This window comes from Micromonospora maris AB-18-032 (assembly GCF_000204155.1).
GTDB classification, from domain to species: Bacteria; Actinomycetota; Actinomycetes; order Mycobacteriales; family Micromonosporaceae; genus Micromonospora; species Micromonospora gifhornensis.
The window spans coordinates 1717377-1775047 of sequence record NC_015434.1 but is presented as its reverse complement, the minus strand read 5'-3'; the positions used below and the strand labels follow the sequence as shown (position 1 = coordinate 1775047).

Below are 57671 nucleotides of genomic sequence, written 5' to 3'. Positions count from 1 at the left end.
GGCCGGCTGATCCTGTTGCACGACCCGGTCGGACACGAGGCCTGGCAGGGCACCCTGCGGCTGGTCACCTACGTCACCGCCGAGTTGGAGAGCGACCTGGCCGCCGACCCGCTGCTGCCGGGGGTCGCCTGGACCTGGCTCACCGATGCCCTCGACGCCCAGGAGGCGGGTTACCGGGCCATCGGCGGGACGGTCACCCAGACGATGTCGAACCGGTTCGGGGATCTCGCCGGCCCGCCCGCGACCGCCGACATCGAGATCCGCGCCTCGTGGACGCCGACCGACGGCGACCTCACCTCGCACCTGTACGCCTGGTGCACCCTGCTCGCCTCCACCGCCGGCCTGCCGCCCCCCGGCGTCACCGCCCTGACCGACCGCCGAGCCGCCGCCACCGGCTGAGTCGGCTGGGTCGACACGCGGCGGGGGCGGGTGCGCGCGGTGTGTTCCGCTTCCGCACTAGGGTTGTCAGGTGACCGACGAACCACCCCTGCGCCGTCGGACCGCCGCAAGCCGTACGGGAAACGACATCGAGACCCCGCCGTCGGCGCGGCCGGAGCCGTCGGACGCGGGGACCGAATCCACCGGCGGCGAGTCCGTGCCGCTGACCGCCCCCCGCGAGGGCACCCCTGAGCCGGTGACCGTCCCGGAACAACTTGCCGAGGTGGTGGCCCGCTTCGCGGCCGGCAGCGGCCCGGTGGCCCTGGACGCCGAGCGCGCCTCGGGCTACCGCTACAGCCAGCGGGCGTACCTCGTGCAGTTGCGGCGCAGCGGCGCCGGTACCGCGCTGATCGACCCGTTGCCGCTGCCCGATCTCAGCGCGCTCGACGCCGTGATCGCGGACACCGAGTGGGTGTTGCACGCGGCCAACCAGGATCTGCCCTGCCTCGCCGAGTTGGGACTGCGTCCGCGACGGCTGTTCGACACCGAGTTGGCCGCCCGGCTCGCCGGATTCGAGCGGGTGGGCCTGGCCGCGCTCACCGAGCAGCTGCTCGGCTACAGCCTGGAGAAGCACCACTCGGCGGCGGACTGGTCCAGCCGGCCGTTGCCGGAGTCCTGGCTGACGTACGCGGCGTTGGACGTGGAACTGCTGACCGACCTGCGCGACGCCCTGGACGCGGAGCTGACCCGGCAGGGCAAGTCGCAGTGGGCGGAGGAGGAGTTCGCCGCCCTGGTGCAGGCCGGCACCCGCCCGCCCCGGGTACGCGCCGAGCCCTGGCGCCGTACCTCCGGCATCCACCGGGTCCGTGGCGCACGGGCGCAGGCCCGGGTGCGGTCCCTGTGGTATGCCCGCGACCAGATCGCCGCCCGCCGGGACTCGGCACCGGGCCGGGTGCTGCCCGACTCGGCCATCGTGGCGGCGGCGGAACTGGACCCGAAGGACGAGAAGACGCTGCTCACCCTGCCCGGTTTCGGCGGCCGGTCGGTACGCCGACTGGCCCGGACCTGGCTGGCGGCGCTGGACGACGCGCGGCAGTTGCCGGACGAGGATCTGCCGGTGACGCCGACGGTGGAGGGCCCACCCCCGCCGCACCGCTGGGCCGAACGGGATCCGGCCGCGGCCGCCCGACTGGCCCGTTCCCGCGAGGTGGTGCTGCGGCTGGCCGGCGAGCACAATCTGCCGCCGGAGAACCTGATCTCCCCAGACACGGTCCGCCGGCTCGCCTGGCAGCCCCCCGAGGAGATCACCGAAGCCACCGTCGCCGACGCCCTACGCACCCTCCACGCCCGCGAATGGCAGATCACCCTCCTCCTCCCCGCCCTGGCCCAAGCCCTCCTCCCCACCTGACAGCCCCTTTCGGGTGGCATGAAGGAAGGGTGGGGTGTGGGCTGGGCCACAGGGTGGGGTGGGGCAGGGATTGTTACTGGCGGGTAGCATTCGGGGAAATGCCAGTGCCGGCTAGGAGGCTCCAGTGCCCCGTGAAGTTCGGGATGTCGTCTTCGTCGACGGCGTCCGTACCCCGTTCGGCAAGGCGGGTGGCATGTACGCCAACACCCGCGCCGACGACCTGGTGATCCGATGCATTCGCGAACTGCTACGCCGTAACCCGCAGCTGCCCCCGGAGCGGGTCGAGGAGGTGGCCATCGCCGCCACCACCCAGATCGGTGACCAGGGTCTGACCATCGGCCGTACCGCCGCTCTGCTGGCGGGTCTGCCCAAGAGCGTCCCCGGCTTCGCCATCGACCGGATGTGCGCCGGAGCGATGACCGCCGTGACAAGCGTCGCCAGCGCCATCGCCGTGGGCGCGTACGACGTGGCGATCGCCGGCGGCGTCGAGCACATGGGCCGCCACCCGATGGGCGAGGGGGTCGACCCCAACCCGCGCATCGTCGCCGAGAAGCTGGTCGACCCGTCCGCGCTGGTCATGGGCGCCACCGCGGAGAACCTGCACGACCGGCTGCCGCACATCACCAAGGAGCGCACCGACGCCTTCGCGCTCGCCTCCCAGCAGAAGACCGCCAAGGCGTACGCCAACGGCAAGCTCCAGGACGACCTGGTGCCGGTGGCCATCCGGGACGAGGAGGGCGGCTGGGGCCTGGCCACGGCCGACGAGGCCCCCCGCGACACCTCGCTGGAGAAGCTGGGCAGCCTCAAGACCCCGTTCCGCCCGCACGGCAAGGTGACCGCGGGCAACGCCGCCGGTCTGAACGACGGCGCCACCGCCAGCCTGCTGGTCGCCGAGGACGTCGCCCGCGAGCTGGGCCTGCCGGCCGCCATGCGCCTGGTGTCGTACGGCTTCGTCGGCGTCGAGCCCGAGGTGATGGGCGTCGGCCCGATCCCGTCGACGGAGAAGGCCCTGCGCATCGCCGGGCTGACCATCGACGACATCGGCCTGTTCGAGCTGAACGAGGCGTTCGCCGTACAGGTGCTCGCCTTCCTCGACCACTTCGGCATCGCCGACGACGACCCGCGGGTCAACCAGTGGGGCGGCGCGATCGCCATCGGTCACCCGCTGGCTTCCTCGGGCGTACGGCTGATGACCCAGCTCGCCCGGCAGTTCGCCGAGCACCCCGAGGTCCGCTACGGCCTCACCGCCATGTGCATCGGCATCGGCATGGGCGGCACCGTGATCTGGGAGAACCCGCACTGGGAGGGTGAAGACAAGTGAGCGCGCTCACCGCACCGAACGAGGTGGTCACCCGGGCCCTGCTGCGCCAGGTGAACGTGCCGGGGCTGGACCGCCCGGCCGCCCTGATCACCCTCGACAACGGATTCGACCACACCAAGCCGAACACCTTCGGCCCCGGTGGCCTGGCCAGCCTGGACGAGGCGATCAGCGCCGCCCTGGCCGCCGAGCCGGCGTTCATCGCGGTCACCGGCAAGCCGTACATCTTCTGTGTCGGCGCGGACATCACCAGCCTGCCGCTGCTGGCCGACCGGGAGCAGGCGCTGGCCATCGGCCAGTTGGGCCACCGGGTCTTCGCCCGGCTCAAGGACAGCCAGATCCCGACCTTCGCCTTCGTCAACGGCGCGGCGATGGGTGGCGGCCTGGAGCTGGCCCTGCACTGCCACTACCGGACCCTGTCCGCCGGTGCCGCCGCCCTGGCGCTGCCGGAGGTCTCCCTGGGTCTGATCCCGGGCTGGGGCGGCACCCAGCTGCTGCCGAACCTGATCGGCATCCCGGCGGCCACCCAGGTGATCATTCAGAACCCGCTCATGCAGAACAAGATGCTCAAGCCCAAGCAGGCCGCTGAGCTGGGCATCGCCGACGTGCTGCTGGAGCCGGCCGACTTCCTGGAGCGGTCCCTGGAGTGGGCCGCCGGCGTGGTCCGGGGCGAGGTCACGGTGACCCGGCCCGAGGTCGACAAGGACATGTGGGCCGGGGTGCTCTACTTCGCCCGGCAGACCCTCGACCAGCGGCTGCACGGCGCGGTCCCGTCCGCGTACAAGGCGCTGGATCTGCTGGAGACGGCGAAGGACGCCGACTTCGCCGCCGGCACCGCCGCCGAGGACGAGGCCCTGGCCGACCTGATCTTCTCCGAGGAGTTGCGCAGCGGCCTGTACGCCTTCGACCTGGTGCAGCGGCGGGCCAAGCGGCCGGCCGGGGCACCGGACAAGGGCCTGGCCCGCCCGGTGACCAAGGTGGGCATCGTCGGCGCCGGCCTGATGGCCAGCCAGCTGGCCTTGCTGTTCGCCCGTCGCCTCCAGGTGCCGGTCGTGATGACCGACCTGGACCAGGCGCGGGTCGACAAGGGTGTGGGCTACGTGCACACCCAGATCGAGAAGCAGGTCAGCAGGGGCCGAATGGACAAGGGTACGGCCGCCAAGCTGTACGGCCTGGTCAGCGGCTCGGTGGACAAGTCGGCTTTTGCTGACTGTGACTTCGTCATCGAGGCGGTCTTCGAGGACCTGAACGTCAAGAAGCAGGTCTGGGCCGAGCTGGAGAAGATCGTCAAGCCGGAGGCGGTGCTGGCGACGAACACCTCCTCGCTGTCGATCACGGCGATGGCGGCGGAACTGGAGCACCCGGAGCGGGTGGTCGGCTTCCACTTCTTCAACCCGGTGGCCGTACTGCCGCTGCTGGAGATCGTCCGGGGCGAGCGCACCGACGACGCCACGCTGGCCACCGCCTTCGCGGTCGGCAAGCAGCTGAAGAAGTCGTCGGTGCTGGTCGCCGACGCCCCGGCCTTCGTGGTGAACCGGCTGCTCACCCGCTTCCTCGGGGCGATCTTCGCCGCAGTGGACGCGGGCACCCCGCTGGAGGTGGCGAACCGCGCGGTGGACCCGCTGGGCCTGCCGATGCGTCCGCTGGCCCTGCTCCAGTTGGTCGGCCCGGCCGTGGCGTACCACGTGGGCGGCACCCTGCACGCCGCCTTCCCGGAGCGCTTCGGCATCAGCGAGAACCTCAAGCGGATCGCCGACTCCGGCCAGCCGATCGTCGTCGACGACGAGATCAACGCCGAGGTGGCGAAGCTGCTGGTGGTCGGCGACCAGCCGCTCACCGAGGAGCAGGTGCGGCAGAACGCGCTGGACGCGCTGGCACAGGAGATCCGGCTGATGCTCGACGAGGGTGTCGTGGCGCAGGCGCAGGACATCGACCTGTGCATGATCCTCGGCGCCGGTTGGCCGTTCCACCTGGGCGGCGTCACGCCGTACCTGGACCGGACCGGCACCAGCGAGCGGGTGACCGGCCAGCGGTTCCTGCCGCGCGGGGTGGCCAGCCTGGCCGGCTGACCCCACCCGAGCACACCGGATCGCGGTGGTCGCCCCTCCGGGGGCGGCCACCGCGATCTCATTTGGTGGCCGCCCGCGGCCTGGTGTCCGGGGGTCAGCTGCCGCCCCCGCGCCGAATGGTGTTCGTGCGGGTGCCGGGTGGGGCGGCAACCCGTGGTCCGCTCGGTGACGGTCAGGAGGTTCGTCGTCTTCGGACCACCAGCAGGACTCCCTGATGGATCAGCACGCCGACGGCGGTGTTGAGTACGGCCAGCCCGGCCGCGGCGAGCAGGCCCGGTCCGACTTCCTCCACACCGCTCGCCACCAGCAGAACCGGCCATCCCAGCGCGGCGAGGGTGAGTGCCGAGCGCCACCAGCGCCCGAACAGCAGGCCGAACACGATCAGCGCCGGGATCATCGGACCTCCATGGTCAACTGCCCCACCCGCGAGAGGCCTGACGGCCTCGCCGTCGGGCATGGCTGACGGCCTCGACGTTACGCCGTAATGGCGGTGACCCGCCCGGCCGGATACCGCCATTACGCCGTAACGGAGTCGATCAGCCAGGGCCGACAGCAGTCCGTCAGCTGGGCAGGTAGCCGGGTTTGAGGCCGGTTCGGGCCTGCTGGATGCGGTTGTGGGCGAGGTCTTCGGCTGCCGCGCCGGGCAGGATGCCCTGCCTGCGGGCCAGGTCGAGCACCTCGGTCACGGTGTCGAAGATCTTCGCAACCTGGGCGGGCACCTCCTCCAGGGGAATCCGCCGGTACTCGGCCGATCCGGTGGTGACCCCACCGGCGCTGGCGACGAAGTCGGGCACCCAGAGGATGTCGCGCTCGACGAGTTGCTGCTCGACCTCGGGGGTGGCGAGTTGGTTGTTGGCGGCGCCGCAGACCACTGCCGCGTGGATCGTCGGGACCGAGTCGCTGGTGAGGGTGGCGCCGAGCGCACACGGGGCATAGATGTCGACAGGCGCGTCGATGACCCGCTCGGCGAGGAGCACCGCGGGCAGTTCCCGTCGGACGCGTTCGCGGGCGGGCGCCGAGATGTCGGCGGCGGTGACCGTGGCCCCTGCCTCGACGAGGAGCCGGACGAGTTCGTAGCCGACCTTGCCGAGCCCTTCGACCCCGACGGTACGGCCGGCCAGCTCGGCGGTCCCCCACCGGACGGCAGCGGCGGCACGCAGGGCGTGGAAGGCACCGTACGCGGTCATCGGGCCACTGTCGCCGTACCCGCCGGCGGTGGTGGTGCGCCCGAGGACGTGGTCGGTGCCCCGGCCGATCACATCGAGGTCGGCGGCGCTGATCCCGACGTCGCCGGCGGTGACGTAACGGCCACCGAGGCTCTGCACGAAACGTCCGTAGGTCTCCAGCAACGCCTCGGACTTGATCGTGTCGGGGTCGCCGATGATGACCGCCTTGGCACCGCCGCAGGGCAGGCCGGCGACGGCGTTCTTGTAGGTCATCCCCCGCGACAGCCGCAGCACGTCGGTCAACGCCTCGGCTTCGCTGGCGTACGGATGGAACCGGGTGCCCCCGACGGCCGGGCCGAGGGTGCTGTCGTGGATGGCGATAATGGCCCGCAGGCCGGTCTCCGGGTCCTGGCAGAAGGTCACCTGCTCGTGCGGGAAGTCGGGGAAACGGCCGAACACCGGGGCGGACGGCTGGGGTGCGGACATGGGCTTGCCTTTCAGCGGTTCAGGGGGTGGTGAGGTCGGTGTCGACCTGGATGAGCCGGGGTTCCCCGGCAGCTAGGGCGTCGGTGACCGCCTCGACGAGTGCCGTACGGCTGGCGACCGTCACGCCGGTGACGCCGTACCCGGCGGCCAGCGCGGTGAAGTCGATGTCGGGGATGTCCAGGCCCGGTGCTTCCCCGGCCGCCAGCACCTGGGCGAACCAGCGCAGCGCGCCGTAGGTGCCGTTGCGCAGGATGACGAAGATGACCGGGATGCGGTAGCGGGCGGCGGTCCACAGTGCGGTGATGCCGTAGTTGGCCGACCCGTCACCGACCAGGGCGACGACCTGCCGGTCGGGGTCGGCCAACTGCACCCCGACGGCCGCGGGCAGCCCGAAGCCGAGGCCGCCGGAGGCGGGGAAGTAGTAGCTGCCGGGTTCGCGCAGGTCCGCCTGTGCCCAGAAGGCACCGGTGGTCGAGGTGGATTCGGTGACCCAGACGGTGTCGGCCGGAGCGGTGTCCCGCAGCACGGCGAACACCTCCTCCGGATGCAACCGGCTCGCCGAGCCGGATCGCGGTGCCGGGATGGGCGGCAACGGTACGAGGGCGGCCCGCCGCCCGAGGGTGACGGCGGCGGTCAGCCGGGCGAGGGTGTCGGCGAGATCGCAGACGATCGCGTCACCCATCGGCGCGCGGGCGGCTTCGCCCGGATCCACGGTCAGGTGCACCAGTCGGGTGCCCTCGGACAGATACCGGCCCGGGTCGTACTGGTGGTAGCGGAACACCGGCGCGCCGACGACCAGGACGAGGTCGTGTCCGGCCAGCAGGTCGCTGATCGCCTTGACCCCGGCCGGCAGCACGCCACGGAAGGCGGGGTGGCGGGTGGGGAACGGGCAGCGCGACGCCGAGGGGGCGATCCAGGCCGGGGCGGCCAGGGCTTCGGCGAGCGCCACGGCATGATCGTTCGCGGCGACCGCGTCGACGTCGGGGCCGAGGATCAGCACCGGCCGTTCGGCCCGGTCCAGCATCGCGGCAAGCTCGGTGAGCTGCGGGGTGGTCAGCGCCGCGGCGGTCACGGTGGTACGGGACAGCAGGTGCCGTGCCTCGACGGAGGACTCCGCCCGCCAGTCGTCGTACGGCACCGACACGTACACCGGTCCCTGGGGTGCCAGGGTGGCGGTGTGGATCGCCTGGCTGATGGTCCGGGGCACGTCCTCGGCGGAGGCCGGCTCGCTGCTCCACTTCACCAGCGGCCGGGGCAGCGCGGCGGCGTCCACGTTGGCGAGCATCACCTCCTGGCCGACGGTCGAGCGGACCTGCTGCCCGGCGGTGACCACCAGCGGGCTGTGCGAGTAGACCGAGTTGGTCAGCTGGCCCATCGCGTTGCCGGTGCCGGCTGCCGCGTGCAGGTTGACAAGCGCCGGGCCTCGGCGGGCCTGGGCGTACCCGTCGGCCATGGCCAGCACCACGCCCTCGTGCAGGCCGAGGAGGTACCGGAAGTCGTCCGGCAGGCCGGCCAGGAACGGCAGCTCGTTGGAGCCGGGGTTGCCGAAGATGGTGGTCAGGCCGTGCGCCCGCAGCAGCTCGAAGGTCACGTCCCGCACGCTCGCCACCGCACAACTCCTCTCCCTCGACCGCGACCAGTAGACCTGGATCTTCCGTCATGCAGAAGGGTCTGGGAGAAGGGTTCCTCTGTGCGGAATACTGCCCTGGTCGGTGGCGAGCAGTGGGAGGCAGGCCATGGAGTCGGTGGGCAACGCGCTACGCGCCCTGCGGTATCTCGGCGCCCAGGAGTCGGTAAGCGTGGCGGACCTCGGCCGGCACCTGCAGGTCGCCCCGTCCACCGCGCACCGGCTGCTGTCCACGCTCAAGGAGTTCGACTTCGCCCGCCAGGACGACTCCCGTCGCTACCGGCTCGGCCCGGCGGCACACGAGGTCGCCACCCGACAGGCCCCCTGGGACGTCGTCGCCGCCGTCCGCCCACACATGGAAGACCTGGCCGCGACCACCCGCGAGACGGTCAACCTGATCGGCCTGCAGGGCGCCAGCATCGTCTTCCTCGACGGCGTGGAGAGCACCCAGACCGTCCGGGTCGGGGTCCGCACCGGCGACCGGCTACCCGCGTACACCACCGCCGGCGGCAAGGCGCTGCTCGCCCAGATGCGCCCGAAGGACATCCGGGCGCTGCATCCGCGCATCTTGGCCGCGCTGACCTCCGCCACGATCACCACGACCGACCAACTGATCAAAGAACTCGACGCCGTACGCGCCCGCGGCTACGCCTCCAACCTTGAGGAGTGCGTCGATGGTGTGTACGCCGTCGGCGTGGCCGTCGTCCACCCCACCCGGGGCGCCGTGGCCGCACTCACCATCTCCGCCCCCGCACACCGGGTCGACGAACGGCGCGCCGACCTCCTCGCCCAGCAACTCCTCCAGGCCAACACCCGCCTCACCCAGGGCTGGCGGTGAGCCAGGCCCGTTATGCCGAGTGCTCGGCCGCGCTGCGCTCCACGCAGAACTCGTTGCCCTCCGGGTCGGCGAGGACCGCCCAACCGGTGCCGTCGGGTCGGCGCTGGTCGTCGATCAGTACGGCGCCCAGGCCGAGCAGCCGGTCGACCTCCTCGTCGCGGGTCCGGTCGGTCGGCTGCAGATCCAGGTGTACCCGGTTCTTCGCCGTCTTGCCCTCCGGTACCCGCTGGAACAGCAGCCCGCCCTCGGCGATCTCCGCCCCGGACAGCAGGGCACATTCCGGCTCGCCCGGCTTGTTGTCCGGGTCGTGCCGCATGCCTGTCGCCTCGGACCAGAAGGTCGCCATGGCGAACGGGTCGGCACAGTCAAAGTCGATCCATCGCACCCTCGAAGTCATGGGCCCAATCTCTCACCGTGATCAAGCGAATTACGCCGCCGGATCACCGGGCCGCAGCGGGTCACCCGGCCCGCGCCGGGTCACCGGGCGGGGTTCTCCCCCGTCGACGCGGCGTCGGCGGCGGGCAGGTTGACCGTCACCTCCAGGCCACCGCCGGACTGCGCCACCGCGGTCACCGTGCCGCCGTGCGCGTCGCAGACCGCCCGGACGATGGACAGGCCGAGCCCCGACCCGCGCGCCCCGGTCCGCTCCCGGCCGCCCCGCCGGAACGGCTCGAACAGTCCCGGTACGTCCGCCTGGTCCACCTCGAAACCGGTGTTGCCGACCACCAGCCAGGACCGCTGCCCGTCGGAGCCGGTGCGTACCCAGAGTCGGCCGTGCAGGTGGTTGTAGCGGACCGCGTTCTCGATCAGGTTGCCGGCCAGGCGGTCCAGCAGACCAGGATCACCGACCACAGGTGCCGGTTCCAGCGAGGTGTGCACGTCGAGCTTTATCCGCTCCACCTCACGGCGGACCGCCGACAACGCGTTGAGGGTGCCGGCGGCGAGGTCACACTCGGTACGCCGGCCCAGTCGGCGGCCGGTCTGGGCCTCGCTGCGCGCCAGCACCAGCAGCGCGTCGACCAGGCTGTTGGCCCGCTCCGAGGCGTCGCGCACCACGGTGGCCATCCGGCGGTACTCGGCCGCGTCCGCTTCGTCGTCGCTGAGCGTCACGTCGATTTCGGTACGCATCACGGCCAGCGGCGTACGCAGTTCGTGCGAGGCGTTGGCGACGAACCGTTTCTGGGCCTCGAAGGCGGCGGCGATGCGGTCCAGCATCTCGTCGAAGGTGTCGGCCAACTCGGCCACCTCGTCGTTGGCCCCGGAGTAGCTGATCCGCTGATCCAGCGTGGTCTCACCGAGCCGCCGCGCGGTCGCGGTGACCTGGTGCAGCGGTCGCAGCGCCCGACCGGCCACCGCGTACGCCCCGACCACCCCGACCGTCCCGATGGCCAGCAATGCGGCCAGTCCCTTGGCCAGCAGTTCCCCGGAGGCCGAGTCGACAAGTTGCCGCTGCCAGGCAGCGGCGTCCATGGAACGCCCGTCGGCCAGCAGCACCGTCGTGCCGGGCAGCAGTTCGTCGGTGGGCCGCAGCGCGTCGCGGACCAGCAGCCAGGACAGCAGCACCAGGATCGCGCCCGCGCCCACCAGCAGGACGCCGTTGAGCAGGGTCAGCCGCAGCCGCAGGGTGGGCCGCAGACGCGGGTGCCGCCGCGGGGTGCCCGTCACGCCGGCACCTCGGCGGTACGGTAGCCGGCCCCCACCACGGTCTCGATCAGCGGCGGATCGCCGAGCTTGCGACGCAGGGTCATCACGGTGACCCGGACGATTGTGGTGAACGGGTCGGTGTTGGCGTCCCAGACCCGCTCCAGCAGTTCCTCGCTGGACACCACCGCACCGCGGGCCTTGAGCAGTTCGCAGAGGACGCCGAACTCCTTGTTGGTCAGCTCCACCGGTGCCCCGCCACGGGTGGCGGTCCGGCGGGCCGGGTCGACGACCAGGTCGGCCAGTTCCAGCACCGGCGGTGCCGCCGGGGTGGCCCGGCGGCCCAGCGCCTGCACCCGGGCGACCAGTTCGTCGAAGGCGAACGGCTTGGGCAGGTAGTCGTCCGCGCCGAGTTGCAGTCCTTCGACCCGGTCGGCGACGGTGCCGCTGGCGGTGAGCATCAGCACCCGGGTCAGCGCGCCCGAGCTGGCCAGCTCCGCGCAGATCTGGTCACCGTGCATCCCGGGCAGGTCACGGTCGAGCACCACCACGTCGTAGCGGGTGACGAAGGCCATCTCGTGACCGCTGTCGCCGTCGTACGCGACGTCCACCGCCATTCCGCGCTTGCGCAGGCCACGCGCGATCGCGTCGGCGAGGTGGCGTTCGTCCTCGACCACCAGTACCCGCATGTCCAGCCCCTTCCCGGCGACGACAACTCGACAACCTAACGCTGCTGGCCAAACCGACCCCAACCCCCCCACGTCGGTGGTGCCGAGATCCTTCCGAGTCGGCACTGGCGGTCGAGGTGCCCCTGCCCGCTCAGTCGGGCAGCTGCCACACGCCGAAGTCGCCGCTCTGGCGGCGGCAGGCGATCAGGTCGTACCGGCTCTGACAGTCGCCGACGACACCGGGAAGCACGTCGAGGCGCCGTGGCTGTGCCTCCGCCGGGTCGAGCCGGGCCAGCACCGCGCCCACCTCGGGCAACAGGTGGATGCCGAGCAGCCGGAGCTCCTGCTCGTAGCTGGCGACCGTCTCCCAGGAGCCGTACCCGGTCAACACCCTCCCGGTCGCCGCGTCGAGCGTGACAAGCCCTGATTCGCCCAACTGCGCGAGAGCCCTCGTCGGTGTCACCCGCAGCAGGTCACCATCCTCGCTGGTGCTCCACCGCACGTCTCCGGCCACCGGGTCGATGACATGCGTGCCGCCTCTGTTGGCCCTGGCGCAGAGCAGCGCGCCGCAGCTGGTCACGTGGTCCGCCAGCGGCACGGTGGTCTGCCAGCGCGGCACCAGACCGGCCAGGTCGTAGGCGGTGATGGTCCGCGAGTTACGGACCACCAGCAGCAGGTCATCGACCACCGACGACTGCTGGTAGCCGGTGCTGTCGGCGGCGGGCAGCCGGTCGCGGAGCTGTCCGGTCCGGGCGTCGAGCACCTCGACGTCACCGGCGGTGGTGGACACCACGATGGCGTCGATCACACCGTCACGCTGGTGGTGTTCCACCCAGGACGGCGGCAACGTCCTGGACCACAGCTCACGGCCGGTGGCCACCTCGACCGAACGCAGCGTTGTCGACTGCTGAACGGCCCACGTCTGAAGCAGCACCCGACCCGACGCGTCGCGGGTGCCGAACCCGGCGCTGCGCCAGCGCTGCTGCCCGGTGGCGGCGTCCAGCAGCATGGTCTCGCTCGACCGGCCCAGGTCCTGCGACGGGACCAGCGACAACAGCACGCCGGCGGCGGTGTCCTCCACCCGGAAGAACCGGATTCCTGGTGCCACCGGCATCCGCCACAGCGGTACGAGGCGCTGCGGGGTGACAGTGGCTCGCCGGGGCCGGGCATAGGCGGTGAGTTCCCGCGACCCGTCGGTCACCCCGCGGACCGGGGTGACGGTGAAGATGCGCTGCGCGGTGAGGAACAGGTCGGCCGCCAGGCCGCCCGGCACCGTCGCGTGCACCCGCACGGGTGGAGGTGCGGCGCTGGTAAGCCCCACCAGTGCCGCCAACGCCACCAGCGCGAGGGGCCACTGTCGCCCCCGACCGCTGGGGCGACGCCGCGAGCGTGGCGGTTGCGGGTCAGTCGGCTCGGTCAGCTCACCGAGGTCGATCAGCGTCACACTCGTCCCTCTCCGCCACGCACCTCGCTGGTCGCCGGAGCTTAACGCCGCAGGCAAGCGAGCCACTCCAGCCGCGTTGCGGTCAGTCACGCAGCTGCCACAGCCCGAAATTGCCGTCCCGACGGCGGCACACGATCAGGCCGTCCCGGTGACGGCAGTTGCCGACCGCACCAGGTAGCAGGTCGATGCGGCGTGGCTGCCCGTCTGCCGGATCGAGCCGGGCCAGCACCGCGCCCACGTCGGGGATGGACCGCGTCCCGAGCGGATGTGAGGCGACGACACCGAAGTCTTGCACCAGATCCCAGCTGTCGTCGACGGTCCGAGGCCGTCCTGTTCCCGCCTCGATGGTCGCGACCGTTGGCGGGCGCTGCCGGTGGTCGACCACCAGAGCACGTCGGTCCCCGGCATGCAGAACGTCGAAGCCCTCGCCGACGGTCCACCGGAGTGCTCCGGTCGCCGGGTCGAGCAGATGCACACCGGATCCGGCACTCGGCGCACAGATCAGGGCTCCACACCTGTAGATCCGCTCGACCGACTGCACGTCGGTCCGCCATCGCCGGGCCAGACCGTCGAGCTGGTACGCGGCCACTGCGCCGGAGCTGCGAACCACCACGAGGTCACCGATGACCGAGGCGTACCGCTGGTCGCCCGGATCGTCGACATCGGCGGGGAGACGGCCTCGCCGCGTGCCGCTCCGCGCGTCCAGCACCTCGACATCGCCGTCCACCGTGGTGACCACCACGACATCGATCCCCGCTGGGTCCCGGTGATAGGAGGGCCAGAACGCCTTCGACGACACCGACCACAGCTCGCGGCCACTTGCCACGTCGACCGCGGCGACCCGGTCCAGGTCCTGCCTCTCGTAGGTCTGCAGCAGAATCAGGTGCGAGGCGACGAACACCGCGACCCCGTTCTGCCGCCAGCGGAGCTGACCGGTACGGCTGTCCAGCAGCATGGTCTGCACGCCGGCATCCGTACCGGTCAGGGAGAACACCAACGCGGAGTCGTCCACGCGTTCGACCACCATGGGCTGAGCGGACCCGACGGGTGTCCGCCACAGAGCGGTGAGCTGCTGCGGTGCACCGGTGGCCCGCTCCGGCTGCCGATAGGCGAGCAGTTCCTGGCTACCGTCGGCGACGCCGGTCACCGGTTTCACGGCGACGATCTGGCCGCCGCCGGTGAGGAACACCTGGGCGGACAGCGACGACGGCAGGATCGCCTGCAGCCGAGGGGCCGGGGGTGCCGCACCGGTCAGGACCAGCAGCACGACCAGCGCCACCGGCACCAGGAACGAGCGGGAAGGTGGGGGCCGCCGGCGGCGACGCCGTGGCTCGGTCGGCTCGGTTCGGTCGCCGAGGTCGATCACCGTCACGCTCGCCCCTCCCCCGCAACACATCCGGTACGCACCCTATGGGTGCCAAAAGCCCCAAGAGCCCGCCTGTACGATGGCCCGTCGTGGCTGTGCCGGTGGTAAATCCCTCGCTGAATCCCGTCTCCCCGACCGTCGAGACGCAATCCACAGGGCGACCTCGGCGCCGGCCGGCCCGTGTCGACGTGCTGGCCATCGGAGCCTACGTGCTGCTCGGTGTCGTCGTCTGCCTCAACTACTGGGTGGACGTCAACAACCGGGTCTCCTCGCACCTGCCCACCGACCACAGTTGGTTCGAGTGGCTGTTCTCGCACGGCGCGTACTCGCTGCGCAACCTGGAGAACCCGCTGTTCAGCACACAGCAGAACGCCCCCGACGGGGTGAACATGATGGCCAACACCTCGCTGCTCGGGGTGACCCTGCCGTTGGCCCCGTTGACCTGGCTGCTCGGCCCCCAGGTGGTGTACGCGCTCTACCTGGGCGGTGCGCTGGCCGCCACGGCCGGCACCGCGTACTGGATGCTGTCGCGGCACCTGGTGCGCTCGCGGGCGGCGGCCTTCATCGGTGGCGGGTTCCTCGGCTTCGCCCCGGGCATCGTGCACCACGCCAACGGCCAGCCCAACTTCGTCTCCAACTTCCTGCTCCCGCTGATCGTGGTGCGGGTGTTCCGGCTGACCGAGCCGGGTCGGTGGCGGCGCAACGGGCTGGTGCTGGGGCTGCTGGTGGCATACCAGATCTTCATCAACGAGGAGATGCTGCTGCTCACCGCGCTGGCCTGCCTGGTCGTCGTGATCGCGTACGCGATCATGCGGCCTCGGGCGGCGCGGCAGCGGGCCGGCACGTTCGCCGCCGGGCTGGGTGTCGGCGGCGGGCTGGCCCTGCTGCTGACGGCGTATCCGATCTGGTTCCAGTTCAACGGCCCGCAGTCCTACCGGGGCTTGCAGGGCGGGGTGTTCCACAGCTGGGGCGAGGACATTGTCGCCTTCGTCACCTTCCCCCGCGACACCATCGCCGGCACCGAGGCGGTGGAGAAGACCATCGGCATGACCGAGCAGAACACCTGGTTCGGTTGGCCGCTGGTGCTGGTCTGCGTGGTGGCGCTGGCGTTGCTGGTCCGCCGCTGCATGGTGGCCCGCATCCTGGCGGTGCTTGTGGTGTTCTTCTCCGTGGCGGCGCTCGGCCCGGAGATCCGGTTCAACGGCGAGCTGACCGGCATCGGCGGACCGTGGTCGTACATCCCGGAGGACCTGCCGCTGGTCGAGATGATGATGCCGACCCGGCTGACCCTGGTGACCACGGCCGCGCTCGGTGTCCTGCTCGCGCTGGCCTGGGACGCGGTGGCCGGGCACGGCCGACCGCCGGTACCGGCCCCACGCGCCCCGCATCCCGCGGAGGGCTCGGCGGGCGTCTCGGAGCCGGCGAGCAGCTCGGAGTCGGCGGGCCTGGGGCGGCGACCGCGTTGGCAGCAGGCCGTCGGGTACGCGGCGATCACGCTTGCCGTACTGCCGCTGATCCCCACCCCGCTGCCGGCCGAGCGAGTCGATCCGCCACCGACCTTCATCACCTCCGGCGCCTGGCGGCCGTACGTGCCGGACGGTCGGACCCTGGTGCCGGTGCCCATCCCCAGCAACGTGCACGGGCTGTCCACGCTGCGCTGGAGCGCGCTGACCCAGCACCAGTTCCCGATCCCGGCCGGCTACTTCATCGGCCCCAACCTCGACGGCGAGGGTGTCTTCGGCGCACCGAACCGGCACACCAGCACGCTGATCTACCGCAGCATGGACACCGGCGAACTGCCCGAACTGACCGACGAGGACCGCCAACGGGCGGTCGAGGATCTGCGCTTCTGGCGGGCCTCGGTGGTGGTCCTCGGCGCCCACCCCAGGGAGGCCGTGCTGCGGGAGCTGATGACCGCCCTGCTCGGCGAGCCGCAGCGCATCGACGACGTCTGGCTCTGGGACGTCCGCGACCGGGTGTAGCGGTCAGCCGACCAGCGGGCGGACGTCCCAGACGAGTGCGCCGTCGATCGGGCGGGACGGCCCGAGCAACGCCTCGACGGTACGACGTACCGCGTCGCCGTGACGCAGTTCGCCCTGCACCACCACCGCCGCCCGCCAGTGCCGCAGGTCCGCCACCGCCTGCCGACGGTCCGCATCGGTGATCGACGGCAGCTCACCGGTGTCGGCCACCCGGCGCAGCAGCGCCGAGGTGGGGCGGTCCGGGGCACCCCAGCGGGCCGTCGGATCGTCCGCGGCCTTCGGGCCGATGAAGAAGCCACCCGGTGCGGTGAACGCCAGCCCGGTCCGGGCCGACCAGAGCATCGCCGGGCTGCGGCCGTGGTTGGTGACCGGCGGCACCGCCACCAGCGTCCGCCCGGCCGGCACGTACGCCCGCCAGGTGCCGTCGGCGACGAACGCCGGCACCGGCCAGACCGACACGGTCCGGATCGGAGTCGGCGTCAACGGCAGCAGGGCGGCGGCGAGCGCACCGGCCCAGAGCAGCCGCACCGCCGACCGGGTGGCGGCCCACTGCCGGGCGACCCGGTCCGCGGCCAGCGCCACCAGCATCCCCAGCACCGGTACGCAGACCAGCGCGAACCGGGCCGGCACCACGTGGTCGAGCAACGGCAACCCCGAGATCAGCCGGTACGGCCCGGCCAGCTCGGTGACCTCCGCGTCGAGGCGTACCGGGGTGCCGAGGGAGAGCAGGGCGAAGACCACCCCGCACCCGGCCAGCGCCCGCACCAGTGGCCGACGCCAGAGCCAGGCGGTGGCGAGCACGGCCAGCACCAGCAGTCCCGGCCCGAAGAAGGAGTTCTCCTCGGTGGGGTTGGGTGCCAGCAGGGCGCTCGACCGGCCGTCCCCGAGCACGGTCTGCCGGGCCAGGGCCGGAAAGGACGCCACGTCGAGCTGGTAGGCGTGCGCGTAGAACGGCATCCCCCGGTAGTGGCCGGGGCCGAAGAACTGGAACCACAGCGGGTACGCCAGCAGCACTGCTGCCACCACCGCGCCGATCCCGATCCGGGCGGCGAGCCCGGGGGCGAGTCGGCGGGCCGCCGCCCGGTCGGCGAGCGCGTACCCGAGCGCGAACACCCCGGCCGCCAGCGCCACGAAGAGCAGCAGTTCCTCACCGAGGAAGACCTGGTAGGTGACGGCCAGCCCGAGCAGCAGCCCGTACCGCCACACCCGGCCGGCGGGTTCGGCACGGAACACCAACGCCAGGATCACCGGCACCAGGAACTGGGCGGCCATGTGCAGGTGCGCCCCGGCCTGGGCGACCATTCCGGGGGCGAACCCGCAGATCAGCCCACCGATCGCGGCAGCCACCCGGGAGCGGACCAGCCGCCGGCGCAGCAGCACGTACCAGGCGGTGGCGGTGCCGGCGAGGCAGCCGACCACCGCCACCACGAAGGCCGTCTGCGAGCCGAACAGCAGGGTGACCGGGGTCAGCGGCACACCCAGCCCGAGCACGGAGGTGTTGGCCATCAGGTTGACCCCGCCGGGAACGTTGAGCGCGTCGCTCCACAGCGGATTCTCGACTCCCGTCACGGCCCGGGCGGCGCGGGCCAGCATCCACTCGAAGAGGATCTGGTCCCCGGCCTGGTGGAACAGCCGGTCCGGGCGGCCCCACTGGCGGCTGGTCAGCCACGCCGCCACCGCCAGGTATCCGGCCACCACCGCAGCATCCGGGGTACGGGGAACCCGCAACCGGCGGCGGGTGGTGGCCTGGACGGGACGTTCGGCTGTGCCGACCGGCATCAGGCCGTCCGGTCGGTCAACGCCCGTACGTCCCACACCCAGACGTCCAGTTCCTGGCGGGCCGGGCCGACGAGTTGCTCGACGGTCTGCCGCAGCGGCTCCGAGTGCGGCTGACTCACCGGCAGCACCAGGACCGCCGCCCGCCAGTGCCGCAACTCGTCGAGGGAGCGGCGCCGCTGGCGGTCGTTCAGTTCAGGCGTACGCCCGGTCGTCGCGACCTCCTCCAGCAGCCGGCCGATGCCGCTGGGTCGACCGCCGAACCGACCCGGGTCGCCGGTGTTGCCGTTGCGCGGGGCGAGGAAGTACCCGCCCGGCATCTTGAAGTCGAGGTTGGTGGCGGCGGCCCAGCGCATGCCGTGGGTGTTGCCCATGTTCGGCACCGGGATCGGCACCAGCGTCTGATCCGGCCCGACGTAGGCGCGCCAGCGGTCGGAGGTGATGAAATCCGGCACGGGTGGCCGGGTGGTCATCGGCAGCGGCATGGGCGCGATCGGCAGCAGGGCGAGGACCAGCCCACCGGCGGTGAGCGTACGCAGGGTGCGCGGGTCCAGCGGCAGCGTCCGGCTGCGTTCGATGGCCAGGGCCAGCAGGATCGCCACCACCACGCTGGTGATCATGCCGAACCGGGTCGGTACGACGGCGTCCAGCAGCGGCAGTCGGACCAGCCACTCCCACGGTCCGACCATCAGTTCCCGGTCCCACCAGGTGATGCGTTCGCCGAGGGAGAGTACGGCGTAGAACCCGGCGGTGGCCGCCAACGCCCGGACCAGCACCTCCCGCCGCAGCCACAGCACGATCCCCACGGCGATCAGCGCCAGGCTCCAGCCGAAGAAGGCATTCTCCTCGGAGTAGTTCGGCGCGAGGTTGACGTTGGCCCGCTGGTTGCCGCCGATGGTCGGCGACCCGGGAGCGAGGTAGGCGGCGATGTCGTTGCCGTAGTCACGCACCGCGTCGCTGAGCCCGTGGTACGCCATCGGCCCGGCGAACTGGATGTACAGCGGGTACGCCAGCAGCGCACCGGCGATCACCGTGCAGGTGGCCACCGCCTTGCCCAGCGGCCGCCAGGCCGCCGACCAGAGCGCGGGACGCTGGACGACCACCGCGATCAGGAAGATCCCGCAGCCCATCGCGGTGAACAGCAGGATCTCCTCGTTGATGAACGCCTGCGCGGTGACCAGCAGCGCCAGCAGCGCCCCGTCCCGGTACGGCCGGGTCGACCGGGTGATCACCATGACCCGCCAGACGATGAACGGCAGCAGGAACTGGCTGATGATGTTCGGATGCCAGCTGGCGTGGGAGAGCATCGCCGGTGAGAAGCCGCAGAACCAGCCGCCCACCACGGCCGCCAGCCGGTTGCTCACCACGTGCCGGGACAGCACGTGGTACCAGGCCGAGGCGGTGCCGGCGAGGGCGAGGGTGACAAGCACCACGAACGTGACCGCCGGCCCGAACAGCAGCGTCACCGGCACCATCGGGATGCCCAGCGCGAGGATGGCCGTGTTGGCCATCAGGTTGACCCCGTCCGGATAGTTGAACTGCTCCGTGAAGAACGGGAACTCCCCGTGCAGCACCACCCGCACCGAGTGGGCGAGGAAGAACTGCACCTGCGCCGGGTCACTGCTGTAGAGCGACGCGACCCGGCCGGCCGGGTCCGCCCAGATCTGACTGGTCACCCAGACCGCGACGAGCAGGAACCCGCCGAAGACGGCGAGATCCATCCGACGGGGGGTCCATCGGAACCGCCGCTTCGGGGTGGCGTACGCCTGGTCCGACCCGCCGCCGGCCACCTCACTGTCCACAGTAGAGTCGGATACAACGGAACCTTGCCCATCTTCACGCTCAGTGATGGGCTCGGCTGGCAAGTCTGAAGTGACGTCGGTTTTCGGCGGGATTGCGGCGCGGGTCTCGGCAGGCGTCACAGTCGGCGGAGTCTACCCGAGTAGGGAAATAGCGCCCAAGTTGACGGGCCCTCCCCTGTGGTCGATGTATGCCGATGCGACGCAGCGTGAGGCGGAGAAGAGCATGGGCGTGACATCTCGTACTATTGCCCTCCGAAACGACGACCGACGCGATCGGGGGCGTAACAGGTGGGTCCAGTCCGCTGGCGCGGCTTGACGGCCACCAGCCTGTCGGCACTGCTGGTCGCCGTCTCCGCCTGCGGCCCGGTGGCCGAGCGCCGCCCGCAGGACCTGCGGGTCGGCTACGACAGCCTGGACGGTTCGCTGACCGTCTGGCCCCCGCGCGGCTCCCTGGCCGAGGATCCGGCCGCGACGGCCGCAGCAACCCGGGCCGTACGAGACTGGCGCTCCCCGATCGACGATCGGGTGCACGTACCGTCGTCCGGCATCCTCTACTCCGGCCAGGTCGACGGTACGCCGCTGGCCCTGGTCGCCGCCTCGGTGCCCGGCCAGGCCGCCTCCTGGCTGCTGCAACTGACAGGTGACGGCGACGGATACCGGGTCACCCACGCCACCGAGTACACCGACCCCGGCTACCTGGTCTACTCCGACGTGCTGCCGGTGCAGGCGGCCGACGGCCGGCGCTACTTCACCTCCGAACGGGTCCGCCGCCTGGTCGGGCCGAACGGCCGGATCCTGTCCGCCACCGACGGTCTCACCGACCCGGTCGACGTGCCGGAATGCCGTGCCGTGACGGTGACCGCCACCCTGCGCTCCACCACGTCGCTGCCTCGGGGCCGCGCCGCCGACCGGCTGCTCGACCTCGGCACCGGCATCGCCGCACCGCGGTACCCCCTGGTCCGCGACGAGAGCGGCTCGGGCCGGCGGGCGCTGACCGGCCTCGACACCTGCCAATTGGCCGACAAGGACGGTCCCTTCGGCAGCGTCACCCGACGCGTGGGGGACCGAGACACCCCCGACTCGGTACCGGCCTCCTGGCCCATGGCGAAGGTGGCCGTCCGTACCCTCGGCGAGGTGGCCCTCGACGGAGGCGAACCGGCCGAGCTGGAGCAACTGACCTGGGAGACCGCCGACGGCACGATGAGCGCCGTGGTCTACCGACCGGCCGACGACACCCCGCTGGTCTACTCACCCGCCGACCGGACCAGTCCGTTGCAGGTCTACGAACTGCCGGTGCCCGGGCAACCACTGGTCGTGCTCAGCTGGCGGTCCACCAAGGACACCACCCTGTCGGTCCCACCCGGCACGACCCGCCTGGTCGACCGCCCCGGCCTGGTCGTGGCACCGCTGCCCGAGCGCCGCCAGACCTTCAGCCTCGCCGCCGACGACAAGACCCACTACCGCACCGCAGGCCCCGCCCGCCGCTGACCCGCCGCTCCGGCCACCCGACCGACGCCGGTCAATCGCCGCCGGAAGTCACTGCCAGTGACTGACCTTGACCACCGCTCCCGTCACCGAACGTCACAAGGGATAACCGACCCCCGGCACCCCTCCCCCGCCCTTTGCTCTGCTTCAACCCACGCAATAGGTCCTGAGCTGTGCAAACAGAGATCGGGATAAGCATCCGTTGCCATGCGCCAAACACGCAGGGTAAACCGTTGCGTGGGTTGAAGCAGAGCAAAGGGGCCGCGCAGGGGTATGGGCGACTGCCCAGGTCACACGCGCTGTTATCGGTCCGACTTCCCTTCGCGCGACGACGCCTGCACGGTGCGCTGGTAAACAGGCAGACGCGGAGAAGGGGCGCGGAGAACGGGCCTGGAGATTTACGGGTGGACCGGCCCCGGGGAGGTCACCGGGGCCGGTCCACCTACGCGACGAGTCGATCGAGCTGGGCAGCTTGGTCGATCGGCGTGGATCAGTTGTGGGTGGGGGTGTTGTTGGTGGGCACCGGGAGAGGCTCCACGGTCTGGGTGTCCAGGCGGGAGATCCAGCCGGTGACGTCGCGGGCGACGTCCTGGGCGGTCAGGCCGAGGTCGGCGAGGATCTGAGCACGCGAGCCGTGCGGGTGCCAGTCGGCCGGCACGCCCAGGTCGCGCAGCGGTACCTGGACGTCGGCGTCACGCATGGCCTGGGCGAGGGCGTCACCGACGCCGCCGATGCGTACGCCGTCCTCGACGGTGACGACCAGCCGGTGCCCGGCGGCCAACTCGACGAGCTCGGCCGGGACGGGGCGGACCCAGCGCGGGTCGACCACGGTGACCCCGTAGCCCTGCTCGGCAAGCCGGGTGGCGACCTCCATGCCCAGCTGCCCGAAGGAGCCGACGGCGACCAGCAGCACGTCCGCCCGCTCCGACTCGGTCAACACGTCCACGGTGCCGACCCGGCGCACGGCGGGCAGGTCGGCGGCGACCGCGCCGGTGGGGTAACGCACCACGGTCGGGCCGTCGTCGACGGCGACCGCCTCGCGCAACTCCTCGCGCAGGGTGGCGGCGTCACGGGGGGCAGCCATCCGCAGGCCGGGCACCACCCCGAAAACTGACATGTCCCAGATGCCGTAGTGGCTGGGCCCGTCGGGACCGGTGATGCCGGCCCGGTCCAGCACGAAGGTGACCGGCAGCTTGTGCATCGCCACGTCCAGCAGGACCTGGTCGAAGGCCCGGTTGAGGAAGGTCGCGTAGACCGCCACCACCGGGTGCAGCCCACCGAGCGCCAGACCGGCCGCGGAGGTGGCCGCGTGCTGCTCGGCGATGCCCACGTCGTAGGTGCGCTCCGGGTACTTGCGGGCCAGCTTCGCGATGCCGGTGGGCTCGGCCATCGCGGCGGTGATGCCCACCACGTCGGGCCGCTCGTCGGCGATCTTGACCAGCTCGTCGGCGAAGACGTTCGTCCACTTCACCGTCGGCGCGGCGGTGGCCTTGCCGGTGGCGATGTCGAAGGCGCCGGGGCCGTGGAAGCAGTCCGCCTCGTCCTCCTCGGCGGGGCGGTAGCCGTAGCCCTTGCGGGTCACCGCGTGCACGATCACCGGGCCGCCGAAGTTCTTCGCGGCGCGCAGCGCCGTCTCGACCGCGGCCACGTCGTGCCCGTCGACCGGGCCGACGTACTTGATGCCGAGGTCCTCGAACATCGCCTGCGGGGCGACCGCGTCCTTGATGCCCCGCTTGACCGCGTGCAGCACCTCGTACATCGGCTTGCCGACCAGCGGGGTCGAGCCGAGTGCGTCCTTGACCGCGTCGAGGACCTTCTCGTAGCCGGGGTTCAGCCGCAGGGTCGACAGGTGGTCGGCGAGGCCGCCGATGGTCGGCGCGTACGAGCGGCCGTTGTCGTTGACCACGATGACCAGGGGGTTGCCGGCGGCGGCGATGTTGTTCAGCGCCTCCCAGCACATGCCGCCGGTCAGCGCCCCGTCGCCGACCACTGCCACCACGCTGCGGGCCTCGCCGCGCAGCGCGTACGCCTTGGCCAGCCCGTCGGCGTACGACAGGGCGGTGGAGGCGTGCGAGTTCTCGATGATGTCGTGCTCGCTCTCGGCCCGGCTCGGGTAGCCGGAGAGCCCGCCGCGCTGGCGCAACTGGTCGAACCCGTCCTGCCGACCGGTGATGATCTTGTGAACGTACGCCTGGTGGCCGGTGTCGAACAGCAGCCGGTCACGGGGAGAGTCGAAGACCCGGTGCAGGGCCAGGGTGAGTTCCACCACTCCCAGGTTGGGGCCGATGTGCCCGCCGGTGCGCGACACCTTGGCGACCAGGAAGTCACGGATCTCGGCGGCGAGGTTGTCCAGCTCGGTGCCCGACATCCGCCGGACGTCCTGCGGACCGTGCACCCTGGCCAGCAGCCGGCCGTGGTTGGCCGTGTCCTCTTCAGCACTCATGACCGCAGAGTCTATCGGCCTTCGCCCACCTCGCAGCCCGGTCACCGGACCGGGGAGGCTGAGCACGAGGTCAGCGCCACACCCGGGAACAGGCGGTGTTCACGCCGGCAACAGCAGCCCGACCAGCTCCACGTGCTGGGTCATCGGAAACAGGTCGTACCCACGCAAGGCGGCCAGCCGCCACCCGAGATCGGTGAAGACCCGCAGGTCGCGGGCGAAGGCGGCCGGGTCGCAGGCCACGTACGCCACCGCCCGGGGCCCGGCGGCGACCACGTCGCGCACCACCCGCGCTCCGGCACCCGAACGCGGCGGGTCGAGCACCACCACGTCGACCGGTCCGGTGATCCGGCGGCGAGCCAATGCCGTCTCCACCCGGGCCGCCACCACCTCCACCTGGGCCAGGTCGCGCAGGTTCTCCCGGGCGGCGGCCACACCGTCGCCGGCCGCCTCGACGAGGGTGACCCGGCCGCTCTCGCCGACCCGCTCGGCCAGCGCCGCGGCGAACAGCCCGGCCCCGCCGTAGAGGTCCCAGGCCCGTTCCCCCGGCTTCGGCCCGGTCAGCTCCAGCACGGCGGCGACCAGGGTGTCCGCAGCCGCGGGATGGACCTGCCAGAACGACGAGGCGGGCAGGTGCCACTCCCGGTCCGCAGCCAACTCCCGGACCCGCTCCGGTCCGCTGACCCGCCGGGTACGCCCCGCCGTCGAGGCCGTCACCGTCACGTCGCCGCCGGTGGAGGCGACCACCTCCACCGCGTCGTCGGCGGGCCACCGGGTGCCGCTGGAGGTGAGCACCGGCTGGTCCTGAATGGCCGGGTGGGCGATCAGGCACCGGTCGACCGGCACCACCTCGTGCGAGCGGTGCTTGAGCAGACCCGCCCGGCCCGCCGCGTCGACGGCGTAGCGGACCCGGGACCGCCAGCCGAGCGGACCGCCGGGCAGCGTCTCGACCCGTACGTTCAGCGCGTCGCACCCGGCCTCGTCGAGGCCGCCGAGGCGGATCAGTTGCTCCCGCACCACGTCGGTCTTCCAGCGCAGCTGGGCGGGCACCGCGACATGTTGCAGGTCGCAGCCACCACAGCGCCCCGGCCGGGCGTACGGGCAGGGTGGCTCGACCCGGTCCGGCGAGGGCTCCAGCACCCGTACCGCGTCGGCTCGGACGAAACCGCGATGCACCTCGGTGACCTCAGCCACCACCCGTTCGCCGGGCAGCGCGTGCCGGACGAAGACCACCTGCCCGTCCACCCGGGCCACGCAGTGCCCGCCGGGGGCGACAGCCGCCACGGTCAACTCGACCTGCTCGGCCTCGGTCAACCCACCGCGACCATCGGCCGCCTCGGACTGCTGCACCGGGAGGGTCACCTCGTTCACCGCGTCTCTCCGTTCGACGACTGCTGGCCCGGCCCGGACGGCGCGGGGTCCACCGGCACGGGGTTCATCGGCGTGGGGTCCACCGGCGCGATGCTCGGCGGAAGGATGCTGCGGGGCACCGCCCGGGGACCCCGCACCGGCCCCCGCCCCAGGGTGGCGTCCATCCGGTCGAGGTCCTTGCCGGCGGTCGAGGCGAGCTGCCACGGCACGCTGGTGACCATCACCCCCGGCTCGAACAGCAGCCGACCCTTGAGCCGCAGTGCGCTCTGGTTGTGCAGCAGGTTCTCCCACCAGCGCCCGACGACGTACTCGGGGATGAAGACCGTGACCACGTCGCGCGGCGAGTCCCGGCGGACCCCGGCCACGTAGTTCAGGATCGGTCGGGTGATCTCCCGGTACGGCGAGTCGATCACCGTCAGTGGGATCGGCACGTCCCGACGTTCCCACTCGGTCTGCAACTGCCGGGTGTCGACGTCGTCCACGTTGACGGTCACCGCGGTCAGCGTGTCCGGCCGGGTGGCCTGGGCGTACGCCACGGCCCGCAGGGTCGGCTGGTGCAGCTTGCTGACCAGCACGATGGCGTGGTTGCGGGCCGGCAGCACCGGCCGCCCGTCGTCCGGTGCCAGCTCGACGGCGACCCGGTCGTAGTGCCGGCGGATGGCCAGCATCAGCAGGTAGATCACGCCCATCGCGACGATGGCGATCCAGGCGCCCAGCAGGAACTTGGTGATCAGCACGATGACCAGCACCGCGCCGGTCATCGCCATGCCGAAGGTGTTGATCGCCCGGGACCGGAGCATCCGGCGACGCACCTGCGGATCCCGCTCGGTACGCAGGCGCCGGTTCCAGTGCCGGATCATGCCGGCCTGGGAGAGGGTGAACGAGACGAAGACCCCCACGATGTAGAGCTGGATCAGCTTGGTCACCTCGGCCTGGAACCCGACGATCAGCACGATCGCGAAGGCGGCCAGGAAGAGGATGCCGTTGGAGAAGGCCAGCCGGTCGCCTCGGGTGTGCAGTTGGCGGGGCAGGTAGCGGTCCTGGGCGAGGATCGAGCCGAGGACCGGGAAGCCGGTGAAAGCGGTGTTGGCGGCCACGAACAGGATCGTGGCGGTCACCCCGACGACCAGGAACAGCAGCACCGAGCCGGAGCCGAAGATCGTCTCGCCGAGCTGGGCGGTGACCGTCTTCTGCACGTACCCCTCGGGGCCGGCGACGATCTGCTGGCTCGGGTCCTCGACGAACTGCAGCCCGGTGAGCCGGGCCAGCCAGATGATGCCGACCAGCATGGTCACCGAGACCAGGCCGAGCATCAGCAGCGTGGTGGCGGCGTTGCGGCTCTTGGGCGCCTTGAACGCCGGTACGCCGTTGGAGATCGCCTCCACTCCGGTGAGCGCGGCGCAGCCGGAGGAGAAGCTGCGCAGCAGCAGGAACGCCATGGCCCAGCCGGTGGTGTCGTGCCATTCGGCGGCGATGACCAGGTCGGCGCTGGGCGCCCGCAGGTCCTCACCGAGCACCACGATGCGGACCAGCCCGGTCAGGATCATGCCGACGATCACGATCATGAACCCGTAGGTGGGGATGGCGAAGGCGCTGCCCGCCTCCTTGAGCCCGCGCAGGTTGACCGCGGTCAGCAGGATCACGGCGCTGACCGCGATGAGCACCTTGTGGGTGGCGACGAACGGGATCACCGAGCCGAGGTTGGCCACCCCGGAGGAGACCGACACGGCGACGGTCAGCACGTAGTCGACAAGCAGCGCGCTGGCCACCCCGACCCCGGCGCGGGGGCCCAGGTTGACGGTGGCCACCTCGTAGTCGCCACCGCCGGAGGGGTAGGCGTGCACGTTCTGCCGGTAGCTGGCCACCACGGTCAGCATCACCACGACGACCCCGAGGGCCACCCACGGCGAGAAGACGAAGGCCGAGGCGCCCGCGATGGAGAGCATCAGCAGGATCTCGTCCGGCGCGTACGCGACGCTGGACAACGCGTCCGAGGCGAATACGGGCAGGGCGATGCGCTTCGGCAGGAGGGTGTGCTTGAGCCGGTCGGACCGGAACGGTCGACCGACGAGCAGCCGCTTCAGCAGGGTTCGGGCCACGGTCGCCAAGCGTACGGCTGACGTCGCCACTCCCGTCGTCCTGGACCGGGCTGAGGTCGGTGCGGGTGTCGAACGTGAGCGGAGTACCGTCGGTCCCCGCCTGGCGTCAGGACGTGGCAGGCTCGCGGTGACGGGCGCACCTTGGGAGGGCGGCGTGCATATCGTGATCATGGGCTGTGGCCGGGTCGGCTCGATCCTGGCGCACAACCTGGAGTCCCGAGGTCACTCGGTGGCGGTGATCGACCAGGACGCCGACGCGTTCCGCCGGCTGGGCCCCGAGTTCGCCGGCACCACCGTCACCGGGGCGGGATTCGACGGCGACGTGCTCCGTCAGGCCGGCATCGAGCGGGCCGACGCCTTCGCCGCCGTCTCCAGCGGCGACAACTCCAACATCATCTCGGCGCGGTTGGCGCGGGAGACGTTCGGGGTGTCCCGGGTGGCCGCGCGCATCTACGACCAGCGGCGGGCGCAGGTCTACGAGCGCCTCGGCATCCCCACCGTGGCGACGGTGCGCTGGACCGCCGACCGGATGCTGCGACACCTGCTGCCGGAGGGCAACGTGGAGATCTTCCGCGACCCGACCAGCACTGTGTCGATCATCGAGGTGCCCGTGCACCGGGAGTGGATCGGGCATCGGGTGCAGCGGCTGGAACAGGCCACCGGGGCCCGGGTGGCCTACCTGCTGCGCTTCGGCATCGGCACCCTGCCCACCGCCTCCAGCGTGGTGCAGGAGGGTGACCAGATCTTCATGCTGGTGACCGACGACATGGTGGCGACGGTCACCGAGATCGCCGCGGCACCGGACGGGGGGCAGTGATCATGCGGATCGCCATCGCCGGCGCAGGCAACGTGGGCCGCTCCATCGCCCAGGAACTGATTGAGAACGGCCACCAGGTGATGCTGATCGAGCGGCAGCCCCGGATGCTGCGGCCCGAGCGGGTGCCGGACGCCCGTTGGGTGCTCGCCGACGCCTGCGAGCTGACCAGCCTGGAGGAGGCCGACCTGGCCGGCTGCGACGTGGTGGTCGCGGCCACCGGGGACGACAAGGCCAACCTGGTGGTCTCGCTGCTGGCCAAGACGGAGTTCGCGGTGCCTCGGGTGGTCGCCCGGATCAACCGGGCCGAGAACGAGTGGCTGTTCACCGAGCAGTGGGGCGTGGACGTCGCGGTCAGCAAGCCGCGCGTGATGGCCGCCCTGGTCGAGGAGGCGGTGACCGTCGGCGACCTGGTACGGCTGATGACGTTCCGGCAGGGCGAGGCGAACCTGGTCGAGATCACGTTGCCGCCCACCGCGCCGTACGTCGGTCAGCCGCTGCGGGCGGTGCCGCTGCCCCGCGACGCCGCGCTGGTGGCGATCCTGCGCGGCAAGCGGGTGCTGGTGCCCAGCCCGGACGATCCGATCGAGGCCGGCGACGAGTTGATCTTCGTCTGCACCACCGAGGTGGAGGACGCGGTCCGCGCGGTGGTGCTCGGCCCGGACAGCGTCGAGCGGACCCGCGAGTCGCGCTGACCGGCGCGGCTGCGCCGGTCAGCTGCCGGGCAGCGGCGTCGGCTCGTTGTTGCGGGTGACCCGGCGCACCGTCCAGACCGTGATCAACAGCAGCATGACGTACGGCGGGTAACCCAACGCCAGGCGGGCCACGCCGAGCGCGGTGTCCTGCTCGGCCAGGTAGAGCGCGGCCTGCACACCGACCTTGGCCAGCCAGACCACTCCCCAGAGCACGGTCAGCCCGGTGAAGGTGCGCACCAGCTTCGGGTCGTCCCGCCAGGCGGAGCTGCCCTTGGCCACCAGCACCGACCAGAGCCAGCCGACCAGCGGCTGACGGATCGCTGCGGAGGCCAGCAGGGCCAGCCCGTACCCGATGCCGTAGAGGATGCCGGGAAGGTAGAAGTCCCGGGCCTCGCCGGTGCGCCAGGCGATGGCGGCACCGATGCCGATGCCGAACAGCCCGTTGACGGCGTGCCGCACCGGCTTGCGCTGGGCCAGCCGCAGCCCACCGATGAGCACCGCCACGCCGACCGAGGCGATCACCGCGGGGCGCAGCGCGCCGACGATGTTGACGACCACGAAGACCACGACCGGGATGCTGGACTCGACCAGCCCCCGCCAACCGCCGAGCTGGTCGGCCATCTGCTCGGCGACGGTGGGCAGCCGCTCCTCGTCGCCGGGGCCGGTGTCCGGTTGGGTGGCCGGTTGCTGTCCGGTGGTCATCGCCCGCCTTTCCGAGGCAGTCGGTGCTGTCGTGCCGGGATGTCCGGCCAGTCTCTCATCCGCCGGGCCGCAGGCGTCACGTCGACGGTTCCAACTCGTAGTACGGGTTGTAGATCACCTTACGGTCGTCCCGCAGCGCGACCCGCCCCCGCGCGGTCAGGTGTCGTCCCGGCTCGATCCCGGTGATGTGTCGCCGGCCGAGCCAGACCAGGGTGACGACGTCACTGCCGTCGTAGAGATCCGCCTCCAGCGCCGGCTGGTTGGTCCGGGGCGTGTAGACGACGGTACGCAACCGTCCGGTTACGGAGACCACCTGACCTCGCATGCACTGGGTCACCGGCACCCCGCCGCAGCGGGCGCTCTCCTGCTGCAACTGCTGGGCCTCGATCTCGGCCTCGCTGGCGGTGAACCGGCGCAGCATCCGCCGCAGCGAACCCTGACCCTCGTCGGTGGTCATGACCTCCGCGTCACCCTCTCCACACCGGCCGACCCGTGCCGGCACCCGGCCGACCCGGCGGGACCGGGACGACTCACGCCAGCGTACGCCGACGCGAGGCCGTCCCGATGCCGACGATGTACGCCCGGACGGTGCGCAACGGCAGACGTCCCTCAGCTCGCGCCGGGGGCCGCGTCCGCCGCGGCGGCCTGCTCGCCCGCCTCACGCGGCAGCCGCAGCGGCAGCGGCTCGCGTACCGGCTTGGCCTCCATCCCGCGATCCACGACCAGCCCTTCCATGCACCGGGCCAACGCTCCGGCCGCCGCCGGATTGGTCGCCGCCTCACCCTGGTAGACCGCGCGGACCATCCAGCGCGGCCCGTCGATCCCGACGAACCGCAGGTCGGTCAGACCATCCTCGGTACGGACCCGGGCCCGCAGCTCGGTGCCGTACTCGCCGGTCACCTCCTGCGCGGCGGCGCCGTCGTTGAACAGCGACTGGCGGATCTCCTCGCGCACCTCGTCCCAGATCCCCTCGCTGCGCGGGGCGGCGAAGACACCGAGCTGCAGGGCGCTCTGCCCGTGCACCAGGACGACCTGCTGGATCACGCCCTGCGGGTCGGCCTGCACCCGCACCTCGACGTCGGGCACCGCCGGAATCTGGAGGCTGCCCAGGTCGAGCCGCTGCACCCCGGCGGGTGCCTCGCTGACGTCGTACGGGCCGCGCGCGGGCTCGGCCGGAGCCGCCTCGACGGTGTCCGGGGCCTCGACGGCCCGCTCGTCACTGGCGTGCCGTCCCGTGGCTCGCTTCCGGGAGAAGATCACTGGGTCCATCCTCCGCTGTTCACACTCACCGTGCCATCGTTTCCGTCCGCGCCGTCGGTCGCCCGCGGCGGCACCAGACCGGCGTGTCCACCGGTGGAGCCGTGCCCACCGCTACCGCGTCCGGACGCGGGCAGCTCGGCCACCGGCTGGAAGGCCGCCCGTTCCACCCGTTGCACAACGAGTTGTGCGATCCGGTCGCCCCGGGAGATCTTCACTGGCACAGCCCGATCATGGTTGATCAGGTTGACCAGGATCTCACCCCGGTAGCCGGCGTCGACCGTACCGGGCGCGTTGAGCACCGTCACGCCGAGTCTGGCCGCTAGCCCCGATCGGGGGTGGACCAGGCCCACGTACCCCTCGGGCAGCGCGATCGCCACGCCGGTCGGCACCAGCGCCCAGCCGCCGGGCGGCAGCTCGACGTCGGCGGCCGCCACCAGGTCGGCACCGGCGTCACCGGGATGGGCGTACGCGGGCAGCGGAAGCTCGGGATCGAGCTGCCGGACCAGCACGGGTACCACGTCGGTCACGGTTCCCTCTTTCGTCTTCTGCGCCGGGGTGACCCTGCCATCCTGCCCGGTACCCCGGCGGTCGCGCGCCGTACCCTGGTATGAGTGAGCGTGTCACCCTCCCACACCGCACCATCCGTCCCGGCGTACGCCGAGCGGCTTCGGCTGCCCTGGTGGCTGTGGCTGGCCGGGCTGGCCACCGCCGCCCTGCTCGCGGTGGAGTTGTGGATGGGCGCGACCGGCGTACGGGCCTGGTTGCCGTTCGTGGTGCTGCTGCCGGCCGCTGCCGCCGGCCTGGCCTGGCTGGGTCGGATCCGGATCGCGGTGGCCGACGGCGAGTTCCGGGTCGACGACGCCCGGCTGCCGGTGCGGTTCGTCGCCGACGTCGTCGCTCTGGACGCCGAGGGGCGCCGTGAGGTGCTCGGCGTCGGAGCCGATCCGCTGGCCTTCGTCGTCCAACGGCCCTGGATCTCCGGCGCCGTCCAGGTGGTCCTCGACGATCCGGACGACCCCACCCCGTTCTGGGTGGTCAGTACCCGCCACCCGGTGGAGCTGGCCGAGGCCCTGCTGGCCGCCCGCGACACGACCCGCTGACAGCCCACCCCGGAACCGGTCAGGAGCCGGGTAGTGCGGGTGGAGGGCCGGGCACGGTCGGTGGGGAGCCGGGCAGGCTGCGCCGCTGTCGACGCAGGTCGGTGCGGAGCTGGTCGGCCAGGGTACGGGTGGCCCGCCGGTTCAGGTAGCTCGCCACCGCGGCACCGGTGAGGAAGGGCCCCAGCGTGGTCAGGTTCCGGCCGAAGCGCTTGAGCAGCGTGTCCCGCAGCTCGCGGCGGGCGGCCGTGCCGAGCACCGCACCGATGCCCACCCCGGGCACCATCGGATTGACCCCGCGTTGGTTGGCCCAGGCCTGCATCAGCGCGACGGCGCGTTGGGCACCACTGGCCGGCAGCGGCGCGCCGTAGATCTCGTGCAGTTCCCCGGTCAGCTTCAGCTCGATGGCCACCACGGCGACCGTCTCGGCGGCGAGCAGGACCGGCGCGGACAGCAGGGTCGGCGTGACCGTCCACTGGACGGCCGAGGCACCCCCGCCGGCCGCACCGATGCCCGCGGTCGCCCGGGCGGCGTTGCGTACCAGCCGATCGGCCAGCGCCTCGTCGTCCAGGTCGGGAAAGTGCCGGCGCAGGGTGGCCAGGTCACGGATCGGCACGTGCGGGGCGATCTGGGCCACCGTGTCGGTCATCCAGCGCAGCGCCGTCTTCGGCTTGAACAGGCCGCCCACGCCACGGGCCCGGGCCTGCCGGACCAGTCGCCCCAGCAGCTGACGCCGCTTGGCGGGCTCGATCTCGTCGGCGGTCAGCGCGGCGACGGTCGTACCCAGTTCGTCGGCACCGCCGTCGTCGATGCCCGCGCTCCACTCGCTCATGCCGGCGCTCCGTCGCGCGCCACCCGGTGACGCCACCGCCGCACGCCGATGGTTCGTTCGTTCACTGCCCCGACCTCCCCGGCTGGACGACCGCCGGCACGGCGGCCACCCCATTACGAGTGAAGCAGGTCGATCGGCGCGGCGCTCGCCGAGCCGGGCAGCGGCGGCTCCTCAGGGAAGCCGCCGCTGTGCGGTGGTGTCGTACGTTCGGTCAGACGCACTCTCGGCAGATCAGCTCGCCGTTGCGCTCGACCGCCAGTTGGCTGCGGTGGTGCACGAGGAAGCAGCGAGCACAGCGGAACTCGTCCTGCTGCATCGGCAGCACCTTGACCGTCAGCTCCTCGTCGGCCAGGTCAGCACCAGGCAACTCGAAGCTCTCAGCCACTTCGGCCTCGTCGACGTCCACGGCGCCCGACTGCGAGTCGACACGCCGGGCCTTCAGCTCTTCCAGGCTGTCCTCGCCGAGGTCGACCTCGTCGCGGCGCGGGGCGTCGTAGTCGGTGGCCATCGGTTTCACTCTCCCATTTCGATGTTGTCGCTTCCGGTTGTAACGCCGGACGACGCTGTTTCGGTTCCGCTGGCCGGCCACCGCTAGTGTCGGCCACCCGACCCGACGACCGCTCGGGCCAGTCCGCCAAGAGAATCTCCCGGCGAGCGCGGAACCCTACCCCCCCTTTGGGCGAGGCATGTATACCGCCCTCGTGGCTGAGATGTACGCCCCTGCGCGGGAACTTGTTCCCAATGTGACTCAGGCGACACGAAGATAGGGGTAGTACTACCCGCTTCTCGGATGGCGCGCCGGCATGTCGGACTGTTTCCACGCGACGGTCGGACAACGGTTAACCTCAGCGGCGTACCAGACGGCCGCCGGCCCGACCGTCGACGGTCGCCGCCACCCAACACTGCCCGGGAGCCCCCTGATGAGCTTTGCGCGAGTGCGAGCACTCGTCATCGTCGGCACGCTGGCGGTGGTCGCCCTGGTCTTCGTCGTGATCGCCGTCGTCCGGGACACCCAGAGTAACGCCGGTACCGCCGAAGGGTGCCCCGCGGACTGGCCCCGCGCCGATGTGACCCTTCGCGACCACAAGGACGTCAAGATCCGCGTGTACAACGGCACCGACCGTCCCGGTCTGGCCGCCAGCGTCGGCGACGACTTCCGTAACCGCGACTTCCAGGTGGAGAAGGAAGCAAACGAGAAGAAGCAGATCGACGACGTGGCGGTGCTGCGCTACGGCCCGAAGGGCGTCGGGTCGGCCCACCTGCTGCGCGCGTACTTCCTGGGCAACGCCGCACTGGAGTACGACGTCGAGCGTCCGGACGACGTCGTCGACGTCGTCCTCGGCAACGGCTTCCAGCAGTTGGCCACCACCACCGAGGTCAACCAGTCCATCGGTGACCTCGGCGCGCCGGTCGCACCGCCGGGTTCCTGCCCGATGCCGGTCGGCAACTGACTCAGGCCACCCGGCCACTCGAATCCCGTGACGTGGACAGCGCGCTCGACCGGACGGACCGATCTCACCGGCCGCCCGGTCGAATCGCTGCTCAACCGGTCGGCCGGCACCGGTGGGTCGACGCGAGCCGACCGGCTCGACGATGACCGCCGAACGGTGTCAGGGTCCGCCGTCGGCGTCCAGGTCGACCAGGCGATCGTGCAGCGGGGCGAAGATCGCCGGCGGTGCGGCGATGACCATGTCCGGGCCCGGTACGCGCCCGCCGAGGCCACCGACCCGCAGACCGGCCTCGGCGGCGACCAGCGCTCCGGCTGCCTGGTCCCAGGCCGCCAGCCCCTTCTCGTAGTAGGCGTCGGCTCGGCCCTCGGCGACCAGGCAGAGGTCGATGGCGGCGGCGCCGAGCCGACGGATGTCCCGCACGTGCGGGATCAACTCGGCCACCACCCGGGCCTGGTGTGCTCGGCGGGCCGGGTCGTAGCCGAATCCCGTGATCACCAGCGTCTGTCCGAGGTCGGTCTCGGTGGAGCAGCGCAGCTGTCGGCCGTCCCGCCAGGCGCCGCCGCCGAGCGTGGCGGTCCACTCCTCGCCGGTGTGGATGTTGCGCACCACCCCCGCCACGACCTCGCCGTCGACCTCCGCGGCGATGGAGACCGCGGAGTGCGCCAGCCCGTACAGGTAGTTGACCGTGCCGTCGATGGGATCCACGATCCAGCGCACCCGGGTCGAGGCGTCGCTGCCCGGTCCCGCCGCGCCGTACTCCTCGCCCAACATGGCGTCGTCCGGCCGCAGCCGCCGCAGCGCGTCGCTGATCTGGCGCTCGACGGCCCGGTCGGCGGCGGTCACCACGTCGGTGACGGTGCTCTTGGTCGCCGTGACCGAGACACCCTCGGCCCGCATCCGGTACGCCGTGGCGGCGGCATCCCGGGCCACGTCGACCGCGATTTCCAACAGTTCCGGTGCCGACGAGCGATCCATCATCCGTCCCCTTCCCGCACGGCCGGGTATCCGGGTCGCACGCGGGTATCATCCTTACAAAGTCCACAAGCACACCGAATCGGCGGCCCCGGTCGCCGATCAGCCGTGCGGCGCAGGATGATCGCCGCAGACGGCGTTACAATTCACCCCTGCCCACGCGCCACGGACGACCGAACGACCGGTCGGCCGGGGACACGGGGGTTCCTCAACCACATCGCCCGGCACGGTGCACCACTGCGCGCCGGACGATCCGGCCGTGCTCGCTCTTCGCCTCCGGAAGGTCATTCGTGACAGAACCCCGCCAGACCGGCGCCGACGTTCGCTCGCTCACCGACACCCTGATCGCCCACGCGCAGAGCGCCGGCGGCCAGCTCACGTCGGCCCAGCTCGCGCGCACCGTCGAGTCCGCCGAGGTGACTCCGGCCCAGGCCAAGAAGATCCTGCGGGCGCTCTCCGAGGCTGGAGTGACCGTGGTGGTCGACGGCTCGGCCAGCACCCGCCGTCGGGTCGCCGCCGCTCGCTCCGCGACCCCGGCCTCCCGCGCCACCACCGCCAAGACCACCAAGAAGGCGGCACCGCCTGCCCCGAAGCAGGCGCCCGCGGCCGAGGAGGCCACCGCGCCGGCGCCCCGTAAGGCGACCTCGCGCAAGACCACCGGCACCACGGCCGAGGTGGCCGCCAAGGCCGCCGTACCGGCCAAGAAGTCCACCCGGGCCACCAAGGCGACGGTGGCCGCCGCGAGCGCGGCGAAGCCCACCAAGGCGGCCGGCAAGGCCAAGGGCGAGGGCGCCGAGGGCGACGTCGACCCCGAGGAACTCGCCGCCGAGATCGAGGACGTGGTGGTCGAGGAGCCGGCCGAGCTGGCCCAGGCTGCCGAGGCCGACGCGGCGAGCTCCGCCAGCGACAACGACTTCGAGTGGGACGACGAGGAGTCCGAGGCCCTCAAGCAGGCCCGCCGGGACGCCGAGCTGACCGCCTCGGCCGACTCGGTCCGGGCGTACCTCAAGCAGATCGGCAAGGTTCCGCTGCTCAACGCGGAGCAGGAGGTGGAGCTGGCCAAGCGGATCGAGGCCGGCCTCTACGCCGCCGAGCGTCTGCGGGCCGCCGAGGAGGGCGAGGAGAAGCTCGCCCGCGACATGCAGCGTGACCTGCTCTGGATCTCCCGCGACGGCGAGCGGGCGAAGAACCATCTGCTGGAGGCCAACCTCCGGCTGGTCGTCTCGCTCGCGAAGCGCTACACGGGTCGTGGCATGGCCTTCCTCGACCTCATCCAGGAAGGCAACCTCGGCCTCATCCGCGCCGTCGAGAAGTTCGACTACACCAAGGGCTACAAGTTCTCCACCTACGCCACCTGGTGGATCCGCCAGGCCATCACCCGCGCCATGGCCGACCAGGCCCGCACCATCCGCATCCCGGTGCACATGGTCGAGGTGATCAACAAGCTGGGTCGGATCCAGCGCGAGCTGCTCCAGGATCTGGGCCGCGAGCCCACCCCGGAGGAGCTGGCCAAGGAGATGGACATCACACCGGAGAAGGTGCTGGAGATCCAGCAGTACGCCCGGGAGCCCATCTCGCTCGACCAGACCATCGGCGACGAGGGCGACAGCCAGCTCGGTGACTTCATCGAGGATTCCGAAGCTGTGGTGGCGGTCGACGCGGTTTCCTTCTCGCTGCTGCAGGATCAGCTCCAGCAGGTACTCCAGACGTTGTCCGAGCGTGAGGCGGGTGTGGTACGCCTGCGGTTCGGTCTGACCGACGGGCAACCGCGCACGCTGGACGAGATCGGGCAGGTCTACGGCGTGACCCGCGAGCGCATCCGACAGATCGAATCCAAGACCATGTCCAAGCTGCGCCACCCGTCCCGTTCCCAGGTACTCCGCGACTACCTCGACTGATCAGCAATCGTCAACCGATCGTGTCGTTTTGATCACCTGGCGTCAACGCCGGATGGTGATCAGGTGGTTGCACGAATGTGATCGTTGACGTGGCACCCTGGGTGCACGGCACACTGTCGGTGCCAGGTGTGACCTCGGTCCCCCGGGGGCACACAGGGAAGGCGAGGCCCGACATGGGTGTTGCACGATAGGTGACCAAGACCGAAGAGAGTGTTCATCGGTGACGACCAGAGGAGGAAGGCGATGACCCCGACCCTCACGCCGCCGCCCGAGACGGTGAGCCCCCCGGCCGCCGATGAACGGTGCGACCGCTGCAATGCCGCTGGCAAGCTTCGGATCACCCTCGCGGGTGGCAGTGAGTTGGTGTTCTGTGGACACCACGCCAACAAGTACGCCGAGGATCTCGTGAAGATCACCGTGCGGTACGCGACGGACCCGGAGTTCTCCTGGCGTGGTGCCGACCTGATCTCCAACTGAGATCCATAACCCGACATAAGCGGCCGGAGGCATCCAAAGGATGCCTCCGGCCGCTTTCTGCCCAACTCACCCTCGCACTTGTTGATCAAGAGGTTTGCGGGCAGGCCGACCCTCGGTCAGAGGGTTTGGACGGTGGCTATGCGTTCTTCCAGTTGTTCGATGGTGGCTTGGGCGCTGGGGGGGCCGCCGCAGAGGCGGCGGAGTTCGGCGTGGATCTTGCCGTGAGGTTGACCGGTGCGGTGGTGGCGGGCGGCGACCAGGGCGTTGAGTTGTCGGCGCAGCGCCACCCGGCGCTGGGCGGCACTCATCGGGGCCGGTGGGGCCGCCACCGGGGCCGACGCCTCGGACTGCCGTTCGGCGGCGCGGCGACGTTGGGCGGCCAACTGCTCGGCCTGCCGCTTGGACAGCAGCGCGGCGACCTGGTCCGCGGTCAGCAGACCCGGCAGCCCCAGGTACTCCTCCTCCTCCGGGGTGCCCGCCTGGGCGGCCGTACCGAAGGAGGCGCCGTCGAAGATCACCTGGTCCAGTTCGGCGGTGGCCGACAGGGCGGCGAAGCGCTTCTCCAACTCGCCGCTGGCCTGCTCGTCCCGCTGGGCCCGCTCCAGCAGGTCGTCGTCGAAGCCCTCCCGGTCCTTCGGCTTGCCGAGTACGTGGTCCCGCTCGGTCTCCATCTCGCTGGCCAGCCCGAGCAGGTGCGGCACGCTGGGCAGGAAGACCGACGCGGTCTCCCCCGGTCGGCGGGCCCGGACGAACCGCCCGATGGCCTGGGCGAAGTACAGCGGGGTGCTGGCGCTGGTGGCATAGACCCCGACGGCCAGCCGGGGGATGTCCACCCCCTCGGAGACCATCCGCACCGCGACCAACCAGCGCTGCTCAGAGGCCGCGAACGTCGCGATCCGGGCCGAAGCACCCACGTCGTCGGAGAGCACCACCGCGGCCTTCTCCCCGGTCACCTGCTCGATGAGCTTGGCGTACGACCGGGCGGCCTGCTGGTCGGTGGCGATGACCAGCCCACCGGCGTCCGGCATGCCGGCCTCCCGCAGCACGCTCAGCCGGGCGTCGGCGGCCCGCAGCACCTGCGGCATCCAGTCACCGGCCGGGTCCAGGGCGGTACGCCACGCCTGGGCGACGAGATCCTGCGTCATCGGCTCCCCCAGCCGCGCCGCCAACTCCTCACCGGCGTTGGTGCGCCACCGGGTCTCCCCCGAGTACGCCAGGAACAGCACTGGCCGCACCACGCCCTCGCGGAGCGCGTCGGAGTAGCCGTAGACCGAGTCGGCGCGGGAGCGCAGCAGACCGTCCTCGCCGCGTTCGTAGCTGACGAAGGGGATCGGATTGTCGTCCGAGCGGAACGGGGTACCGGTCAGCATCAGCCGGCGTACCGCGGGCTCGAAGGCGGCCTTCACCCCGTCGCCCCAGGTACGGGAATCGCCCGCGTGGTGGATCTCGTCCAGGATGACAAGGGTCCGCCGGGTCATGGTGCGCCGCCGGTGCACGTGGGGGGCCATCCCGACCTGCGCGTAGGTGACCACCGCGCCGTGGAAGTCGGCCGAGGAGTGCAGATCGGCGTTACGGAACGCGGCGTCGAGTTGGATGCCGACCCGGGCCGCGGACTCCGCCCACTGGGTCTTCAGATGCTCGGTCGGGGCGACCACGGTGACCGCCTCGACTGTGCCGTCGGCCAGCAGTTCGGCGGCGATCCGCAGGGCGAAGGTGGTCTTACCCGCGCCAGGCGTGGCGACCGCGGTGAAATCCTCGCTGCGCCGGCGCAGGTACTCCACCAATGCCTTGCGCTGCCAGGCGCGCAGGGGCGGGAACGACTCGAGCGCCGGCGTCCGGGCTGCCACGCGTTAGCTCCTCTCCGATGCGCACGATGGCCCGACCGCAGGCCTACGAACCGGGCCGAGGGGCACGTCAGCCGCCCCATGAAAACGCCTCCGCGCACCGATGGCCGCGAAGGCCGACTCAGCATAACCAGCAGCGGCCCCGAGCCCCACTCGACGCCACACCGGCGCTGGGTGCCGTGCACCACTGCAACCGGCAGACCCTAGTCGGGTGGGCCGGTAATGCCGCCGGTGCGGGGTGGTGGCCGGAGCGCCGCCACCGGCGCCGACCAGCGGCGCCGCAAGGCCACCAGGCGTAGGCCGAAGACCAGCAGCACCGCCGCGACGAGCGGGATCGGCCCGGCGTATCCCAGGCCGTCGAGGAGAACCACCACGATCGAACCGGCGAGCGCCGCCACAGCGTAGATCTCCCGCCGCAGTACGACCGGGATCTCGCCGGTCAGCAGGTCGCGACAGAGTCCGCCGCCGATCGCGGTGATCATGCCGATCAGGCAGGCGCCCACCGGCGGCACCTGGGCGTCGAGGGCCTTGAGGGTACCGGCGACGGTGAACAGGCCGAGCCCGGCCGCGTCCAGCACCAGCACGGTGGTACGGAGCCGGGCGAACTGCGGGTGCAGCCAGAAGATCGCCCCGGCGGTCACTGCGGCGGTGGTCGCGTACCGCCAGTCGGCGAAGGCCAGCGGCGGAACCTCGTCGATCACCAGATCACGGACGATCCCGCCACCGAGGGCGGCGACGAAGCCGACGAAGACGACACCGAACAGGTCGAGCCGTTTGGCCACCGCAGCGGAAGCACCCGAGGCGGCAAAGACCGCGACCCCGGCCAGGTCGGCCAGGAGAAGGGCGGTGGAGGTGGTCACCGCCGCAGGTTACGCGGCCGACGCGGGCTCACTCGGTGTACGAGTCGTAGATCTCCTTGCACTTCGGGCAGACCGGCGAGCCCGGTTTGGGGGTTTTCGTCACCGGAAACTTCTCCCCACACAGCGCCACGACGAACGTGCCCATGACGGCGCTCTCGGCGATCTTTTCCTTCCGGACGTAGTGGAACATCTCCGGACCAGTGTCGGCGTCCTTCAGTTCCGGACGCTCGAGAACCTGTGCACTCACGTCTACACCTCCAACCCACAAGTCTGGCAGGTCACCTGACCCCGGTCCACCTGAGGTACGCGGCGTGCCGGCAGTACGGTGGGCGACTGTGACCAACTTTCATCTTCGCTACGGCACCGAGGTGGCCGAGGCGCTGCGCCAACACCGTCCAGTGGTCGCGCTGGAAAGCACAATCGTCTCGCACGGCCTGCCCCGACCGGACAATCTGACGGTGGCCCGCCAGATCGAACAGGCCGTCCGGGACGCGGGGGCGGTGCCGGCCACCATCGGCATGGTCGCCGGTGAGCTGGTGGTGGGCCTCGACGACGCCGAGTTGACCCGGTTGGCCACCGCCGACGGCGTGACCAAGCTTTCCGTACGCGATCTCGCCGTGGCTGCGGCGACCGGCGCGGACGGCGCCACCACGGTGGCCGCGACCAGTGCGCTCGCCGCCGCCGCGGGGATCAGGGTGTTCGCCACGGGTGGCCTCGGCGGGGTGCACCGTGAGGCGGCACAGACCTTCGACGAGTCGGCCGACCTGGTCGCGCTGGCCTCGACGCCGATCGCCGTGGTGTGTGCCGGGGTCAAGTCGATCCTCGACGTGGGCGCGACGCTGGAACGCCTGGAAACCCTCGGGGTGACCGTCGTCGGCTACCGCACCCGCCGGTTCCCGGGCTTCTTCATCACCGACAGCGGCTTCGACCTGGACTGGTCCGCCGACTCCCCGGAGTTGATCGCCGACATCCTGGCCGCTCGGGAGCAGCACGGGGTCCAGCACGGCGGTCTGGTCGTCGCGCACCCGCTGCCCACCGACGAGCAGCTGGATCCGCAGCTGCACGACCGTACGCTCGCCGAAGGGCTGGCCCGGCTGGAGCGCGACGGGATCAGCGGCAAGGCCGTGACGCCGTACCTGCTGGCGCACTTCCACTCGGCCACGCAGGGCGCGAGCCTGGCGGTCAACGTCCGGATCATCCTGCGCAACGCCGACCTCGCCGCCCGGATCGCGGTCGCCGCCGCCCGCCGCGCGGACCCTGCGGCGTGACCGCGAACAGCGCGCCGGCCCTGCGAGCCGCGCAGCCACGAACCCTGGCGGAGCCGTGAGCGAGCGGACCGCCGGGCGGGACACCGGTGCCGTCGGCACACCGGACGCGGCCAGCCGTACCGGTCGGATCATCGTTGTCGGTGACGTGATCACGGACGTGGTGGCGGTGCTGACCGGCCCGCTCGCGACCGGCTCGGACACGGCGGCGGCGATCCAGTTCACCGGGGGCGGCCAGGCCGCCAACACGGCCTCCTGGCTCGCCGCGCAGGGTGTGCCGGTGACGCTTGTCGCCGCGGTCGGCGACGACACCGCGGGACGGGACCGGGTGGCGGAGCTGACCACCGCGGGGGTCGACTGCGTGGTGGCCCGGGTACCCGGCTGTGCCACCGGAACGGTGATCGTGCTGGCCGTGGGCGATGAACGCACCATGGTGACCGAACGCGGGGCGAACGTCCGGTTGACGCCCGAGCACGTCGACATGGCGCTGGCCGCCGCCGAGGACGCGACCCATCTGCATCTGTCCGGCTACGCCCTGCTGGACGCCGGCTCCCGGCCGGCCGGGCTGCACGCGCTGAAGGTCGCCCGCCAGCGCGGCATGACGACAAGCGTCGACGCGGCCTCGGCCGCACCGCTGCGAGCGGTCGGTGCGGCAGCCTTCCTGTCCTGGATACGCGAGGTCGACCTGCTGCTGGTGAACACCGACGAGGCGGCGGTGCTGGCCGGTGGCCTCGACCCGGTGGCCCAGGCACGCGCGCTTGTCGCCTCGGCCCGGCGGGTGGTGGTCAAGCAGGGCGCGGCCGGCGCGACCTGGGTGGACCGGAAGCCGACAATCGTCACCATCCCGGCCCGCCGGGTGGCGGTGGTCGACGTGACCGGAGCCGGTGACGCCTTCGCCGCCGGACTGCTGACCGGATGGCTGGCCGGCGCCGCGCCGCACGCCGCCCTGGAGCGGGCCACCCGCCTCGGCGCGGCGGCGGTGTCCCAGGTCGGTGCCCGCCCGTCCGGCTGACCGGGTAACGCGGACCACGACGACAGCACGGCCTCGCGCGGGGTTGACCGGGATTCCTCCGGCCCCCGCGCGAGCTGCGCCGGCGGTCAGGGCTCGGCGTCGATGACCTTGTGCGGGCGTTCCTCGGCGGTGAGACTTCTCGCCGGGGCCTCCGTCGGCTGGCCGCGCCGGAAGCGGTTGGCGAATCGGTGCTCGTCCTTCGGGGGACGGTCGTTGGCCAGCAGCACCGCCAGCCAGGGGACGATCAGCATGCCCAGCGCCACCAGGGGTAGCCAGAGCCAGAGCAGGGGCGCCTTGGCGCCGACCAGGATCGCGCCGACGACCACGCAGGCCGCCCGGACGCACATCATCATGACGTACCGCCGCTGCCGGGTGGTCAGCTGGTCGTCCTGGCTTCGCGAGGCGTCGGTGATGAGGATCGGTCGGTACGCCTGACGCTTCACCGTGTACCTCCTCGGGGATCCCACCCATCCTGTCACCACCGCGGCCCGGGCGGCGAGGTTCGTCGGCCCACGGTTCGTGTTACGTGCGTGGTACGCTCTCGCTGTGGGCAGCCGGTTCAGCTTCACCGACGAGGCGTTGGCCAACCTGCGGGTCTACGACGTCACACCCGGGGAAGTCTGGGCGGCGCTGCACAGCAGCCGACGCGTCATCCGCCACCTCGGTGACGACGTGATGGTGGTGTACGCCACCACCGCCCGGGGGCGGCGGATCGCGGTGCTGCTGGCCGAGGCCGACGGGGCCGACAACGACTGGGACGTCCTGTCCGCCCGCGAGTTGAGTGACGTCGAGGCCAAGCGCTACGACGAGGCGGTACGAAAATCTCCGGAGAGCAGGAGGCGGTGACGATGGACCGTCACGACGCGACCAAGCAGTTCCACAGCGGCGGTGAGCGGCTCGCCGAGTTGATCGACGAGAGCCGAGCCGTGGAGCTTCCCGTCCCCGACACCGACACCCCGATGGTCAGCCGCTCGGTGCGGCTGCCGCTGGAGACCTACGAACGGGTCCGGGCAGCGGCCGACGCCCGAGGCATCGGTGTGACCACCCTGATGCGGCAGTGGATCGAGGCCGGTCTCGCCGACCTGGACGACTCGGCCACCGTCTCGCTGGCCGACGTCCGGCGGGCCATCGCCTCGCTGGCCCAGCCCAGCGCCGCCTGACGATCGACCCGGCCCGGCCGAGGGCGGAAACCCGGCCAGCGGTCAGGCGCCGGTGGCTTTCGCCTTCGCCGCCGCCTTCATCTGCTGCTTGTACTCCCGGACCAGGCGCAGTGACTCGGCGTCGGTGACGTCGGCGACGGAGCGGTGCGCGTCCGGGTCGCCGTAGTCGCCCGCCGCCTCCTGCCAGCCGGGCGGCTGCACCCCGAACCGCTTGCCGAGCAGGGCGAGGAAGATCTGCGCCTTCTGCCGACCGAACCCGGGCAGGGCGGCGATGCGGGCGAGCAACTCACGGCCGTCCGCCGCATCGGCCCAGAGCCGGGCCGCATCGCCGTCGTAGTGCGCGACCAGCGCCCGGCACACCTCCTGCACCCGGGCCGCCATCGCCTTCGGGAACCGGTGCAGGGCCGGCGGCTGGGCGAAGAGCGCCACCAGGGCCTCCGGGTCGTACCCGGCGATCTCGCGGGCGTCCAGGTCGTGACCGAGTCGCTGAGTCAGCACGTACGGAGAAGAGAACGCCTTCTCCATCGACACCTGCTGATCAAGAACCATGCCGACGAGCAGGGCCAACGGGTCAGAAACCAGCAGCTGGTTCGCTTGCGGGTCAATGGGCAGTGCGAGCGTCATGGCAGCCATGTTCCCCTACCGGCCCGGGCAACCGACGTCGGACGACCGAGGCGTGTCGAATCCCATCAGCAGGCCGACCTCGGTCCCATGCCAGCAGAGGGAGAATCAGACATGGGCCATGCCGACCTGATCGACCACGAGGAGTTGCGGACTCCTCGGCTCTCACTGCGCCGCCCGACCCCCGCCGACATCGACACCATCCATCGCCTCCACCGCGACCCCCGGGCGTACGCTCACAATCCGGCCGACGCCCTCGACACCCGGGCCGAAGCCGAGGAGCGCTACCTGCGTTGGAACGAGCACTGGGAGCGACACGGTTTCGGCTACTGGACCGTCCACCTCCACCTGCGGGACCACCAGCCGCTCGGCTTCTGCGGCATCAAGCTGATGACGCTGCACGGTCGTACCGTGTCGAACCTCTTCTACCGTCTCGACCCGCCGGTCTGGGGCAACGGGTTCGCCACGGAGGCCGCCACCGCCGTGGTCGACTGGGCAGCCGGACACCTGACCGCGCATCCGGTCATCGCCCGAGTTCGACCCGACAACACCGCGTCGTCGACAGTGGCCGTACGCGCCGGTCTACGGCGGGCGCCGCAGCTGGACACGGAAGGGGAGGACGGCCTCGACTGGATCTTCACGGCCAACTGGCCGGAAGATCCGGACAGTCAATGACCTGCCTCACCCGAACCGGTGCAGCACCCTACCGAATTCCGAACTGAGGTTAGCCTGTGCTAACTTCGGCGCGTCGGTCGCCTGACCAGTACCGGGCTGCCGGATCAACCGGAGAAGGGGTTCACCGTGCCTGCCACCCGCCGCATCGCGCGTGCGTTGCTCGCCGCCAGTCTGCTCACCGTCGGCCTGGCTGCCTGCGGATCGGGCGAGGAGGACAAGGCAACCGGCTCCGATCAGTCCGCCGACAAGCAGATCACCGTTTACAGCGGGCGCAACGAGCAGCTGATCAAGCCGCTGCTGGACAAGTTCACCGAGCAGACCGGCATCGCCGTCAACGCCCGCTACGCGAACACCGCACAGCTCGCGGCCCAACTGGTCGAGGAGGGCGACAAGTCCCCGGCCGACGTGTTCCTCGCCCAGGACGCCGGAGCTCTCGGCACCGTTGCCAAGCAGGGCATGTTCAGCACCCTTCCGGAGGCCACCACGGCGAAGGTGCCGGCCACCTACCGCGCCGGCAACGGCCAGTGGGTCGGCGTGAGCGCCCGCGCCCGGGTGCTGGCCTACAACCCAGACCTGGTACCGGCCGACCAGCTGCCCGCCTCGGTGTTCGACCTCACCGGGCCGGCCTGGAAGGGCAAGGTCGGCGTCGCACCGACCAACGCGTCGTTCCAGGCGTTCATCACGGCCATCCGGGTGCAGCACGACGACGCCAAGGCCGAGGAGTTCCTGCGCGGGCTCAAGGCCAACGACCCGCAGATCCGCGACGGCAACGGCAAGATCCTGGAGGACGTGATCAGCGGCGCGATCCCGGCCGGCCTGATCAACCACTACTACCTGGGCGAGGTCGCCAAGGAGCAGGGCACCACGCCGGACGCGCTCAAGGCCAAGCTGCACTTCTTCCCCGGCGGTGACACCGGTGGGCTGGTCAACGTGGCGGGCGTGGGCGTGCTCAAGCGCGCGGCCGACAACCCGGACGTGCAGACGTTCGTGGACTTCCTGCTCGGCACCGAGGCCCAGACCTACTTCGCCGAGCAGACCTACGAGTACCCGGTGATCGACGGCGCGCCCGCCCCGGCGTTCGTGCCGGCCCTGGCCGACCTGGCGGTGCCGCAGATCGACCTGAACGACCTGGACACGCTCGACGCCACCGTCTCCATGATCAAGAACTCGGGGTTGGTCCCCTGACCGCTCCGCCGACCGTCACAGGGCCGTCCCGCACCGGGTCGGCCCTGTTCGGCGTACCCGGGCAGGTGCGGCGGCTGGCTCCCCGGCCGGCGTTGCTCGCGGCCTCGACCGCCGCGGTGGCCGTCGCCCTGATCCCGCTGGCCTACCTCGCGGTACGCACCGCCGAGGCGGGCTGGGACCGGATCGCTGCGGAGTTGTGGACCGAGCGGGTGGGCCTGCTCGCGCTGCGCAGCATCGGCCTGGCGGCGGTGGTCACCACGGCCTGTGTGCTGCTCGGCGTGGGTACCGCCTTCCTGGTCACCCGCACCGACCTGCCCGGTCGTCGAATCTTCGCCGTGCTGGCGGCCCTGCCGCTGGCCGTACCGACCTACATCGCGGCCTTCGCCTGGGTCTCCACGGTGCCCCAGTGGGAGGGGTTCTGGCCGGCCGCGCTGGTGCTGACCCTCTGCTCCTACCCGTACGTGCTGCTGCCGGTCGCCGCCGCGCTGCGCGGGGCCGACCCGGCCCAGGAGGAGGTGTCCCGGTCGCTGGGGCGCAGCGGCTGGCAGACCTTCACCGCGGTGACCCTGCGGCAGATCCGCCCGGCCACCGCGGCCGGGGCCCTGCTGGTCGCGCTCTACGTACTCTCCGACTTCGGTGCCGTGTCCATCCTGCGCGCCGACACCTTCACCCGGGCCATCTTCGTCGCCTTCGACATGGGCTTCGACCGGACCGGAGCGCTGGTGCTCTCCTGCGTGCTGGTGGCGCTGACGGTGCTGCTGCTGACCGGCGAGACCGCCACCCGTCGTCGGGGCGCCCGGTACTCCCAGCTCGGCGGTGCCCGTCGGCCGGTGTCCCGGCTGCCGCTCGGCCCGGCCCGCTGGCCGGTCATCGCCGTTCTCGTCGGGGTCGCCGGGCTGGCGCTCGGCGTGCCGGCGGTCAGTCTCGGGCGGCGGCTGGCCGCCGGCGTGTCCCGCCCCGGCGCGCTGCCCGAGGTGCTCGCCGCAGCCGGGAACTCGCTTACCGTCTCACTGGCCGGCGCAGCGTTGACCATGCTGCTGGCGCTGCCCCTGGGGTTGCTCACGGCACGGGCGCCCGGCCCGCTGACCAGCCTGCTGGACCGGCTGGCCTATCTGGCCCACGCCCTTCCCGGCGTGGTGATCGGGCTCTCGCTGATCTTCTTCGGCATCAACGTGGCGTACCCGCTCTACCAGACCTGGTGGCTGCTCGCCCTCGCGTACGCCACCCTGTTCCTGCCGTTGGCGGTCGGCGCGGTGGCCGGCGCGGCCGCCCAGTCCCCCGCCGGTCTGGAGGAGGTGGCCCGGTCACTCGGCCGTGGGCCGTGGACCGTGCTGCGGACGGTGACCCTGCCGCTGATCCTGCCCGGCATCGGCGCCGGGGCCGCGCTGGTCTTCCTCACCGGCATGAAGGAACTGCCCGCCACCCTGCTGCTGCGGCCCACCGGGATGGACACCCTGGCCACCGAGCTGTGGACCAGCACCGCCGTCGGCGCCTACGCCGCCGCGGCACCCTACGCTGCGCTGCTGGTGGCGATCTCCGCCCTGCCCACCTGGCTGCTGGTCGCCCGTAGCGGCCTGCTCGACAAGGAGGAGCGGGCATGAGCCGAACACATCATCAATTCAGTGGAGGGCCGGCATGAGCGAGGTCGTGCTCAGCGGGGTGGTCAAGCGGTACGGGCAGGTCACCGCCCTGGCCGGGGTGGACGTCAGGGTGCCTTCCGGCAAACTGACCGCCGTGCTCGGGCCCTCGGGCTGCGGCAAGACCACGCTGCTGCGCTGCCTGGCCGGCTTCGAGCGGATCGACGCCGGGGAGATCCTGATCGACGACAGCCGGGTGGCGGGCGGTGGGCGGCACCTGCCGGCGCACCGCCGCAACATCGCGGTGGTGCCCCAGGAGGGCGCGCTCTTCCCGCATCTGAGCGTGGCGGACAACGTCGGCTACGGCCTGGACCGCGCCGCCCGGCGATCCGACCGGGTCGAGGAGGTGCTGACGCTTGTCGGGCTCGCCGGATACGGCGGCCGGATGCCGCATCAGCTCTCCGGCGGGCAGCAGCAGCGGGTGGCAGTGGCCCGGGCGCTGGCCCCCCGGCCGTCGGTGGTGCTGCTGGACGAGCCGTTCAGCGCTCTCGACGCGGGCCTGCGGGCGGGCCTGCGGCACGACGTACGCGAGGCGTTGCGCGCCGACGGCGCGACCGGCGTGTTGGTGACCCACGACCAGGGCGAGGCGCTGTCGGTGGCCGACAAGGTGGTGGTGCTCCGCGACGGACGGGTGATCCAGGCCGACGCGCCGACCGCCATCTACCGCGAGCCGGTCGACGTGTGGGTGGCCGGGTTCGTCGGCGACGCGGTGCTGCTGCCCGCGGTCGTCGAACAGGGCAGCGCCCGGACCGCGCTCGGCCTGCTGCCGGTGACCGGACCGGTGACCGACGGCCAGGTCACCGTGCTGGTCCGCCCGGAGCAGGTGCGCGTCGCCGCCGGATCGGCCGGGGTCACCGCCAGCGTCCTGCGACACGACTTCCACGGCCATGACGCGTTGATCGGGCTCCGGTTGGCCGACGGCACCCGGATCACCGCGCGGATCCTCGACGGCGGCGCCGACTGGCCGGTGGGCGGCCAGGTGACGGTGCACGTCGACGGCCCGGCGCGGGCCTTCCCGGCTCAGACTGCTTCGACCACCTCGGTGCTTGTCGACCTGGCGGCGTGAAGCGGCCCGGCGGATCGGTGATCCGCCGGGCCGGTTTCAGGTCAGGGTCAGTTGACCACGAACAGCAGGCGGTTCGGGGAGCCGCTGCCCGGGCTGGTGACCACGCCGGTGGTGGCGTTGTTGACCAGGTAGGTCTTGACCTGGGCCGGGGTCCAGGACGGGTTGGCCGAGAGGACGAGGGCGGCGGCGCCGGCCACGTGCGGCGAGGCCATCGAGGTGCCGCTGATCGTGTTGGTCGCGGTGTTGCTGGTGTGCCAGTCCGACGTGATGCTCGTGCCCGGCGCGAAGATGTGCACGCAGGAGCCGAAGTTGGAGAACGAGGACCGGGCGTCGGTGTTGGTCGTTGAGCCGACGGTGATGGCGGTCGAGACGCGCGCCGGCGAGTAGTTGCAGGCGTTGGCGCTGGAGTTGCCCGCCGCCACGGCGTAGCTGATGCCGGCGCGGATCGAGTTGGCCACCGCGTTGTCGATGGTCGTGCTGGCCCCACCGCCGAGGCTCATGTTGGCCACGGCCGGCTTCACCGCGTTGGCGGTCACCCAGTTCACGCCGTTGACCACGCCGGTGGTGGAGCCGCTGCCGGAGCAGTTGAGCACCTTGACCGCGATCAGACGGACGCCCTTGGCGACACCGTAGGTCGAGCCGCCGACCGTGCCGGCGACGTGGGTGCCGTGGCCGTTGCAGTCGGTGTTGTTGCTGTCGACCGTGTTGGTGCCCCAGGTGGCCCGGCCGCCGAAGTCGTTGTGCGTGGTCCGGATGCCGGTGTCGATGATGTACGCCCGCACGTTGGTGGCCGTGTTCGGGTAGGTGAAGCTCCTGCTCAGCGGCAGGTTGCGCTGGTCGATACGGTCCAGGCCCCAGGTCGGGTTGCTCTGGGTGGCCGCGAGCGTGATCTTCTGGTCCTGCTCCACGTACTCCACCGCGGGGTTGGCGGCGAGCCGGGCGGCCTGGGCGGCGGTCATCTTGGCGGAGAAGCCGGTCAGCGCGGCGCTGAACACGTCGGAGACACTGCCTCCGTACCGCTTGACCAGGGTGCTGGCCCGGTCCGGGACGGCGGCGCGGGCGGCCGACGATCCGGCGGTGCCGACCGCGTCGGAACGAAGAACGACAAGGTAGCTTCCGCTGATCGCGTTCGACGCGCCGGCACCGCGGATCTCACCGGTGGGTGCGGCGACCGCTGCGGTGGTGCTGGCCGCAGAGACGGCCGCCGCGGTGGCGACGACGGCGAACGCCCGGATGAGGCGGCGCCGCGCGGGGGACCCTGAGGACATCGTCTTGCCTCCCTTACCTGGGCAGCCGACCGGGCTTCTGGCCGGACGGTGCGCCCGTGGATTGAGTTGCAGGAGATGCTAGCGTCATATCGATGGATATAACAGAGATGTGCATCGATTGACTTCCCATGTCACGGGTGCTAGCGGTCGAGCCCGGTGCGACCAGGCAGGATGACAGCGTGGACGGACACGACATGCTGCTCTCCCCAGCCGGCGTCGACGCGCTGCGGACCGCGTTGACAAACGCCGACTTCACCGCCAACGGCATCGCCGGCCGGCTCGGATCGGCAGCGACCAGCGGGGTGGCCCGCAACGACTTCCGGGCCGCGCTGCGCGCCACCACCGACCGGGATCCGCTCGCCACCCTGATCCGGGTGTTCATCTGCGAGCAGACCGAGCCGGAGACGGCCGTGGCGGCGGCGCTCGCACCCCTGACGATCACCGAGGCGCTGGAGGCCGGGCTCGTCGAGCGGCACGGCGACGGACTGCGGATGGGCCTGGACCTGGAACCGTACGCCGACGACTGGTGGGTCCTGGCGGACGTACCGGCCAGCGCCCGACCCGGCCGACCGCTGCACGCCGAGCACGTGCTGGGCATCGGTGGAGCCACCCAGACAATGATCGGCGCTGCCGTCCGCCGGCCGGTGGAGACCGCGCTCGACCTGGGCACCGGGTCCGGGGTGCAGGCGCTGCACCTGAGCACCCACGCGCGGCAGGTCACCGCCACCGACGTCTCGCGGCGGGCGCTGCGCTTCGCCGCCACCACCGCCGCCCTCAACGGTCAGGACTGGGAACTGCTGCGCGGCGACATGGTCGCGCCGGTGGCGGGCCGCCGCTTCGACCTGGTGGTGAGCAATCCGCCCTTCGTGGTCGGACCGGGCACCACCACCCACGTGTACCGCGACTCCGGCCGGGTCGGCGACGCGATCGGCGCCGAACTGGCCGCCGCCGCGCCGGCCCTGCTCACCGAGGGCGGCACCATGCAGTACCTGGCCAACTGGGTGCACGTGAGCGGCGAGGACTGGGCCGAACGGGTGACCGGGTGGTTCGCCGGTACCGGGCTGGACGCCTGGGTCATCCAACGCGAGGTCGCCGACCCGATGGCGTACGTCAACCTGTGGCTCACCGACGTCGGTGACGTCGCCGACCCGCAGCGGATGGCCGACTGGCTCGACTGGTTCGACGCGCACAAGGTGGAGGCGATCGGCTTCGGCATCGTCTCGCTGCGCCGTAGTGGCCACGACGACCCGGTACTGCGGGTCGAGGATCTGCGCCAGCGGGTGCAGGCACCGATGGGCGACCGCATCGCCACCTGGTTCGACCGGCAGGACTGGCTCCGCGAGCAGGGCACCGACGGCGTGCTGGCCGCCCGCTACCGCGCCGCCGACGGGCTGCGACTGCACCAGGAGGCCACCATGGGCGACGACGGCTGGGGGGTGGATCGCCAGGTCCTGGAGATGCCGCACGGGCTGCGCTGGAACGAGGAGATCGACCCGCTGGTGCTGGCACTGGTCGGCGGGGCCGACGGGCGGCTGCCGCTGCGGGACCAACTCGCGCTGCTCGCCGTCGCGCACGACGTCACCGTCGACGAGTTGGCCGAGGCAGCCGGCCCGATCGTGGCGCACCTGGTGGAGCGGGGCTTCATCGAGCCGGTGGAGGCGTAGTGCGCGCGGTGGTGCAGACCGTCGGCCGGGCCAGCGTCACGGTCGACGGCGAGGTGGTCGGTGCGATCACCGACGGGCTGCTGGTGCTGATCGGGGTGACCCACACCGACACCGTCGAGACCGCCCGGACGATGGCGCGCAAGGTGCACGAGCTGCGGATCCTCGACGACGAGCGCTCCGCCGCCGAGGTCGCCGCACCGATCCTGGTGGTCAGCCAGTTCACCCTGTACGGCGACGCCCGCAAGGGTCGCCGCCCCTCCTGGACGGCGGCGGCGCCGGCCGAGGTGGCCGAGCCGCTTGTCGACGCGGTGGTCGAGGCGTTGCGGCAACGCGGCGCACCGGTCCAGACCGGCCGCTTCCGGGCGCACATGCTTGTGGAAAGCGTCAACGTGGGTCCCCGCACCATCCTGCTCGACCTCTGACGACCGGGCCGCCCCCATCCGTGCGGTGGGGGCGGCCCGGGAGGTCAGCCGAACAGGCCCCGGCGTTGCAGGGATTGGCGCAGCCAACCGTCGAGTTGGGCGGCCCAGTCGGTCTGGTCCAGGGTCGCGTAGTCCATGGTGAACCGGCCGAAGACGTCCCGGCCCTCGGTGAACAGCCCGCCGCGCTTGTCCAGCTCCAACACCACCTGCAGCTGCCGGGGATCGGCGATGAAGGTGACCTCCAGTTGCTTCATCGCGCCGGCGTACTGCGGTGCCGGATAGAACTCGATCTCCTGGTAGAACGGCAGCGTCTGGTGGACGCCGTAGATGTGTCCCCGTTCCACGTCGGCGCGGGCGAACCGGAAGCCCAGCCGCAGCAGCGCCTCCAGCAGCCGTTCCTGGGCCGGCAGCGGGTGCACCGCCACCGCGTCCAGGTCGCTGGAGTCGACCGCCCGAGCCACCTCCAGCTCCGTACGCAGTCCCATGGTCATCCCGGCCAGGTGTCGTCCGTACAGCTCGGTCACCGGGGTTTCCCAGGGCACGTCGAAGCGGAACGGGATGTCGTGACGTTGCCCGCCTTCGAGCCGGAACGCCCCGGTGACGTGCTGCCGTTGGAACTCCTGGTTGGTCGAGTACTCGTTGTCGCCGCTCTCCACCTCGACGCGGGTCATCAACCCCAGCGCCACGTACGAGATGTCCACCGAGTGGTCGCCGCCAGTGACCGTGATGGTGCCCTCCAGCTGGCCTCCCGGCCGACAGTTCGGGTTCGCCAGCACCGTCTCCACCGACGGGCCACCGACTCCCATCGCCTGCATGAGCCGCTTGAAGACCACTGTTGCCTCCGTCGCTTGACCGTCGTGTCCGTTGCCGGCAGACCGCCTGTCGACCGGCCGCAGGCACGGTAACCGGAGCCGGCAACCCGAACCGGGTGAATCGACCAACCCGACCGGACTCCGGGCTGTCAGGTTCGTGATCGCCTCACTCCCGTTTTACGCCCCGACCGCCAAGCTGTGTGTCACCGGCAGAACTGGCCACGCAACACCGCACGGACGAAACGGGGAGACGGAGATGGGCCTGCAGATGATGGAGCACCGGACGAGCGTCGGCATCGAAGCCGAGCCCGGCATCGACACCCTCACCGACCTGGACGCCACCGACGAGCGCGGCGTCTCCACGGACCTGGTCCGCGCCTACCTCAACGGCATCGGCCGCACGAAGCTGCTGACCGCCGCCCAGGAGGTCGAGCTCGCCAAGCGGATCGAGGCCGGGCTGTTCGCCGAGGAGAAGCTGACCACCTGCACGCCGGTCTCCGCCCAGTTGCAGGCCGACCTGACGCTGATCGCCCAGGAGGGCCAGGCGGCGAAGAACCACCTGCTGGAGGCGAACCTCCGACTCGTGGTGAGCATCGCCAAGCGCTACACGGGTCGTGGCATGGCCTTCCTCGACCTCATCCAGGAAGGCAACCTCGGCCTCATCCGCGCCGTCGAGAAGTTCGACTACACCAAGGGCTACAAGTTCTCCACCTACGCCACCTGGTGGATCCGCCAGGCCATCACCCGCGCCATGGCCGACCAGGCCCGCACCATCCGCATCCCGGTGCACATGGTCGAGCAGGTCAACCGGATGGTCCGGGCCCGCCGTGAGCTGTCGGTGTCGCTGGGTCGCGAACCCTCCGTCGCCGAGATCGCCCGCGCACTCGACGTGCCCGAGTTCCAGGTGATCGAGCTGATCTCGTACGACCGGGAGCCGGTGAGCCTGGACCAGACGGTCGGCGAGGACGGCGAGAGCGCCCTCGGTGACTTCGTCGCCGCCGTCGACCCGTCCAGCATGGTGGACGACGCCGACCGGGGCGAGTTGCGCAACGAGGTGAGCATCGTGCTGGCCACCCTGTCGCAGCGGGAGCAGGCGGTGATCCGCCTGCGGTTCGGTCTCGACGACGGTCGGCAGCGCACCCTGGACGAGGTCGGCCGCGAGTTCGGTCTGTCCCGCGAGCGGATCCGGCAGATCGAGAAGGTGACGCTGCTCAAGCTGCGGGCACCGGAGCGGGCGCAGCGACTGGAGGCGTACGCCTGCTGACACCGGTGAGGTGAGCTGCGATGTCGGCCCCGGCGGTTCGCCGGGGCCGACATTCGTCGTGTCGGCTTGACGTGGCCTGACCGGGTCGGATACAAACCTCTTGGTTATAAAACCGAGAGGTTATACAGCGTGCACATCGACCTGGACGCCACCTTCGCGGCCCTGGCAGACCCGACCCGACGCGCCATCCTCGCGCGCCTGGCAACCGGCGAAGCGACAGTCACCGAACTCGCCGCGCCCTTCGCGATGAGTCAACCGGCGATCTCCAAACACCTCCGGGTACTGGAACGGGCCGGCCTGATCAGCCGGAGTCGATCGGCCCAGCGACGCCCGTGCCGACTGAACGCGGGCCCGCTCCAGGAGGCCACCGCCTGGCTCGCGGCGTACCGCGACCACTGGGCGGAGTCCTACCAACGCCTCGACAACCTGCTCGACGAGCTACGCGCGACCGAGGAGACCGCTGCCGGCGAGCCGGCCGAGGCGGAGGGCGGCGACCGGGCATGATCGACGATTACCTCGTGGTCGACACCCCCGGCGATCGGGAGATCGTGCTCAGCCGGATGTTCGACGCCCCCGCGCGGCTGGTGTTCGCCGCCTTCACCCGCCCCGAGTTGCTGGTCCGCTGGTACGGCGCACGCGGCTGGCGGCTGGTGGAGTGCCAGGTGGACCTGCGGGTCGGCGGGCCCTGGCGATTCGTCTCCCAGGGGCCCGCCGGGCAACTGATGGGCCAGAGTGGGCACTACCGGCAGATCGAGCCGCCCCACCGGCTGGTCTACACCGAACTGTTCGACGATCAGTCGTACCCCGGCGAGACCGTGGTCGACCAGGAATTCACCGAGCTGGCCGGGCGCACCACGGTGACCACCACGCTGCGCTTCGCCACCCCCGGCGGGCGGGACACCGCCCTGCGCTACCCGATGGCTCGCGGCGTCACCGAGAGCTACATCCGACTCGCCGGACTGCTGGCGACGACACCAGGAGCAGAGCTGTGAACTGGACACTGGAAGTGGTGGTCGTACCGGTCTCGGACCTCGACCGGGCCAAGGCGTTCTACGCCGAGCGACTCGGTTTCACAGTCGACCACGACACCGTGGTCAACGACGACATCCGACTCGTGCAGTTGACCCCACCCGGCTCCGGCTGCTCGATCGTGATCGGCAAGGGCGCGGTGCCGCAGATGCCGCCGGGGTCGCTGAAGGGGCTCCAGCTCGTCGTACCGGACCTGCACAAGGCCCGAACCCAACTGCTCGAACGCGGCGTCGAGGTCAGCGAGATCCAGGTGATGGGCGAGAACCCTCGGCCGGTACCGGACCCGCTGGACAATGTCGGCTTCATCCACTTCGCGGACCCGGACGGCAACGCCTGGGCGGTGCAACAGATCTCCAGCCGGGCCTGATCGATCCGACACCTGCGGCGGCTCGGTACCGCCGCGTCAACGCTTTACAGACGACGGGGGCCAGTGTCGGGGCGGGCGGCAGCGGAGCCCACCCCGACACTGGCGTGCAGCACCGACAATCCGTCCGGGCGGGCCAACACCGGGTTCAGGGTCAGGGAACGCACCCGAGGCTGTTCGTCGGCCAACCGCCCGACCCGCATCAGCAGGTCGGCCAGGGCCGCCCGGTCCACCGGTTCGGCCCCCCGGTGCCCGTGCAGCAGCGGTGCCGCGCGCGGTGCGTCCACCAACTCGGCGGCATCGCGGTCGGTGAGCGGCACGGCCCGCCAGGCGCGGTCGCCGAGCAGTTCGGTGGCGACGCCACCGAGCCCGAAGCCGACGACCGGACCGAACGCCGGATCCTCCACCAACTCGACCACGCAGGCCACCCCGGGCGGGACCATCGGCTGCACCAGGACGTCCGCGCCGAACGCCGCCGCCAGTTCCGCGTACGTGCGGCGTACGGCGGCCTCGTCGGCCAGGTCGAGCCGGACCGCACCGAGGTCGAGCCGGTGCCGCAGCCCGCTGGCGGCGACCTTCAACGCCACCGGAAAACCGAGCCGGGTCGCCGCCTCGACGGCTTCGTCCGCCGAGCCGACCGACACCGACTGGACCACCTCGATGCCGTAGGCGGCGAGCAGCGCATCGCTGTCGACCCCGTCGCCGCGCAACGCCGCCTGCGCCGCGATCGGATCGACATCGGACAGTTCGGGCAGCGCCCCGGGCGGTCGACGCAGCCAGTCGGCGTACGCGGTGACCCGGGCGAGCGCGCGGACCGCCTCCTCCACGCTCGGGTACGAGGGCACTCCGGCTGGTGCCCGACCGACCAGGAAGGTCGCCACCGCAGGCTTGTCGGCGGTGAACGCCGCAGGGAGGGTGGCTGCGAAATCCGCCTCGGTGCCGATGATCTGACCGGGCAGCGGGGGCGCGAAGAGTGCCACCAGGGCGTCGACGTTCTCGTCCGCAGCGGCGGCGGTCAGCGCCTCGGCGAACTCGATCGCGCCGGCCTGCGGGCCGACGTCCCGGGGATATCCCGCCGCGACGGTCAACCCGGCGGCCGCACAGGCGGTCGCCGCCAGCCCGGTCAACGCCGAGGAGTTGCCGACGATGCCGACCCGGTCACCGGCCGGCAGCGGCTGGTTGGCCAGCAACACCCCGACGTCGAGCAACTCGGCGACGGTGTCGACCCGGATCACCCCGGACTGCGCGAACAACGCGCTCACCGCCGCCTCGTCCGGGCCGACGGAGTCACCCACGCCGGGCGGACGCGCCGGGGAGGCCAACGCCACCACCGGCTTGTCCCGACCGATCCGCCGGGCCAGCCGGGCGAACTTGCGCGGGTTACCGAAGGTCTCCAGATACAACATGATCACGTCGGTGGCCGGGTCGTCCTGCCAGTACTGCAGCAGGTCGTTGCCGGAGACGTCGGCACGGTTACCGGCCGAGACGAAGCTGGACAGGCCCAGGCCACGCCGATCCGCCTCGGCCAGCAGGGCCACCCCGAACGCGCCGGACTGGCTGAAGATGCCGACCCGGCCGGGCACCGGCAGGCGCGGGGCGAGCGTGGCGTTGAGGCGTACGGTCGGGTCGGTGTTCGCCACCCCCAGGCAGTTCGGGCCGATCACTCGCATGCCCGCGGCGTGGGCCGCGCGGACCAGGGCGCGCTGCGCGGCGGCGCCCTCGACACCGGACTCGGCGAAGCCGGCGGAGATGACCACCAGGCCGTGCACACCCGCCTTTGCCGCGTCCGCGACCACCTCGGGCGCGGACTCCGGTGGCACCGCCACCACCGCCAGGTCGACCGGCAGCCCCGCGTCGGCCGCCGACGGGTACGCGGGCAGCCCGGCGACCCGGACGGCGGTCGGATGCACCGGCACCACGGAACCGGTGAAACCGCCGTCGCGCAGGTGCCCGAGCACCGC

General features: G+C 71.6%; 55 protein-coding genes (2 of these 55 cut by a window edge). 27 read left to right on the top strand and 28 right to left on the bottom strand.

Annotation, left to right across the window (positions count from 1 at the left end; all coding sequences use genetic code 11):
* The 4 genes from VAB18032_RS08180 to VAB18032_RS08165 form a co-directional block, all read left to right on the top strand.
* Positions 1-399: the 3' portion of a DUF3000 domain-containing protein gene (locus tag VAB18032_RS08180; RefSeq protein WP_013732327.1), read on the top strand. It extends 174 nt beyond the left edge of the window; only the last 399 of its 573 coding nucleotides appear in the window; its start codon lies off the left edge, out of view; it ends in the stop codon at positions 397-399.
* Between the two features lie 70 nt (positions 400-469).
* Positions 470-1786: a ribonuclease D gene (locus tag VAB18032_RS08175; protein WP_013732326.1), complete on the top strand. Its 1317-nt coding sequence runs from the start codon at positions 470-472 to the stop codon at positions 1784-1786.
* 124 nt (positions 1787-1910) lie between these two features.
* Entirely contained in the window at positions 1911-3107 is a 1197-nt protein-coding gene (locus VAB18032_RS08170; protein ID WP_013732325.1) for a thiolase family protein, read from the top strand.
* Positions 3104-5173 (top strand): 3-hydroxyacyl-CoA dehydrogenase NAD-binding domain-containing protein, encoded by a 2070-nt coding sequence (locus VAB18032_RS08165; protein ID WP_013732324.1) that lies wholly within the window; start codon positions 3104-3106, stop codon positions 5171-5173. The genes VAB18032_RS08170 and VAB18032_RS08165 overlap by 4 nt, the downstream gene beginning before the upstream one ends.
* A 172-nt stretch (positions 5174-5345) precedes the next feature.
* Here VAB18032_RS08165 and VAB18032_RS08160 read toward each other — a convergent pair whose 3' ends face one another.
* From VAB18032_RS08160 to mdlC, 3 genes are all read right to left on the bottom strand, one after another.
* A complete protein-coding gene (locus VAB18032_RS08160) occupies positions 5346-5570 on the bottom strand; it encodes a hypothetical protein (RefSeq protein ID WP_013732323.1) in 225 nt (74 codons plus the stop codon).
* Between the two features lie 163 nt (positions 5571-5733).
* Positions 5734-6825 (bottom strand): Glu/Leu/Phe/Val family dehydrogenase, encoded by a 1092-nt coding sequence (locus VAB18032_RS08155; protein ID WP_013732322.1) that lies wholly within the window; start codon positions 6823-6825, stop codon positions 5734-5736.
* Positions 6826-6844: 19 nt separating this feature from the next.
* Positions 6845-8434, bottom strand: coding sequence for a benzoylformate decarboxylase (gene mdlC / locus VAB18032_RS08150; RefSeq protein WP_013732321.1), 1590 nt, complete (start codon positions 8432-8434; stop codon positions 6845-6847).
* Between the two features lie 127 nt (positions 8435-8561).
* On the opposite strand from mdlC, the gene VAB18032_RS08145 reads away from it, so the two are divergent.
* Positions 8562-9290 (top strand): IclR family transcriptional regulator, encoded by a 729-nt coding sequence (locus VAB18032_RS08145; protein WP_013732320.1) that lies wholly within the window; start codon positions 8562-8564, stop codon positions 9288-9290.
* 10 nt (positions 9291-9300) lie between these two features.
* Here the strand turns inward: VAB18032_RS08145 and VAB18032_RS32040 are convergent, their stop codons facing one another.
* The 5 genes from VAB18032_RS32040 to VAB18032_RS08120 form a co-directional block, all read right to left on the bottom strand.
* The gene (locus VAB18032_RS32040; protein ID WP_043720076.1) at positions 9301-9687 is read right to left on the bottom strand and encodes a VOC family protein; all 387 of its coding nucleotides are present in this window, start codon (positions 9685-9687) and stop codon (positions 9301-9303) included.
* 80 nt (positions 9688-9767) lie between these two features.
* Complete coding sequence (locus tag VAB18032_RS08135; protein ID WP_013732318.1) at positions 9768-10955, bottom strand: sensor histidine kinase; 1188 nt, start codon at positions 10953-10955, stop codon at positions 9768-9770.
* The gene (locus VAB18032_RS08130; protein ID WP_013732317.1) at positions 10952-11620 is read right to left on the bottom strand and encodes a response regulator transcription factor; all 669 of its coding nucleotides are present in this window, start codon (positions 11618-11620) and stop codon (positions 10952-10954) included. Before VAB18032_RS08130 ends, VAB18032_RS08135 begins: the two co-directional genes overlap by 4 nt.
* A gap of 130 nt (positions 11621-11750) precedes the next feature.
* Positions 11751-13043: an outer membrane protein assembly factor BamB family protein gene (locus VAB18032_RS08125; protein ID WP_013732316.1), complete on the bottom strand. Its 1293-nt coding sequence runs from the start codon at positions 13041-13043 to the stop codon at positions 11751-11753.
* Positions 13044-13125: 82 nt separating this feature from the next.
* Positions 13126-14415, bottom strand: a complete 1290-nt coding sequence (locus VAB18032_RS08120; RefSeq protein ID WP_013732315.1) for an outer membrane protein assembly factor BamB family protein — start codon at positions 14413-14415, stop codon at positions 13126-13128.
* A 38-nt stretch (positions 14416-14453) separates the two neighbouring features.
* Between VAB18032_RS08120 and VAB18032_RS08115 the strand changes: the two genes are divergently transcribed.
* Positions 14454-16391, top strand: coding sequence for a DUF6311 domain-containing protein (locus VAB18032_RS08115; RefSeq protein WP_050814567.1), 1938 nt, complete (start codon positions 14454-14456; stop codon positions 16389-16391).
* A gap of 3 nt (positions 16392-16394) precedes the next feature.
* Here the strand turns inward: VAB18032_RS08115 and VAB18032_RS08110 are convergent, their stop codons facing one another.
* On the bottom strand, positions 16395-18170 hold the full coding sequence (locus VAB18032_RS08110; RefSeq protein WP_050814712.1) for a DUF6311 domain-containing protein: 1776 nt from the start codon (positions 18168-18170) through the stop codon (positions 16395-16397).
* Entirely contained in the window at positions 18170-19888 is a 1719-nt protein-coding gene (locus tag VAB18032_RS08105; RefSeq protein ID WP_148272368.1) for a DUF6311 domain-containing protein, read from the bottom strand. The genes VAB18032_RS08110 and VAB18032_RS08105 overlap by 1 nt, the downstream gene beginning before the upstream one ends.
* Before the next feature lie 393 nt (positions 19889-20281).
* On the opposite strand from VAB18032_RS08105, the gene VAB18032_RS08100 reads away from it, so the two are divergent.
* Positions 20282-21457, top strand: coding sequence for a hypothetical protein (locus VAB18032_RS08100; RefSeq protein ID WP_013732311.1), 1176 nt, complete (start codon positions 20282-20284; stop codon positions 21455-21457).
* 487 nt (positions 21458-21944) lie between these two features.
* On the opposite strand, the gene dxs is transcribed toward VAB18032_RS08100, so the two are convergent.
* From dxs to VAB18032_RS08085, 3 genes are all read right to left on the bottom strand, one after another.
* Entirely contained in the window at positions 21945-23897 is a 1953-nt protein-coding gene (gene dxs, locus VAB18032_RS08095; RefSeq protein WP_013732310.1) for a 1-deoxy-D-xylulose-5-phosphate synthase, read from the bottom strand.
* Positions 23898-23996: 99 nt separating this feature from the next.
* Positions 23997-25265, bottom strand: coding sequence for a class I SAM-dependent RNA methyltransferase (locus VAB18032_RS08090; RefSeq protein ID WP_013732309.1), 1269 nt, complete (start codon positions 25263-25265; stop codon positions 23997-23999).
* On the bottom strand, positions 25262-27364 hold the full coding sequence (locus VAB18032_RS08085; RefSeq protein ID WP_043723439.1) for an APC family permease: 2103 nt from the start codon (positions 27362-27364) through the stop codon (positions 25262-25264). The genes VAB18032_RS08090 and VAB18032_RS08085 overlap by 4 nt, the downstream gene beginning before the upstream one ends.
* A gap of 154 nt (positions 27365-27518) precedes the next feature.
* On the opposite strand from VAB18032_RS08085, the gene VAB18032_RS08080 reads away from it, so the two are divergent.
* Both VAB18032_RS08080 and VAB18032_RS08075 read left to right on the top strand, forming a co-directional pair.
* A complete protein-coding gene (locus VAB18032_RS08080) occupies positions 27519-28181 on the top strand; it encodes a potassium channel family protein (protein WP_013732307.1) in 663 nt (220 codons plus the stop codon).
* 2 nt (positions 28182-28183) lie between these two features.
* Positions 28184-28873 (top strand): potassium channel family protein, encoded by a 690-nt coding sequence (locus VAB18032_RS08075; protein WP_193386294.1) that lies wholly within the window; start codon positions 28184-28186, stop codon positions 28871-28873.
* A gap of 18 nt (positions 28874-28891) precedes the next feature.
* Here the strand turns inward: VAB18032_RS08075 and VAB18032_RS08070 are convergent, their stop codons facing one another.
* The 4 genes from VAB18032_RS08070 to dut all read right to left on the bottom strand — a co-directional run bounded on the left by VAB18032_RS08070 (position 28892) and on the right by dut (position 31362).
* Positions 28892-29575: a DUF3159 domain-containing protein gene (locus VAB18032_RS08070; RefSeq protein WP_013732305.1), complete on the bottom strand. Its 684-nt coding sequence runs from the start codon at positions 29573-29575 to the stop codon at positions 28892-28894.
* Positions 29576-29651: 76 nt separating this feature from the next.
* Positions 29652-30032: an OB-fold nucleic acid binding domain-containing protein gene (locus VAB18032_RS08065; protein ID WP_013732304.1), complete on the bottom strand. Its 381-nt coding sequence runs from the start codon at positions 30030-30032 to the stop codon at positions 29652-29654.
* 152 nt (positions 30033-30184) lie between these two features.
* Positions 30185-30835, bottom strand: a complete 651-nt coding sequence (locus VAB18032_RS08060; protein WP_013732303.1) for a DUF3710 domain-containing protein — start codon at positions 30833-30835, stop codon at positions 30185-30187.
* Complete coding sequence (gene dut, locus VAB18032_RS08055) at positions 30832-31362, bottom strand: dUTP diphosphatase (RefSeq protein ID WP_013732302.1); 531 nt, start codon at positions 31360-31362, stop codon at positions 30832-30834. The genes VAB18032_RS08060 and dut overlap by 4 nt, the downstream gene beginning before the upstream one ends.
* An 84-nt stretch (positions 31363-31446) precedes the next feature.
* Between dut and VAB18032_RS08050 the strand changes: the two genes are divergently transcribed.
* The gene (locus VAB18032_RS08050) at positions 31447-31935 is read left to right on the top strand and encodes a DUF3093 domain-containing protein (RefSeq protein ID WP_043720065.1); all 489 of its coding nucleotides are present in this window, start codon (positions 31447-31449) and stop codon (positions 31933-31935) included.
* Between the two features lie 19 nt (positions 31936-31954).
* Here the strand turns inward: VAB18032_RS08050 and VAB18032_RS08045 are convergent, their stop codons facing one another.
* Together VAB18032_RS08045 and VAB18032_RS08040 are read right to left on the bottom strand one after the other, a co-directional pair.
* A complete protein-coding gene (locus VAB18032_RS08045) occupies positions 31955-32764 on the bottom strand; it encodes a hypothetical protein (RefSeq protein WP_013732300.1) in 810 nt (269 codons plus the stop codon).
* Between the two features lie 211 nt (positions 32765-32975).
* Positions 32976-33272 carry a DUF4193 domain-containing protein gene (locus VAB18032_RS08040; protein WP_007075406.1) on the bottom strand — a complete coding sequence of 99 codons (297 nt, stop codon included), beginning with the start codon at positions 33270-33272 and terminating at the stop codon, positions 32976-32978.
* Positions 33273-33699: 427 nt separating this feature from the next.
* Here VAB18032_RS08040 and VAB18032_RS08035 point away from each other — a divergent pair, with 427 nt between their 5' ends.
* Complete coding sequence (locus VAB18032_RS08035; RefSeq protein ID WP_013732299.1) at positions 33700-34215, top strand: LytR C-terminal domain-containing protein; 516 nt, start codon at positions 33700-33702, stop codon at positions 34213-34215.
* A 159-nt stretch (positions 34216-34374) separates the two neighbouring features.
* On the opposite strand, the gene VAB18032_RS08030 is transcribed toward VAB18032_RS08035, so the two are convergent.
* Complete coding sequence (locus VAB18032_RS08030) at positions 34375-35193, bottom strand: inositol monophosphatase family protein (protein WP_013732298.1); 819 nt, start codon at positions 35191-35193, stop codon at positions 34375-34377.
* A 284-nt stretch (positions 35194-35477) separates the two neighbouring features.
* Between VAB18032_RS08030 and VAB18032_RS08025 the strand changes: the two genes are divergently transcribed.
* Positions 35478-37085 carry an RNA polymerase sigma factor gene (locus tag VAB18032_RS08025; RefSeq protein ID WP_013732297.1) on the top strand — a complete coding sequence of 536 codons (1608 nt, stop codon included), beginning with the start codon at positions 35478-35480 and terminating at the stop codon, positions 37083-37085.
* Between the two features lie 243 nt (positions 37086-37328).
* Entirely contained in the window at positions 37329-37562 is a 234-nt protein-coding gene (locus VAB18032_RS08020) for a DUF7455 domain-containing protein (protein WP_013732296.1), read from the top strand.
* 116 nt (positions 37563-37678) lie between these two features.
* Here the strand turns inward: VAB18032_RS08020 and VAB18032_RS08015 are convergent, their stop codons facing one another.
* The 3 genes from VAB18032_RS08015 to VAB18032_RS08005 form a co-directional block, all read right to left on the bottom strand.
* Complete coding sequence (locus VAB18032_RS08015) at positions 37679-39409, bottom strand: DEAD/DEAH box helicase (protein WP_013732295.1); 1731 nt, start codon at positions 39407-39409, stop codon at positions 37679-37681.
* Positions 39410-39609: 200 nt separating this feature from the next.
* Positions 39610-40266, bottom strand: a complete 657-nt coding sequence (locus VAB18032_RS08010; protein ID WP_013732294.1) for a trimeric intracellular cation channel family protein — start codon at positions 40264-40266, stop codon at positions 39610-39612.
* A 28-nt stretch (positions 40267-40294) separates the two neighbouring features.
* Positions 40295-40513, bottom strand: coding sequence for a DUF3039 domain-containing protein (locus VAB18032_RS08005; protein ID WP_013732293.1), 219 nt, complete (start codon positions 40511-40513; stop codon positions 40295-40297).
* Positions 40514-40601: 88 nt separating this feature from the next.
* On the opposite strand from VAB18032_RS08005, the gene VAB18032_RS08000 reads away from it, so the two are divergent.
* A complete protein-coding gene (locus tag VAB18032_RS08000) occupies positions 40602-41534 on the top strand; it encodes a pseudouridine-5'-phosphate glycosidase (RefSeq protein ID WP_013732292.1) in 933 nt (310 codons plus the stop codon).
* A gap of 127 nt (positions 41535-41661) precedes the next feature.
* Positions 41662-42543, top strand: coding sequence for a carbohydrate kinase family protein (locus VAB18032_RS07995; RefSeq protein ID WP_043723432.1), 882 nt, complete (start codon positions 41662-41664; stop codon positions 42541-42543).
* Positions 42544-42629: 86 nt separating this feature from the next.
* On the opposite strand, the gene VAB18032_RS07990 is transcribed toward VAB18032_RS07995, so the two are convergent.
* Entirely contained in the window at positions 42630-42986 is a 357-nt protein-coding gene (locus VAB18032_RS07990) for a DUF3099 domain-containing protein (RefSeq protein ID WP_013732290.1), read from the bottom strand.
* Between the two features lie 103 nt (positions 42987-43089).
* Here VAB18032_RS07990 and VAB18032_RS07985 point away from each other — a divergent pair, with 103 nt between their 5' ends.
* Both VAB18032_RS07985 and VAB18032_RS07980 read left to right on the top strand, forming a co-directional pair.
* Complete coding sequence (locus tag VAB18032_RS07985) at positions 43090-43389, top strand: hypothetical protein (protein WP_232510707.1); 300 nt, start codon at positions 43090-43092, stop codon at positions 43387-43389.
* 2 nt (positions 43390-43391) lie between these two features.
* Entirely contained in the window at positions 43392-43703 is a 312-nt protein-coding gene (locus VAB18032_RS07980; protein WP_043723428.1) for a hypothetical protein, read from the top strand.
* Positions 43704-43745: 42 nt separating this feature from the next.
* Here the strand turns inward: VAB18032_RS07980 and VAB18032_RS07975 are convergent, their stop codons facing one another.
* Positions 43746-44327 (bottom strand): HhH-GPD-type base excision DNA repair protein, encoded by a 582-nt coding sequence (locus tag VAB18032_RS07975; protein WP_013732287.1) that lies wholly within the window; start codon positions 44325-44327, stop codon positions 43746-43748.
* Between the two features lie 111 nt (positions 44328-44438).
* Between VAB18032_RS07975 and VAB18032_RS07970 the strand changes: the two genes are divergently transcribed.
* The 4 genes from VAB18032_RS07970 to VAB18032_RS07955 all read left to right on the top strand — a co-directional run bounded on the left by VAB18032_RS07970 (position 44439) and on the right by VAB18032_RS07955 (position 48887).
* Positions 44439-44999 carry a GNAT family N-acetyltransferase gene (locus VAB18032_RS07970; protein ID WP_013732286.1) on the top strand — a complete coding sequence of 187 codons (561 nt, stop codon included), beginning with the start codon at positions 44439-44441 and terminating at the stop codon, positions 44997-44999.
* A gap of 126 nt (positions 45000-45125) precedes the next feature.
* Entirely contained in the window at positions 45126-46184 is a 1059-nt protein-coding gene (locus VAB18032_RS07965; protein WP_013732285.1) for an iron ABC transporter substrate-binding protein, read from the top strand.
* A gap of 65 nt (positions 46185-46249) precedes the next feature.
* A complete protein-coding gene (locus tag VAB18032_RS07960; protein WP_013732284.1) occupies positions 46250-47785 on the top strand; it encodes an ABC transporter permease in 1536 nt (511 codons plus the stop codon).
* A gap of 34 nt (positions 47786-47819) precedes the next feature.
* Positions 47820-48887, top strand: coding sequence for an ABC transporter ATP-binding protein (locus VAB18032_RS07955; RefSeq protein WP_013732283.1), 1068 nt, complete (start codon positions 47820-47822; stop codon positions 48885-48887).
* A gap of 47 nt (positions 48888-48934) precedes the next feature.
* On the opposite strand, the gene VAB18032_RS07950 is transcribed toward VAB18032_RS07955, so the two are convergent.
* Positions 48935-50155 (bottom strand): S8 family peptidase, encoded by a 1221-nt coding sequence (locus VAB18032_RS07950; RefSeq protein ID WP_013732282.1) that lies wholly within the window; start codon positions 50153-50155, stop codon positions 48935-48937.
* Positions 50156-50334: 179 nt separating this feature from the next.
* Here VAB18032_RS07950 and VAB18032_RS07945 point away from each other — a divergent pair, with 179 nt between their 5' ends.
* Both VAB18032_RS07945 and dtd read left to right on the top strand, forming a co-directional pair.
* Entirely contained in the window at positions 50335-51819 is a 1485-nt protein-coding gene (locus VAB18032_RS07945; RefSeq protein WP_013732281.1) for a DUF7782 domain-containing protein, read from the top strand.
* Positions 51819-52241: a D-aminoacyl-tRNA deacylase gene (gene dtd / locus VAB18032_RS07940; RefSeq protein ID WP_013732280.1), complete on the top strand. Its 423-nt coding sequence runs from the start codon at positions 51819-51821 to the stop codon at positions 52239-52241. Before VAB18032_RS07945 ends, dtd begins: the two co-directional genes overlap by 1 nt.
* Positions 52242-52285: 44 nt before the next feature.
* On the opposite strand, the gene VAB18032_RS07935 is transcribed toward dtd, so the two are convergent.
* Complete coding sequence (locus VAB18032_RS07935) at positions 52286-53074, bottom strand: sporulation protein (protein WP_013732279.1); 789 nt, start codon at positions 53072-53074, stop codon at positions 52286-52288.
* Between the two features lie 235 nt (positions 53075-53309).
* Between VAB18032_RS07935 and sigB the strand changes: the two genes are divergently transcribed.
* The 4 genes from sigB (at position 53310) to VAB18032_RS07915 (ending at position 55713) form a co-directional block, all read left to right on the top strand.
* Positions 53310-54317, top strand: a complete 1008-nt coding sequence (sigB, locus tag VAB18032_RS07930) for an RNA polymerase sigma factor SigB (protein ID WP_013732278.1) — start codon at positions 53310-53312, stop codon at positions 54315-54317.
* A 129-nt stretch (positions 54318-54446) separates the two neighbouring features.
* Positions 54447-54821 (top strand): ArsR/SmtB family transcription factor, encoded by a 375-nt coding sequence (locus VAB18032_RS07925; RefSeq protein ID WP_013732277.1) that lies wholly within the window; start codon positions 54447-54449, stop codon positions 54819-54821.
* Positions 54818-55309, top strand: a complete 492-nt coding sequence (locus VAB18032_RS07920) for an SRPBCC family protein (RefSeq protein WP_013732276.1) — start codon at positions 54818-54820, stop codon at positions 55307-55309. Before VAB18032_RS07925 ends, VAB18032_RS07920 begins: the two co-directional genes overlap by 4 nt.
* Positions 55306-55713, top strand: coding sequence for a VOC family protein (locus VAB18032_RS07915; protein WP_013732275.1), 408 nt, complete (start codon positions 55306-55308; stop codon positions 55711-55713). The genes VAB18032_RS07920 and VAB18032_RS07915 overlap by 4 nt, the downstream gene beginning before the upstream one ends.
* A 44-nt stretch (positions 55714-55757) precedes the next feature.
* Here the strand turns inward: VAB18032_RS07915 and VAB18032_RS07910 are convergent, their stop codons facing one another.
* A protein-coding gene (locus tag VAB18032_RS07910) for a bifunctional acetate--CoA ligase family protein/GNAT family N-acetyltransferase (protein WP_013732274.1) crosses the window boundary here: on the bottom strand, positions 55758-57671 show its 3' portion. Its footprint extends 642 nt past the window's final position; 1914 of the gene's 2556 nt are visible here — the last part of the coding sequence; its start codon lies off the right edge, out of view; the stop codon is at positions 55758-55760.

Excerpts from the sequence above, each read along its gene's own strand:
- VAB18032_RS08160 (WP_013732323.1), bottom strand. The coding sequence starts at position 5,570 with ATGATCCCGGCGCTGATCGTGTTCGGCCTGCTGTTCGGGCGCTGGTGG.
- VAB18032_RS08155 (WP_013732322.1), bottom strand. The coding sequence starts at position 6,825 with ATGTCCGCACCCCAGCCGTCCGCCCCGGTGTTCGGCCGTTTCCCCGAC.
- VAB18032_RS08145 (WP_013732320.1), top strand. The coding sequence starts at position 8,562 with ATGGAGTCGGTGGGCAACGCGCTACGCGCCCTGCGGTATCTCGGCGCC.
- VAB18032_RS32040 (WP_043720076.1), bottom strand. The coding sequence starts at position 9,687 with ATGACTTCGAGGGTGCGATGGATCGACTTTGACTGTGCCGACCCGTTC.
- VAB18032_RS08130 (WP_013732317.1), bottom strand. The coding sequence starts at position 11,620 with ATGCGGGTACTGGTGGTCGAGGACGAACGCCACCTCGCCGACGCGATC.
- VAB18032_RS08115 (WP_050814567.1), top strand. The coding sequence starts at position 14,454 with ATGGGTGCCAAAAGCCCCAAGAGCCCGCCTGTACGATGGCCCGTCGTG.
- VAB18032_RS08110 (WP_050814712.1), bottom strand. The coding sequence starts at position 18,170 with ATGCCGGTCGGCACAGCCGAACGTCCCGTCCAGGCCACCACCCGCCGC.
- VAB18032_RS08105 (WP_148272368.1), bottom strand. The coding sequence starts at position 19,888 with ATGGATCTCGCCGTCTTCGGCGGGTTCCTGCTCGTCGCGGTCTGGGTG.
- dxs (WP_013732310.1), bottom strand. The coding sequence starts at position 23,897 with ATGAGTGCTGAAGAGGACACGGCCAACCACGGCCGGCTGCTGGCCAGG.
- VAB18032_RS08075 (WP_193386294.1), top strand. The coding sequence starts at position 28,184 with ATGCGGATCGCCATCGCCGGCGCAGGCAACGTGGGCCGCTCCATCGCC.
- VAB18032_RS08070 (WP_013732305.1), bottom strand. The coding sequence starts at position 29,575 with ATGACCACCGGACAGCAACCGGCCACCCAACCGGACACCGGCCCCGGC.
- VAB18032_RS08065 (WP_013732304.1), bottom strand. The coding sequence starts at position 30,032 with ATGACCACCGACGAGGGTCAGGGTTCGCTGCGGCGGATGCTGCGCCGG.
- VAB18032_RS08045 (WP_013732300.1), bottom strand. The coding sequence starts at position 32,764 with ATGAGCGAGTGGAGCGCGGGCATCGACGACGGCGGTGCCGACGAACTG.
- VAB18032_RS08040 (WP_007075406.1), bottom strand. The coding sequence starts at position 33,272 with ATGGCCACCGACTACGACGCCCCGCGCCGCGACGAGGTCGACCTCGGC.
- VAB18032_RS08030 (WP_013732298.1), bottom strand. The coding sequence starts at position 35,193 with ATGATGGATCGCTCGTCGGCACCGGAACTGTTGGAAATCGCGGTCGAC.
- VAB18032_RS08020 (WP_013732296.1), top strand. The coding sequence starts at position 37,329 with ATGACCCCGACCCTCACGCCGCCGCCCGAGACGGTGAGCCCCCCGGCC.
- VAB18032_RS07980 (WP_043723428.1), top strand. The coding sequence starts at position 43,392 with ATGGACCGTCACGACGCGACCAAGCAGTTCCACAGCGGCGGTGAGCGG.
- VAB18032_RS07975 (WP_013732287.1), bottom strand. The coding sequence starts at position 44,327 with ATGACGCTCGCACTGCCCATTGACCCGCAAGCGAACCAGCTGCTGGTT.
- VAB18032_RS07970 (WP_013732286.1), top strand. The coding sequence starts at position 44,439 with ATGGGCCATGCCGACCTGATCGACCACGAGGAGTTGCGGACTCCTCGG.
- VAB18032_RS07955 (WP_013732283.1), top strand. The coding sequence starts at position 47,820 with ATGAGCGAGGTCGTGCTCAGCGGGGTGGTCAAGCGGTACGGGCAGGTC.
- VAB18032_RS07950 (WP_013732282.1), bottom strand. The coding sequence starts at position 50,155 with ATGTCCTCAGGGTCCCCCGCGCGGCGCCGCCTCATCCGGGCGTTCGCC.
- sigB (WP_013732278.1), top strand. The coding sequence starts at position 53,310 with ATGGGCCTGCAGATGATGGAGCACCGGACGAGCGTCGGCATCGAAGCC.
- VAB18032_RS07920 (WP_013732276.1), top strand. The coding sequence starts at position 54,818 with ATGATCGACGATTACCTCGTGGTCGACACCCCCGGCGATCGGGAGATC.